This window comes from Undibacterium sp. GW821-FHT11B02, assembly GCF_058808955.1.
Genome location: NZ_JBXASD010000002.1, coordinates 519,044 through 576,714, shown reverse-complemented (window position 1 = coordinate 576,714; position 57,671 = coordinate 519,044). Strand labels below are relative to the sequence as shown.

The following is a 57,671-nucleotide window of genomic DNA, read 5'->3' as shown; positions in this document are numbered from 1 at the left end:
GAATCTTCATCAATTGGTATGACCGCCAATGCCAACATGGAAATCAAGTAATGGATGAACGCAAAAAAAATGCTGTAGCGTATTTTTCCTTTTGCCTTACATTTTTCAAAAAATGAAATTAATTTCAGACTGCTTTGCTCAATTGATTCCATGTTTTTTCGGGACGTTTTTGAAAATACAAAAAAATATTTAGACGCGGTGAACAAAGTTAGTTTTAGATACAACCAACTATATAAAGCCGGTTGTATCCTGATAGCTTACTAAGTTACTTATTAAGTTGGCAAGCTTTCACCGTCTGGCAGTGTATAACCATCTGATCCACCACTGTATGTGCCAACAACTTTATCATAAATAACAACAGCAGCAGTTTCTGCAGCTGTTACTATTCGATCAACAATTTCAACTCTGGTAGACCAAGTGATAAATAGGTCAACGGCCTTGGCTGCACCACCAGCACCCGCAGCCATTGTCATATCAACCATACTAACGTCACCGCCACCGCCACTACCCGTTGGACTCAAGATGTTCTTGCCACCGCCATCAGAACCAAAATCATCAACAGGATCACCATCATCGCCACCAGCTACGCTATTCAACAATGCTTCATTTGTAATTTCGAACATTTTGTGTATCCTTCATATAGTTAAATGGAACCATACCTCATGGCATGGTTTTACTGCTCCGTTCAAGGTCTCGAATACCTTGAACGGTTTTTCCGAGCTGGGTCTGTTGGGTTTTCCCGACAGACTCAGCAACGAATTCTGAAATTCTTTTCTCGTTGCATTCAGGCATGTTGCGTCATTGCCAATACCGGCTCCAACACCCATTCCCAAATCTTTCTACTGTCCTGTAATACATCTGCTTCCAGCGTCATGCCTGGTTTGATGGCTTGCGCTTGCCCGTAAGCATTGATACTTTGTTCATCCAATTTGACCCTGACGCGGTACAGGGCTTCATTGCTGTTAAACCCGTTAATTGCTTGTTGGGCATTACTCAAGATGGTGCTGGCCAGGTTTTGCGGTAACTCTGACGGGGCAAACGGGGTGCGGCTGACATCGGTCACTGTTGCGGTATGCAAGCCAAACTTCTGGTAGGGGAAGGCGGCATAACGAATCAACACTTGCTGCCCCGGCTGGATGAAGCCAGCAGTGCGGCTGGGTACATACAGATGGACTTCTAACAGACCAGCGGTTTGGTCAGCTTTTGATTTATCCACTCCCTCTTTGGTATCAGACGGTATCAAGCTCGCCAATACCTGGCCCGCATTGATGGCTTGTCCATTTTGATTGGTCAGCGCCGTGACCGTGCCTGCCTGCGGTGCAGTAATCTGGCTGGACTGGCGGTTGGCGTTTTCTGCCACTTCCTGCTTCAGGCTGGCTTTGGCCCTGTCGATTTGGGTCAGGTCGGTGGCCAGCGTGTTTGCCAGGGTATTAAGTTCGTCTTGCAGGGCGATTTTATTGGCTTGCAACTGGGTCTTGTTACGCTGCAGAGTGCTTAAACGGGTGCTGATGTCGATCAGGTCTTCCTGTTTTTGCTGGGTCTGGGCGGCGGAGACATAGCCATTGCCTTGCAGGGTTTCAAACTTGGCGACACTTTGTTGTGCCAGTTGCTGACGACGTAATGACAAGGCCAGTTCTTGTTCAATCTGGCTGTATTCTTGCTCCAGGTTTGCCAGCCTTTGGCTTAGTGCCAGTTTCTTTTCTTGATACTGGGTTTGGCGCAAGCGTTGTTCTGCTGCCAGGCTATCGGCACGGGTAGCCAATTGCTGGGCCACCAGGGCAGTGATTTCACCCTGGCTGTTTTGTCTTTCTGTACTGATGGTGAACAAGACTTGTCCAGCCTTGACCAGCTCGCCTTCTTTGACGTGGGTGTTCAGCAAGATACCTGCATTAGGCGTAGCGACGCTCAACTGACCACCAACGGGGACAGTAATGCCAGTGACACGGGCTTTTTTGGTAATGCTGCCAAAAGTGATATAGGCAATCAATGCGGCGGCAATCAACATTGCCACGATAGCAATCAGACTTGCCGAGGCAGGTTGGGCCAGGCGGATGGAACCCATCCATTGACTACTTAATGCCGCTGTAACTTCCGGGCGGAACAAAGGGCCGGAATTACTCATTCGAGCCCTTATTTACGGTTATTTGCTTATTTCTGTATGGCATCTTCGTTTATTTACGGCAATATTCATTGTTAGCGCAATCTCGCACCGTTTGATAAAGAATAAACCGAAATTGCAAACTTTTGTCAAAAGTTTGCAAATAAATATTTTTTATGTGGTACGAACATTAATCAAATTCTTTTTGATAAAATCGCGCGCCGCACGCATGCGATGATGCACTTATCTGTATCAAATATTATTTGATTCTCATGTTTTTAAAATTTAATCTGCCTGTAAATGCCTGAGCAAGGACGCCTGTAACTGCTCTCTGTCTGCGGTACTAAAACCAATCAAGGTGCGTTCCGCATACTGTACTTCCGGCCCATTGCGGGCCACCCTGTCATTCAAGCCAAACTGATGCACCCGCGCAATGCGCGCCACACGCCCAAAGAACCCGACAGCAATTTCATTACCATCCGCTTTCACTTTCAGATTGGTGTTTGTCCGCAGCTTGGCGAACATCGCAGCCTTCTGTTTTTTGATTCTTTCCTTCTTATTGCGCAAATCCTTACGCGGTTTCCTGGGTGTGTATTGAATGCCTTCCGGTGTCGTCTGCGCCCTGATGCGCTGCTGTTGTGATCGTCGTAAATCCTGGGCAACTCGCAAGCTAACTTTGCGCCGGTTGGCCGGGTCCAGTTGGGCAAGCAGGACACCTGCCCATTGCTCCAGGGCTTTGAGGTCGTCACTCATTGGTCTGTATCGGTTTTCAGTACCTGCCATTCAGCAAGCAAGTTGTCACCGTTGTAGAGTTGCCAGAATGGTGCAGAATAATCAGGTGTAGCAGCTATCTCACCCGCATGGGCGATATCCAACTTATTACCTGTCTGCTTGACGATGACACGCTCAGTGATGTCCAGTTCAAGGCTGATATCAACGGAGCTATGATTATTGAAGTCAACAATAAAGCGTATGCCTTTGCCCTTGTCATCATTGCCCAGCAAGTCTGCCTGGTGCACGTTCACCCAATCCAGCAATGGCACCATCAGCGCATCTTCCTCCCCGCCGTAGTCGGTGACGATGACATTCAAGACATACGCATATTCAAACGACCGTGACGCCGTGCGCGTGGTGCGCAAGCTGCCTTTGTCAGCAAACACCAGCAGCTTGTCCGGGTTGCGCTTCAGATCCGGCAAAGCGGCTGTCAGATGTTCGCGCAGGCTATTTGGTTTGTACATTGGTCACCGCCCTGACGGCCTGGTAAGAATCGATACAGGCATTCAATTGCCTGATGGCGTCGTCACCGTCTGCGGCGATGGCTGCAAGAGCTGTTCCAGCCTCTGGCGTAAGTTCGGCTCGCGCTTCTGCGCTATTGCCGGGTCCAGCGGTGGTATTTGTGCCGGTACTGGCGCGGCAAGCTTTGACGGGGATTGACAGGCGCACAGTGCCAGCGCGCACATCATGAATAAACTTGTCTTGCTTGGCATGTTCATCTTGCATTTCCTTTTGGTGGTTGGTGGCGATGGTGGCCAGGCTTTTGCTCATGAGTCTTTCATTCTCGCGTGCGGTGGCGCTGGCTTCTGCTTTGTCCTTTTCTATCTGGGCGGTGAGCTGGTCTACCTGGTGGATGGCATCTTTGTATTTGACGACACAGAATAAAACCAGACCGGCCACGACCAGGGCTATCCATGGGCGTGGGTCTAGCAGTTTGATGAAGTCGGGCATGGTGCTTCCTTTCGCCTAGTTGGATTTCAAGCAGAGTTCACGTTCTGCAGCACGGCGTTTGACCAGGCCGGGCAAAGTCTGGCCGCCCGCCGTTGCCCACAGTGGCAATTGATTGCATGCCCCGGTATAGTCGCGGGCGTTGAGCTTGCTCACCATGGATGACGGCCTGCCAGACTTGAGCGTGCAAAACCCATCTTTAACCCCTTGTTTGCCGGGGCCAACGTTAAACACAAAGCTGGTGAAGGCGGCGCGCTGGTTGTCGTTCAATGGCACGGTGACACAGCTTTCCATAGACGCTTTGGCTTTGAGCAAGTCTTGTACTGTCATGTCATCACACTGGTCTATGGTGGCTGTCTGGCCCACCTTGACGCCACCAGTGTGGCCCCGGCAAATGGTGGGGATGCTGACCGGATCAAGATAGGCGGTTTGGCGTGTGCCTTCAAAATACACAATCAGGGGCAAGGCAGCGGTGATGCCAGCGGCTGCTAGCCTTTGCTTAATGCTGGTATTCATTGGTGGGATTTTCCTTTTAGTTCGTTGGCGCGCCGGTGCAACCAGGGTTTTACAATCTTGTCGCGCACAAAGAAGGTGATTTGCAGGACGGTGTAAATAATGGTAAGGATGAATACCCATTCATTCAGGGGTACACCCAGCACGGTGATGGCGCTGATGGCGACGGGTGGCAGTGCCTTAACTGGTTCCATGTGGTCATCGTTCATAGTTAGTCCCACAAATTAATCATTTGCAGCACGGGTGCTGCCGGTGCGCGGTCGGGCAAATTGACTTGTCTGTCCATAGGCAGAAACGCGCCCAGGCTGCAAATGCCGGGATTCAGGGCCAGCACCTGGGCAATGCCAGCCGTGCTGCCCAGATGCCGCCAGACCAGCAAGTCCAGGGTGTCGTTTTGTTGGGCGCGTACTATCATGGTGGTGGCGTGGTTGTGGTCGTGTTGGCTTCAGATCAGTTCTATGGTGACCTGATGGCGGCCCATCAAATTAGAGATGGCCCATTGCGCGTTACGGCGTTCTTCATCCGGGCCATTTGCCAGAAAGCCCACCAGCTTTTTATCGTCCAGTGAGGTGGCGGTGGTGTCATAGTCTTTGTAACGCTCAATCAGATCCGCTTTTGCTGTGCAGTAGACGGCACGCAGGTAATGGGCAATTAAGACGCTTTGCCGGTTGACCTGATCAGCGGGAATGTCTGCCAGGCTGGTATGGCCTGCGCTTAGCGCAGAAACTTTCAATTCCTTGACCTGATCATTGACAAAGATGATGGCGGCTACTGTTGCCGCAATCAGGCGGGTATCGGTGACGGTGCCATCCAGGCGGATGGCGTCACGCATGGCAGCAAGATCAATGTCAGGAAAGAACCCATCATTGTTAATAGTGTCGTTTGGCTGCGCCTGGCTTGCAGTCTGGCCGCCTGGTGGATTGGCAATAAATGGCATGGTCGATTAATGGTTTGATACAAACAAGTAAACAAAAGCGGGCAAGGGGGCGGTGGGTGGGCTTCACAAAGTAAATGGCTAAAAAAACTTTGATCAGCCCACGCCGCCCAGCGCCGGAGGGTGCTCGGTTCAGGCTGGGGTGTCTGCCGTTTTTTTCAAACGGCGTTCCAGCCTTTCTATGTCTTTTTTGACGCCTATGCCTTCAAACAGGTCCAGCGCTTTACGCAGGTTGTCGATGGCGCGGCTGGCGTCGGCTTCTGCCAGTTGGTCAAATTCAATATCACTGTTACCGACCTTGCCTATCTGCGCATAGCCCAGCGCCTTGTACAGCTTGGCGCTGGCCTGGTCGGGGACATCTGCGTTGACTGTGAGCAGTTGTACGGCCTTGAGGATTTCCAGCGCTGCAGCCGGACTTTCAAAACGGCCCGCCAGATAAGCACCGGGAATTTCATCCAGCAACATGGTGGGTACATCACGGTTGTACTGATCTGGCAGGCGCAGACTGTGGAACAGGCAATACTGTGCAATTTCAAGGGCGCGGGCATACTCGCCCGTATCGATGTGCCAGACCAATACTGTGGTCAACACCACGTCTTGCGCGCCGTTACCGAATTCCAGCGCGCCATCTATCCATTCTTTATAGTCGGGCAAGATTTCACGTTTGAGTTCGATTTTGCGTTGTATGGACTGGATGGCTTTCAGTCTTTGCTTGTCGGTGATGAGTTTGGCCAGCATCAAGTCATAGGCACTGCCCTGGATGGGTTGGCCGTGTTTGGATGCGGCTGCTGCTTTGGTCGCTGTGATGCGGGCGACGTGGCGTTGTGCTGGGCTGGTGTGGTGTGTCATGGGTTTATTCCAGTTCAATGTTTTCTACCAGGGCGGCCATGCCATATTCTTCAACCACGTAGGCATCATTCGATGATTCATAGTTTTCTATGCGGTCACGCTTGGCGTTATCGACGATTTGGCGACGGCGGGCGCTGTCCTGGTAGTAGATGGACAGATTATCGAAGCGGGTGATCAGGAAAGACTTTGCCGGGAAGTAAGGCACGCTGACTGCCTGCAGGCCGCCAAGACGTTTTTGGCTGATGATGATGTCAGCGGCCAGGGTTTCGGTCGGAGCCTGTTTGGTGTTGACCAGCGGGAAGTATTTATCGTGCAAGAGTTCACGACCAACGATGCAGACCAGCCCAGCATCTTCGCGGAACCATGGGTCTATCAGGTTGATGGCATCAAATACGGCAGCATCAAGGTTTTCATAATCGCCGGTGGCACCGATTTTGACTTTGCCTGTTGTGCTGCCATGACTCATGACACGCTCTGGTGCTTCTTCGCGCATGTGTTGCAGCCAGCCGATATTCACATCCTGCAGCATGGGGTGGGCGGTAACGTCGGTATTGCTAGCGATGCTGATGCCGTGGAAGCCCATGACGATACGGTCCAGTGCCTGGCGTTTGACGATGACATCCCGGATGCGGGTTTGGAAGTCGGCGAATTTGGCCCAGACATCCAGTTTCGCATACGGGATGTGGGAGTCATAGTTGGTCTTACTGCATTTGTAGCGGTTATTGTCCAGCCCGGTGAGGTCGCGTGTCTGACGGTCGTTTTGGGTGGTGTCGGTACGGCTGGCGACGGGGCCGGAAATGCCCAGGTGAAGTTTTTCACCTTCCATTTCGGTGACGCCGATGATGTTAATCTTGCTTAGGAATTCACTGGATTCCTGGATCTTGGTTTCCAGCTTTTGCTGGACGCTGGGGGTGACGGTGAATTTTTCTGTGGCGTTCGACACATTGTTGAGTTCGCCCAGGCGTTTGGTCAGGGTATTAAAGGCAATGCGGGTATTGTTGTTCATGCGTGATGCTCCGGTATTTGGGTGGCTGTTTGTATGGGTGTGGTTCAGCAATCTGTCTGCTGCTGTGTACCATCGCCACCAGTGGCCGTGGGGCGTGTGGTCTGGTTGCCGGGTTCTTTGTCCAGTTGCTGTTTCAGGCTGTTAAAGTTGGTGGTGACGGTGTTGAGTTTGGTTTCCAGCTCTTGCATGCGTTTATCGGCATCGCTGAAGCGGGTTTCTTGGGTGGCGGCATGTTCCAGCACGGTTTCAAAGGCTTTACTGACATCAGCAAAGCGGGCATCGTCACCGGTCTTTTTGCTGCTGAAACCTTTAATCAGATCCATGACCTTGCTGCTCAGGCTGGTGGTTTCGGTGTTGATTTCTTCAAATTCAAGATTTACTTCGACAGCGGCAGAGAACAGGTGTGCAGGGTTGGTTTTGCGACCTGTAAAGGGGTTGGCGTTGGGGTTGCTGGCGGCAAAGCTCAATACTTCGGTGCCCAGGCTGGCGGGGCTGTCGGTAATGCCCAGGCCAACGAGATAGGCTTCGCCGGTGTCGGCGAATTTGTCGTTAATCTCTACGCTGGTGTAAATCTTTTGTTTAATCTTCGACAGCGCCACCAGATCAGGGGTAGGTTCAATTTGGGCATACAGGGCCAGTTTTTTACTACCGTCTATCGTGACTTCTTCGGCCTTGACGGCTGTTACATCACCATAAGCTTTGAAGGGACTGTCTGGCACGGTGCCACGTATATGCTCTAACCAGATGCGTGCGCCATAGGTTTTAGGGTCAAAGTTCTTGGCCATTTGTTGGATCCAGCTACGATCAATTTTGCGGCCATCGGTGGTGGCACCTTCGACGGCGACCCGGAAAAATTTAGAGGTGAATTTTTTTGACATGATGGAATGAGGTAAGGTTTTATCGGTTTTTGGCGGTGAGGTTTCCATAGTCTGCTTTGCTGGATTTCGCTTCAATCTGCAGTGAGTTGATAAGGTCCATATCAACTTGCTGAAAGTGCCTACGCGCCCGCGTAGCCCTTACGCTGTTGGCATGATTGATCTTGCCGATGACAACCTGTCTGAAACCCTTCCCGATAACGACTTAGATGCACCTGCAGAAGGTGCAACAGTTGCGCCGGTCGCACCTACTTACGATCTGAAGAAACACGCGCAGGCTTTGTATTGGCAAGGCTGGCGGGTGTCTTCTATTGCGCGGCATCTGGATATCAAGCGCAGCACCGTGCAGAGTTGGTGTGACCGTGAGAAATGGGATGACACGCCATTCATAGAAAAGATAGAAGCCAGTCTTGAAACCCGCCTGGTTCAACTGATTGCCAAGGACGTTAAGACCGGTGGTGATTTCAAGGAAATAGATTTGCTGATGCGCCAGGCGGTGCAAACAGCGCGAGTACGCCGCTATGAGGCACCGGGCGGTAATGAAGTGGATCTCAATCCCAAGCTGGCAAATCGCAATGCCGGGCCGAAGAAGAAGCCGGCGCGCAATGATTTTAGTGATGAGCAGCGCGACCAATTGTTAGAGGCGTTTCGGGATTCTCTGTTTGATTATCAAAAGGTGTGGTTGCGTAACGGACATGAGCGCACGCGGGTAATACTCAAATCTCGCCAGATTGGGGCTACCTGGTACTTTGCGCGGGAAGCCTTGGCTGATGCCATGGAAACCGGGCGTAATCAGATATTTTTGTCTGCGTCTAAAGCACAGGCGCATGTGTTCAAGCAATACATCATCCAGTTTGCCAAGGAAGCGGCGGGCATTGAATTAGCGGGTGACCCGATTGTATTACCGAATGGGGCGCATCTTTACTTCCTGGGTACCAATGCGCGTACTGCGCAGGGCTATCACGGGAATTTCTATTTTGATGAATTCTTTTGGACGCACAAGTTTCAGGAATTGAACAAGGTAGCGTCAGGCATGGCGCTGCATAAGCAGTGGCGCAAGACTTACTTTTCTACTCCGTCGAGTATCACGCATGAGGCATACCCATTCTGGACGGGGGAGCTGTTTAATAAGCGGCGACCTAAAAAAGACCAGGTGAATATCGATATCAGCCATAAGCGGCTGGCCAGCGGTTTTACGGGTGAAGACAAGATGTGGCGGCAGATTGTCACCATCATGGATGCTCAGGCTGGTGGCTGTAATTTGTTTGATATTGACGAATTACGCACTTACGAGTACAGCCCGGACCAGTTTGAGAATTTGCTGATGTGTCAGTTTATTGATGACACGGCATCAGTCTTCCCTTTACAAGAGCTGCAAAAGTGCATGGTGGATGCCTGGGTAGACTGGACAGACTTTAAACCATTTACCACGCGGCCTTATGGGGATAACCCGGTCTGGATAGGTTACGACCCGGCTTTTACGGGCGATAGTGCCGGGCTGGTGATTCTTGCACCACCGCGCACGCCGGGCGGCAAGTTCCGGGTGCTGGAACGCATGCAGTTCAGGGGCATGGACTTTGCGGCCCAGGCTGAACAGATACGGCAATCCACCATTCGCTATCACGTTGCCTTTATCGGCATTGATGCCACGGGCATGGGTGAGGGTGTGCACCAGTTGGTTAAAAATTTCTATCCCAATGTCACCAAGATCAATTACGACCCGGCAGTAAAAAGCCGCATGGTCATCAAGGCCCGCGATGTGATCAGCAAGGGCCGTCTGGAATTTGATGCCGGGGCCACGGATCTGGCACAGGCATTCATGACCATCAAAAAAACACTGACGGCCAGCGGCCAGCATGTGACCTATGTGGCAGACCGTAGCGAAGAAACCGGCCACGCGGATCTTGCCTGGGCGTGTATGCATGCCTTGGACCATGAACCCCTGGACGGTGGTATCAGCAGTAATCAATCATTTATGGAGGTGTATGCATGAGCAAGAGAAAGAGGCGCGGCCAGTTTAGTGGCGCGCCAACCAATCAGGAACCCAGCGCGCCGGTGCTGGCACCAACGCCGGGGATGGAGGCGTTTACCTTTGGTGACCCGACAGCCGTATTAGACCGGTCTGAAATTCTGGACTATATCGAGTGCTGGACCAATGGACGCTATTACGAGCCGCCTATCAGTTGGGACGGCCTGGCTAAATCATTCCGGGCCAGTGTGCACCACAGCACAGCAATCTATGTGAAGCGCAATTTGCTGGCGGCAACCTTCATTCCGCATAAATTGCTGTCACGCGAGGCGTTTAGTCGCTTTGTGCTGGATTTCCTGGTCTTTGGTAATGCCTATCTGGAAAATCGTAAGAGTCGCACTGGCAAGCCTTTGCAGCTGGAACCGGCGCTGGCCAAGTACATGCGCCGGTGCAGCGATGACTTGAGTCAATACGCCTTTGTGCGTGGCTGGCATGAAGATCATGTGTTTGAGTCTGGAAGCATTTTTCATTTGATGGAACCGGATATTAATCAGGAGGTATACGGCTTGCCTGAGTATTTGAGTGCTTTGCATTCTGCCTGGTTGAATGAGGCGGCTACGCTGTTCAGGCGCAAGTATTACAAGAACGGTTCTCATGCCGGTTTCATTTTGTACATGACAGACCCCGCGCAAAACCAAAACGATGTGGATGCGATGCGCCAGGCGCTGCGGGACAGCAAGGGGCCGGGCAATTTCCGCAATGTATTCATGTATGCGCCAAACGGTAAGAAAGACGGCATCCAGATCCTGCCGGTGTCTGAGGTGGCGGCCAAGGATGAATTCTTCAGCATCAAGAATGTGACCCGCGATGACATGCTGGCCGCACACCGGGTACCGCCGCAACTGCTGGGGCTGGTGCCAAACAATACAGGCGGTTTCGGGGACGTAGAGAAAGCAGCCAAGGTGTTTTCCATGCATGAGCTGGAACCGCTGCAGGCGCGGTTTAAAGAATGTAACGAATGGCTTGGTGAAGAGGTGATCCGCTTCACGCCTTATTCATTGGTTGATGCAGGAGGGGTTGCGAAATGAGTGATGTTGCGGATAAATCAGACCAATTGATAGAGACGCTGACCAACAAGGCAATCTCATTTGCAAGGCGTGACCACTATGTCCAAAGCAATGGGCATTGCCTTTTCTGTGACGAGGCTATCAGCCATGCAGAATTATTTTGCAATACAGATTGCCGGGATGACTATGACAAGGAACAGGCCGCACTTAGACGTAACGGCAGGCGCATTTTATAGCTGACGGTTGCCAGATACCCACGTTGTTGCTTCGCCCCCCAGAAGCCCGATAGAGCCGCCCTGTGCGGCTTTTTTGTTGCCCGTGACCATGTGAATGGGCGTTGCCATGCCCGCCCCACGCTGCCCCTTTTAATTTTATTGCTATTTTGCAATATTTACCCCATTTCAGCCCCCGGCGCGCAGACATCCCCCCACCACGCCTGCCCGCTAAATGGGGTGCTTTTGACTCAAATATGCGTCACCTGTTAGGACCAAGCCCGGCTTACGTTTGCGGCCACCCTGATGGCCCCAAAAGATGACGCAATTTGACGCAAATTTCATGCGATAACGCAGCCGTCAGCATGATGGTGATAACTGGATGCGGCTATACAGAGGGAGGTGCTTTGCTTTTCTGAGATTTGGGGAGACCTCGGGAAAAAGGTAACTAAGGTAAGTGCGTCTATAAATCATTGCTAAGTGATTGATTTATATAGGGATAGTTGGTTACTTTATTTGGTAACTTTAGGTAACTCAAAAGGTAATTATTTTTTAAGTCGTTGATCTATAAGGATATTTATAAATGAAGAAAATACTTTTATAAAGGTAACTAGAATACCTTTACATTACCTTATTATTACCTTTTTCTAATCGCTGGAAAGCCTTACGTATCAAGGGTTTCCGCTGTTTTGTAGATTTCGATTACCTAAGTTACCTTTTTCCCGAGGGGTACTTTATTTTAGAATCGCCGTTCTTTTATGCTGCAAAATCCCCAGCCGCGTGATATTCTCGCGCCCTTGGTTTTTGTGCTTGGGGGATGTTGCCCGCTATAGGGGGCTAGATATACAGATGGGGTACTGAATTGCGGTCGATGATCATGATTTGCAGTTTTGAATGTCCTACGCATGCCCCCGCAACCAAGTATTCAAGCCTTTGATCAGCAATGATCAAAGGCTTTTTGCTTTGCTAGCGGCGCTGATAAAAAGGCGCCGATGCAATCTGGTCTTTATGATACGCGCTCTTGCGTTGCGTCATTCAGAGTAAAACCGGCAACTATTGATAAGACGAAAGTAGTTGCCGTTGTAGTCAGTGCGACTTAACTCTTCAATTATCGGTTTGTCACACTAATTAATTGAATAGGGCAACCGGTGAAAGTGGTTGAATAGCTGACTGCAATTGCCATGCGTGCGAATATGCAGGGTAATTCGCGCCTACGCTGGCACGGCACTACTTTTTCTCTTGGCTGCCTTTGCGATAATAGATGACGCCAAGAACAAAAAGAATAATTGGCATACCAATAGCGACAAAACCCTGCTCGCTAAAATGCTGAACATTTAGCAGGAATAAGATTGTGCCTACTATCATGCCAATCAAGCCAGAGGTTTTTTTGCTCCACATATTTCTGTTTCCTTTTTTGATTACTGCTAATGATTGAACTTGTAAAATTTCGAGAGCAGGTTCTAAGTGCAACAACCTGGCTTCTGTCAGGCAGTTGGCGGAATTGCTGGGCGTGTCCTGGTCGCCAATCGCCTTGGAGCTGTTTTCCCCTGTATTTGTCAGTGATGGACTGCCCCTGGATTTTGTGGATGTTGAAGAAAACTTCCCGGCTATCATTTTTGTTTTCGCGTTAGTCAGCAGCGTGTTGTTAAAATACTGGGGCGCATACAGGCAGCCGGTATAGCATACCGAAGTTCAGTCCGTGGGCCTATGGGTGGGAAAATCAATGCGGAATATGGTGGAAGTATGATTTACTGGAACGAGCCTGACGGGCATCAGTGGGAAATGCTGACAGTCAGTTATGCGCGGGAGCCAGGATGAGGCTGGCATGACCGGTGCCGCAACAATGAATATTGAAATAAAGATAATTTTTGAGGCTGGCGCGATAGATAGTGAAGTAAGTATCCAAATCCTGTCGTGCAAATTTTCCCAATGCGTGTTAATCTCGCGCCTCACGTTTTGGCGTGGGGTTGCAAGAGGGCTTGTGGTTGGCTCTTTGGTGGTGGTGAGTGTTCGGGTAGGCTGGTATGCGGTTTTATCGCAGATGCCAGAAACAGGTAATTTACCGCTGCTGATCTGGAATTCAATTAAAAAGCCACGTCATAAAGTGGCTTTTTTAATATTTAATGACGATATTTTTGATTGTCTGTGAATTTCTGGACTACAATCCAGTGTCTACTAATTTTAGGGATTGCGCGCCATTTGATTCTGTGCGTGACCGATCAGTTCCTAGCCGCCCGCATGAAGGGCGTTGCTGCCAGGTTGGTGGCAGCATAATTTATTTAATACAAAACTGGTGTGGGTCGAAGCAGCTGTATTTTTTCAGTTGCTTTGCTGCATAACATCAACTAAACCCGTGTAATTAAGATTTGCATGAATACTGCTGAGGCAAAGCGAGTCCTCGAAACAGCCTTGTTATGCGCGCCTGAGCCGCTAACGGTCAATACCATGAAGAAGCTGTTCCAGGATGCGGACGATCAAGGTGATGTGGTCGGCGCAGATACCATCAAACTGATGCTGGAAGGTTTGCGTAATGACTGGTCGGACAAAGGCATAGAACTGGTGGCACTGTCTACCGGCTGGCGCTTTCAAAGCAAGCCGGAAATGCGTGCCTATATCGACCGGCTGAACCCGGAAAAGCCACCCAAGTATTCAAGAGCGACGCTGGAAACTCTGGCCATTATTGCTTATAGGCAGCCAGTGACGCGTGGTGATATTGAAGAAATTCGTGGCGTGACCGTGGCTTCGCAAATGATCAAGACGCTGGAAGACCGTGGCTGGATAGAAACCATAGGTCATCGTGATGTGCCGGGGCGTCCATCCCTGTTTGCCACGACCAAGCAGTTTTTGGATGATCTGGGTTTATCCTCACTGGATCAGTTGCCGCCTTTGCAGCAAGTGACCAAAGATGCGGGGGAAGATGTAGCACCTGAATTGACTGCATTGGATGAGGGTATGTTTGCTGCAGTGACTGAGACAGGTGCAGAAGTCATTATCGACGGCGCAGAAGCGCTAGCTTCGGAGGCTGCTGCTACCGAAATGGTGGTGACCGATGAGGCGGCATTATCTGAAGCTGCATTAAATGAAGTGGTAGCCGACCAGTCTGAGACTGAAGCGGTTTCTGTTCATGATGCTGATATTGCACAAAGCCAGCACGCAGATATCGTGCAAGATGAACCTGAAGTCGTGACGACAGATGTAGTAGATGTGATGGCAGGGGTATTGCCAGGGCCGACAGCAGAATCGGTTCAAAGTATAGAAGAAGCAGTAGAACAAGCTGTCACCACACAAGAGGTGGCGGAAGTAGTGGCTGAGGCATCCATCGCGGAGCCCGGCGAAGAATTGAGTGATGTTGGGGGTGAAGCTCAAAACGTCACAGAATTGCGTGATCAGGTGGCTGATATAGCAGCGCCAGATAGTTTATCAGGCGCGGCAGACAGCCAGTTGCCTCCATTAGAACTAAAGAATGAATCCAATGAATCCTGAAGATGTGAATGCTGACCAAGCAGATAGTGGTGCGGGCGCGAATGATCATGGCCCGGCTGGTGCTGATGAAGCAAAGCCTGCCAAGCGTGGCGTGCGTGGTCCGCGCAATATGCGCCGATCCCGGCCGAAGGCTGATAATACAGAGGTCGCAGCTGATGCTGCCGGTGATGTAGTAGCAGTGGCGGTAGAAGCTGCTGCGGATGATGCGCCGGTAAAGAAAGCCCGTGCCCCTCGTGCACCAAGAGCGCCACGCGCTCCACGTGCAGTCAGTGTGGAAGCAGGAGAAGATAAGCCGGTGGCCGAGCCTCAAGTGGTGGTTGAAGCTGCTCAGCAGGTAGAGCGTGGCGAACGTGCAGAACGTACTGAGCGTCCGCCGCGTGCTGATCGTGCGGAGCGCGGTGACCGGCCTGAGCGTGGCCCGCGCCAAAATGCGGCACATGCCGCTGGTGGTGCTGGTGGTAAATCCAAACGCCCGCAACAACAGGCGCGCGGCGGCCGCCCTGCAGGTAACAGTGCGGATGACGTTTTTTCTTTTGTGACTTCCGAAGCGTTTGATGTCTCATCCCTGGATGATGCCAAGGGTAAAGGTCGTGCCAAGCCAGTACGCCGTGACCTGACTGCAGACGATGATGCACCTAAATTGCATAAAGTATTGGCTGAAGCCGGACTGGGCTCGCGCCGCGACATGGAAGAATTGATCGTCGCCGGTCGCGTATCCGTGAATGGTGAGCCAGCCCATATTGGACAAAGAATTCTGCCGACTGACCAGGTGCGTATCAATGGCAAGCCCATCATGCGCAAAGTCAGTAAAAAACCGCCACGCGTGCTGATTTATCACAAACCGGCTGGTGAAATTGTCAGTAACAGCGACCCCGAAGGCCGTGCCTCAGTATTCGAGAGCCTGCCGACTATGAAGGTCGGCAAGTGGCTGGCAGTCGGGCGTCTGGATTACAACACCGAAGGTTTGTTGTTGTTCACCACATCTGGTGATCTGGCTAACCGTCTGATGCACCCGCGTTATGGTATTGAGCGTGAATACGCTGTACGCACCCTGGGTGAATTGGAAGAGGGTATGCGTCAGCGTCTGCTGGCTGGTGTTGAGCTGGAAGATGGTTTGGCGCAATTCTCCAAAATTACTGATGGTGGTGGTGAAGGTGTCAATAAATGGTATCGCGTCATCATTGGTGAAGGTCGTAACCGCGAAGTGCGTCGCATGTTTGAAGCTGTTGGTCTGACAGTTTCACGCCTGATACGCACTCGCTACGGTGCAATGACCTTGCCGGCGAATCTGAAGCGAGGTCGCTGGGAAGAGTTGGAAGAAGATGCTGTACGCAGCCTGCTGAAGCTCAGCGGATTGGAAAAAGCAGGCGGCGACAAGCCAGCGCCAAAAACCGGTAAGCCATACGGTAATAAGGCACCTGGTTTTGGTTCTGGCCCATTTACCCAAAAACAAGTCGGCTTTCCCATGACCAGTGGGCGCGGTGAAGGTGGTCGTGGCGAGTACGGCGCCGGGCGCGGCGGTAGTGGCGCCAATGGCAACAAGGCAGGCGGCAACGGAGGTAGTGGTGGTAATGGTGCTAACGCCGGTAACAATGCCAACGGCAAAAAACGCAGTCGCCAACCTGATCCTTTGCAGACTGCACTGGGCTTCCCTGATGCCGGGCAGCAACGTCGTGGCCCTACCTCACGCGGAAGTGGCCAGGCCATAGGGCAGGGGATTGCAGCGCGCAGACGTTCTCGCGGCGCTTAAGCATCTGCTTTTGCTTTGTTTTATGGCAGGGGTACGTGTTGAAATTACCTCGTTTTCCATTGCGATGAGGTAATTTATCGTTTATAATCTTGTAGTTAGCAAAATTTGCCTTTATTGATTTCAAATCTTGGCGCTACAAAAAAGATGGGCAGTAGCCCATTTTTTTTTGGTTTTCCCGATTATCGGCTTGATGTGGCAGTTGCGGAGCGACGCCCATTGCGTGAATTTTGCCGTTTTTTTTGGATGACTTTTGATGGCGCATATTGGCCTGATTTGTGAAATGTGAAGCAGTGTTTTTCGGAGAATAAGTTTGGCTTTGTTGGATTTGATAGAAAAAACCGTCAATGGTACCGGATATGATCTGGTGGACTTTGAGCAGGCCGAGCGCGGTCTGTTCAGGGTTTATATTGATTTTTTACCCGAAGACCTTGAGCGCGGCAATATCACGGTGGAGGACTGCGAAAAAGTCAGTCACCAGTTGTCGCATGTGCTGACGGTTGAAAATGTCAATTACAGCCGCTTGGAGACTTCTTCTCCTGGTCTCGACAGACCACTCAAAAAAGTCGCTGACTATGTGCGCTTTGCCGGTGAGAAAGCCAATGTGAAATTGCGTATGCCCATGCCGGGCACGCCAAATCGCAAAACTTTCGAAGGCGTCCTGCACGAGCCAGAAGGTGAGAATCTGAAGCTCGAATTTGAAGTAAAAGATGGGTCGGCCATGCTGGAGTTTACGCTCGCCGATGTGGATAAGGCACGCCTCGTGCCGCAAGTGGATTTTAGGAGTCGCAAAGCATGAGTCGTGATTTGTTGTTATTGGTGGATGTGCTGGCGCGTGAAAAGAACGTCGATGAAGAGGTTGTTTTCGGATCGCTGGAGCATGCTTTGGCGCAAGCGACAAAAAAACGTTTTCCCGGTGAAGTTGATATTCGTGTAGAAATCGACCGTGATACTGGTGAATTCCGCTCTTTCCGTCGCTGGCATGTCGTGCCTGACGAAGCAGGCCTGCAATTGCCAGATCAGGAAATTCTGCATTTTGAAGCAGTCGAAGATGATCCTGAAATCCAGGTCGATGACTACATCGAAGAAGAAATTGAATCGGTAGACTTTGGTCGCCGTTTTGCTCAGGATACCAAACAGGTCGTCTTGCAGCGTATCCGCGATGCGGAACGTGAACAGATCCTGGCCGATTTCCTGGAGCGTGGCGATTCACTGGTAACCGGTACCATCAAGCGCATGGAACGTGGCGAAGCCGTGGTTGAATCCGGCAAGATCGAAGCCCGTCTGCCACGTGACCAGATGATCCCTAAAGAAAATCTGCGTGTTGGTGACCGTGTCCGTGCCTACATCCTGCGTATAGACCGCAATGCACGTGGCCCGCAAGTTATCTTGTCCCGTACTGCGCCAGAATTCATCATGAAACTGTTCGAGCTGGAAGTGCCAGAAATCGAACAAGGTTCTTTGGTCATCAAGTCTGCTGCGCGTGACCCTGGCGTGCGTGCAAAAATCGCTGTGTACACAGCAGACAAACGTATTGATCCTATCGGCACTTGCGTCGGCATGCGTGGTTCACGCGTACAGGCTGTAACGGGCGAGCTGGGTGGCGAACGTGTTGATATCGTCCTGTGGTCTGAAGACCCGGCGCAATTCGTCATCGGCGCACTGGCTCCGGCAAATGTTTCGTCCATCATGGTGGATGAAGAAAAACACGGCATGGACGTGGTTGTTGATGAAGAAAACCTGGCAATTGCGATTGGCCGCAGCGGACAAAATGTACGCCTGGCTGCTGAATTGACTGGCTGGCAAATCAACATCATGACTGCGGAAGAGTCCGCCAATAAAGCAGAACAGGAAACTGCAGGTATCCGCAGCCTGTTCATGGAAAAACTCGACGTTGATCAGGAAGTTGCCGACATCCTGGTAGATGAAGGTTTCTCCAGTCTGGAAGAAATTGCTTACGTACCGATCAGCGAAATGCTGGAAATCGAAGCCTTTGACGAAGATACCGTCAATGAGTTGCGTAATCGTGCCCGCGATGCCCTGCTGACAGAAGCGATTGCTTCCGAAGAAGGTCTGGAAGGTATGGATGATGAACTGGTCAACCTCGATGGCATGACACGTGTCACCGCTGGTAAGTTGGGTCTGGTTGGTATCAAGACACTGGCAGCTTTTGCCGGTTTGGCATATGACGAATTTGGCGCGATCCTGGCATTGTCAGCCGACCGTGCCCGTCAATTGATTAAAGAAGCATTTGAAGATGTGACTGATGATGAGATGAAACTCATCGACGCTAAATATGATGATCAGGCCAAGGCGTTGTTAGCCAAAGCCTGGAAACTCGTAGAAGCTAAGTAATTCACGGGTTTGAATCTCATAACGCGCACATAGAAAAAGAGGACTGAATGGCGAGTAACAATGTAGCCCAATTTGCCACCGAGCTGAAGATGTCAGCAGATTTGCTGCTCACGCAATTGCGTGCGGCGGGCGTCAGTAAGAGCTCGACCTCAGATTCGCTGACAAAGGAAGACAAAGACAGGCTCCTGGAGCATCTGCGTCGTTCCCACGGCGTATCTGCGGACACAGAAAAAAAGAAAATCACCTTGACTCGTAAGGAAACGACCGAGATCAAGCAGGCGGATGCTACTGGGAAATCTCGTACCATTCAGGTTGAAGTTCGTAAAAAACGTACTTTTGTCAAACGTGATGATGCTCCTGCTGATGAAGCACAGGGCGCAGCACCAGTTGATGCCGCTGAGCAGGCGCGTCACGAAGAAGAAGCGCGCCACGAAGCTGAGCTGATCGCCCGTCAGGAAGCCGAATTGCTTGAGAAACAAGAGCGTTTGGCCAAACTGGAAGCTGAAAAAGAAGCCCAGGCCCAGGCCATGCGTGAAGCTGAATTGGCCGAAGCTGCCAAGGCAGAAGCTGAAAGAGTCAAGGCTGAACAGGCTGCAGCAGCAGCCAAGGCTGCCACCGTTAAATCGCCAGATGCCAAATCCGCAGATGTAAAACCTGCGCAAGTTGCTGTAGCTGTGGACGAAGATAAAAAACGGGTGGATGCAGAAGACGCCAAGAAAAAAGCGGTGACCGACGCCAAAGAAGCGGTCGAGCGCGCTGCTGCAACTGAAAAAGCCAGAAAAGCTGTGGCTGACGAAGTTGCGCAAATTAAAGAAATGATGAACGCAGCACGTCGCCCGGCAGCCAAGGCGGCGGAGCCAGCTCCCGCAGCAGCGCCGAAGGTGGCTGAAGGTACTTTGCACAAGCCGACTGACAAAAAAGTCGCAGAGAAAAAGCCTGGTGCACCTGCAGAGAAAAAAGACGAAAAGAAACCAGCTGTTGCTGACAAGAAGGCGATCAAATCCGCCAATGTGTCTTCGACCTGGCAGGATGATGCAGCGAAAAAACGCGGCGGTGGTCTGAAAACTCGCGGTGATACTTCCGGTGGGCGTGATGGCTGGAAAGGTGGTCCTAAAGGCCGTCGCAACAATCACCATGATGACCGTGAATCCAACTTCCAGGTGCCGGTAGAAGCCATCGTCAAAGATGTGTTCGTACCTGAAACCCTGACAGTGGCTGAACTGGCACACAAAATGGCGGTCAAGGCATCCGAAGTCATCAAGCATTTGATGAAACTGGGCCAGATGTGCACGATCAACCAGGTGCTTGATCAGGAAACAGCAATGATCCTGGTGGAAGAGATGGGCCACAAAGCCTTTGCTGCCAAACTGGATGATCCTGAAGCCATGCTCACGGATGCTACAGAGCACGGTGAATATGAATCCTTCCCACGTGCACCGGTAGTGACAGTCATGGGTCACGTTGATCATGGTAAAACTTCCTTGCTGGATTACATCCGTCGCGCCAAAGTTGCGTCTGGTGAAGCCGGTGGCATTACCCAGCACATCGGTGCTTACCACGTTGAAACACCGCGTGGCATGATCACCTTCCTTGATACACCAGGCCATGAAGCGTTTACTGCGATGCGTGCCCGTGGTGCCAAGGCGACCGATATTGTTATTCTGGTGGTGGCTGCAGATGACGGTGTCATGCCGCAGACCAAAGAAGCGATTGCCCATGCGAAAGCAGCTGGCGTGCCTCTGGTTGTTGCCATCAACAAAATTGACAAACCTGGTGCCAATGCAGATCGCGTGACACAAGAATTGATCGCTGAAAGCGTTGTGCCTGAAGAATACGGTGGTGATTCACCATTCGTGCAAGTATCGGCAAAAACTGGTCTGGGTATTGATTCCCTGCTGGAAAATGTCTTGCTGCAAGCTGAAGTGCTGGAATTGAAAGCACCGAAAGATGCACCTGCCAAGGGTCTGGTCGTGGAAGCACGTCTGGATAAAGGTCGCGGTACTGTTGCCACTATCCTGGTGCAGTCCGGTACCCTGAAGCGTGGTGACGTGGTATTGGCCGGTTCTTCTTATGGTCGTGTCCGTGCGATGCTGGATGAAAATGGTGCAAATATTGCCGAGGCAGGTCCATCCATCCCGGTAGAGATTCAAGGTCTGACAGAAGTGCCGTCCGCTGGTGAAGAAGTCATGGTCATGGCTGATGAACGTAAAGCACGTGAAATCGCCCTGTTCCGCCAAGGTAAGTTCCGTGACGTCAAATTGGCGAAACAGCAGGCAGCCAAGCTCGAAAACATGTTTGAAAACATGGGCGAAGGCGAAGTCAAGAACCTGCCTATTATCGTCAAGACCGACGTGCAAGGGTCACAAGAAGCACTGGTGCAGTCACTGGTCAAATTGTCGACCAGCGAAGTGCGTGTGCAGGTTGTGCATGCGGCAGTTGGTGGGATTTCCGAATCCGACGTCAATCTGGCAGTTGCTTCCAAAGCGGTCATCATTGGCTTTAACACCCGTGCTGATGCATCTGCCCGTAAATTGGCAGAGTCGAATGGCGTTGACATCCGCTACTACAACATCATTTACGATGCTGTAGATGAAGTCAAAGCAGCCCTGTCCGGCATGCTGGCACCAGAAAAGCGCGAACAGATCATTGGTATGGTCGAGATTCGTCAGGTTTTCGTGGTCAGCAAAGTGGGCGCGATTGCCGGCTGTCTGGTTATCGACGGTATGGTCAAACGTACATCTTCTGTCCGTTTGTTGCGCAACAACGTGGTTACCTGGACAGGCGAGCTGGATTCGCTCAAGCGTTACAAAGACGATGCCAAAGAAGTCAAAGCCGGTCTGGAATGCGGTCTTTCACTGAAAGGCTACAACGAGATTCAGGTTGGTGATCAGCTTGAAATATTTGAAGTACAAGAGATAGCACGTACGCTCTAAAAACTTCAACCCCGGACTTGTCCGGGGTTGTTGTTTGGTGCGTAGAAAATAATTTATGGCAAAACATAGTAAAAATATCCCCGGTCGTGGCCTGCGTGTAGCAGACCAGATACAACGTGACCTGGCAGAAATCATCTGGTCTGAATTGAAAGATCCGCGTGTAGGCATGATCACGCTGACGGAAGTGCAACTGACTCCCGATTACGCGCATGCAAAAGTGTATTTCACCACGCTGGTGGATGATCCTGTCGCAATCAAGAACACAATTGAAGCCCTGGTCAAGGCAGCCGGTTTCCTGCGCAATCAACTGGGTTTGCGTTTGCATATCCATACCTTGCCGCAACTGCATTTTGTACATGACACATCCACCATTCGTGGCATGGCCATGTCAAAATTGATAGATGAAGCCAACGCCACTCGCGCCAAAGACGACGGCGAAGACTAATCGAAGTCAGACCGAAGATTGGTCAAAGACTTGAAATACGCACGTGGCCCGGCGACGGGCTGCTGACAACATGACGACTCCGCAGATTAAAAGAAAGCGCGTGCCTGTGCACGGCGTATTGCTATTGGATAAACCTGTCGGTTTTTCCAGCAATGATGCCCTGATCAAAGCCAAACGCTTTTTGAATGCCGCCAAAGCCGGGCATACCGGTACGCTGGACCCATTTGCCACTGGCTTGCTGCCTTTGTGCTTTGGTGAGGCCACCAAATTTTCCCAGGACTTGCTGGAAGCTGACAAAACCTACACTACCGTCGTACACCTTGGCGTCACCACGACGACAGGGGATACCGAAGGTGAAGTGCTGGAAGAAAAAACGGTAGAAGTCAGCCTGGAAAAAATTCAGCAAGTATTGCAACAATTTACCGGCCCTATACAGCAAGTGCCACCCATGTATTCGGCGCTCAAACGCGATGGCAAGCCTTTGTATGAGTATGCGCGTGCCGGCATCACCCTTGAACGTGAAGCGCGTAGCGTCGTTATTCATGAACTTGAATTCTTGGCCTATGAAGCACCTTTCCTGAGCCTGAAGGTCAAATGCAGCAAAGGTACCTATATACGCGTGCTGGGTGAAGACATTGGTGCAGCGCTGGGTTGTGGCGCCCACCTGAAAGAGTTGCGACGCGTGGGGGTGGGCCATCTTGTTTTGGAGAAATCCATTACCCTGGAACATCTTGAGAGTTTGCCCGAAGCAGAGCGTCTGGCATTGCTGGACCCGGTCGATGCCTTATTGTCCAGTTTTTCCCCTGTCTACCTGAACGATGAACTGTCGCGCCGGTTTTTGCATGGTCAACGCCTGGCATTAAACAAAGAAGAAGTCACTTTACCCATTGAAACTGGCCGCGTTCGCGTCTATCGTGAAACGGACGGGCAATTGCTGGGTTCGGCCCAGTTGCAGGAATACGGCATCCTCGCGCCAGAGCGCCTGATTGTCACTGGTGATTGAATTTGTCATCGCGCGGTAGCAACTCCTTGAAATAATAGGAGTTTTTCTGCTTTTGCGATGCAACATGTTATAATCGCAGGTTATCCGATTTACCTCATAGATTTACCCAATAAGAACGCTATCATGTCTACTACAAAACGCGCTATTCGTAACATCGCCATTATCGCCCACGTCGATCACGGCAAAACCACTCTGGTTGACCAGTTATTGCGTCAGTCCGGTACATTCCGCGACAACCAGCAGGTTGATGCCCGTGTGATGGATTCGAATGATATCGAAAAAGAGCGCGGTATCACCATTTTGTCCAAGAACTGTGCTGTTGAATACAAGGGCACACATATCAACATCGTCGATACTCCGGGCCATGCTGACTTTGGTGGTGAAGTAGAACGTGTTTTGTCCATGGTAGACAGCGTTTTGTTGCTGGTCGATGCACAAGAAGGCCCAATGCCACAAACGCGTTTTGTGACACGTAAAGCGCTGGCACTGGGTTTGAAACCTATCGTTGTCGTCAACAAGGTTGATCGCGAAAATGCCGATCCACAAAAAGCCGTGAACGCGACTTTTGAACTGTTCGACAAACTCGGTGCAACTGATGAACAACTCGATTTCCCTATCGTGTATGCATCCGGTTTCAAAGGCTATGCAGGTCTGGAAGACACCGTGCGCGAAGGTAACATGGAGCCTTTGTTCGACGCTATCCTGAAACACGTTCCTGCGCGTGAAGATGATCCGAATGGCCCGCTGCAATTGCAGATCACGTCCCTGGAATATTCTTCCTACGTCGGTAAAATCGGCGTTGGCCGTATCCTGCGTGGCCGCGTCAAGGCATTGCAAGACGTAGTCTGGATGAACGGTCCTGACGACAAGCCAACCAAGGCACGTATCAATCAGGTATTGACTTTCCAGGGCCTGGATCGTGTACTGGTTGACGAAGCACTGGCTGGTGACATCGTGCTGATCAACGGTATTGAAGAAATCGGTATTGGCTCCACCATCTGCGCACCGGACACGCCTGAAGGCTTGCCGATGTTGAAGATTGATGAACCTACACTGACCATGAACTTCATGGTTAACAGCTCGCCATTAGCTGGCCGTGAAGGTAAATTCGTGACTACACGTCAGATCCGTGACCGTCTGGAACGTGAATTGAAATCCAACATGGCGCTGCGCGTCGTGCAGGCTGAAGGCGATGATTCCACTTACGAAGTTTCTGGCCGTGGTGAATTGCATCTGACTATCCTGATCGAAAACATGCGCCGTGAAGGTTTCGAGCTGGCCGTATCCCGTCCACGCGTGGTGTTCAAAATGGTCGATGGCGAACGTCACGAACCATATGAAAACCTGACCGTTGACGTGGAAGAAGTCAACCAGGGTGGCGTCATGGAAGAATTGGGTCGTCGTCGTGGTGACCTGCAAAACATGGAACCGGACGGCAAAGGCCGTGTGCGTCTGGAATACCGTATTCCGGCACGTGGCCTGATCGGCTTCCAGGGCGAATTCATGACATTGACACGCGGTACAGGCTTGATGAGCCATGTGTTTGATGAATACGCAGCCGTCGACAATTCCAAAGGTGAACTCGGTGGCCGTCGCAATGGCGTGCTGATCTCGCAAGATGATGGCGCAGCAGTTGCCTACGCCATCTGGAAATTGCAAGATCGCGGTCGTATGTTCGTCAGCCACAATGACCCAGTGTATGAGGGAATGATCATCGGTATCCATTCCCGTGACAATGACCTGGTGGTGAATCCGATCAAAGGCAAGCAATTGACCAACGTTCGTTCTTCCGGTACAGATGAAGCGGTGCGCCTGGTTCCACCTATCCAGATGAATCTGGAATACGCGGTTGAATTTATTGACGATGATGAATTGGTTGAAGTCACACCTAAGAGCATTCGTCTGCGCAAGCGCTTCTTGAAAGAGCACGAACGTAAAAAGGCATCACGCGAGGTAGCATAATCTCTGCGCATTGACGCTTATTGACGCGGTCACGCCGCGTTAATATCAACCCGTTTTGCTCTAGCCTTCACGGCCAGAGTCAAACGGGTTTTTTATTTGGATCAACATGCAAAATAAAATGACTCACCGCAAAGCGGTGATACTGATGATCTGCGCTGCAACTTTGTGGAGTATTGCCGGTGTATTTACCCGTCACCTGGAAGTAGCGCGTGGTTTTGAAGTGACTTTCTGGCGCAGTTTTTTTGCTGCCATATTCATTGCTGGCGTCATGCTCAGACAATACAAGTGGGCCTTTATCCCACGCCTGCGTCTGCTGGGCAAGTTGGGCATCTTGTCAGGTTTTATGTGGGCCATCATGTATAGCTGCTTCATGATTGCGCTGACCATGACTACCGTCGCCAATACCTCCGTCATGGAAAGCCTGTCGCCATTATTCACGGCCTTGCTGGCCTGGCTGATATTGCGTCAAAAAATTCCTGCGCGGACCTGGTGGGCGATTGCCGCTGCCTGCGCCGGTATGGGCTGGATGTTTGTCGGCAGTATTTCAGAAGTTGACAGCCGTGGCTTGCTGGGCATGCTGATTGCCTTTGGCATACCGCTTGCAGCGTCCGCCAATGTCATCATACTTAAAAAAGGTGGGCATGCAGTTGATCTGGTGCCAGCTGTATTCATGGGCGGCACGATTTCTGCACTGCTGATGCTGCCATTTGCCTGGCCGTTTCATGCTTCGTTGCATGACATCATCATTCTGGCAATCCTCGGTTTTTTTCAGCTTGGCTTTCCCTGTATGTTGATGGTCAAAGCGTCCGGCAGCCTGACTGCACCAGAGATTGCCTTGCTATCTTTACTGGAAGTCTTGCTGGCACCTATCTGGGCCTGGCTGGGGGCTGGTGAAGTACCTGCTGCTGCCAGCATTTATGGCGGTGCTGTGGTGTTGATTGCTCTGGTTTTCAATGAACTGACGGCCATGCGCGGGGATTGATCTGCATCAAATATTGGAAGGGTAAATTTTGCAGGGGCAGGGGACGGTTATACAATCGCGAACATTTTTCTTTTCGGATCATCCCACCATGTTAAAAGCACCAGAACTTCTCTTGCCTGCCGGTTCGCTGGAAAAAATGCATGCCGCCTTCGACTTTGGCGCTGATGCAGTTTATGCAGGGCAGCCGCGGTATAGTTTGCGTGCACGCAATAACGAATTTTCTACCCTTGATGTATTGCAGCAAGGCATAGATGGTGCCCATGCACGCGGCAAGCTGTTTTTTGTGGCCAGCAATATCTTCCCGCACAATAGCAAACTGAAAACCTATCTGCGCGACATGGAACCCGTCATTAATATGAAGCCGGATGCCCTCATCATGGCAGACCCTGGTCTGATCATGATGGTGCGCGAAAAATGGCCAGAAGTGCCGGTACATCTGTCAGTGCAGGCTAATGCTGTCAACTGGGCCGATGTCAAATTCTGGAAGAAAATGGGCCTGACCCGCGTTATCCTCTCGCGTGAATTATCGCTCGATGAAATAGAAGAAATCCGTCAGCAATGCCCGGATATGGAACTGGAAGTGTTCGTCCACGGTGCCTTGTGCATTGCCTATTCTGGCCGCTGTTTGTTATCTGGTTACTTCAATCATCGCGACCCCAATCAGGGTACCTGCACCAATTCCTGCCGCTGGGATTACAAGATTGAAAATGCAACTGAAAATGAAACCGGTGACCTGGCGCGCATCCCTGTTGAAAGCATTAAATTCAATTACCAGCAAGCGTTGGAAGAAGCCAATCAATCCTTCTCTGCTATGGGCGACATGCCGCGCCATCCCCTGGCTGATCGCCCTTACCTGATAGAAGAAGGCGGCAAGCCTGGTCAGTTCATGCCCATACTCGAAGACGAGCATGGCACCTACATCATGAATTCCAAAGACTTGCGCGCCGTTGAACATGTGGAGCGCCTGGCTAAAATCGGCATTGATTCACTGAAGGTCGAAGGCCGCACCAAGTCTTTGTATTATGTCGCCCGCACGGCCCAAACCTATCGCCGCGCAATTGATGATGCGGTTGCCGGTCGCCCATTTAACCCAGACTTATTGGGCCAGTTGAATGGTCTCGCCAATCGCGGTTATACCGATGGTTTTTATCAGCGCCACCATACACAAGAACATCAAAACTATATGGAAGGTGTGTCGCAGGCACACCGCAGCCAGTATGTAGGGCAGGTCTTGAACGTGGTGGATGGTTGGGCAGAAGTCGAAGTCAAAAACCGTTTTGCCGTTGGTGACGAGATAGAAATCATTTCGCCAAATGGCAATGAAATAATCAAGCTGGCAGAAATGCGCAATAGTGACAATCAATCCCTGAACATCATAGGTGGAGCAGGGTATAAGGTACGCATTCCGCTGGATGCCAAATATGAAAAGGCGCTGCTGGCCAGAATGTTGTGATGCCTGTTATGTTTGGCATGCAATAATCTACAGTTTCCATGTTGCGCCATGACCTGGCGCATTGCTGCTTACGTCTGTGCTGATGTCTGCGCCTATGTCTATTGATAATGCCTGCTGTTGATTCCCGTTTCCTGTTGCCCGGCCTGCTGCTCATGGCGTATGCCATCATGAGCCTGGTCACCCTATGTCTATACGCCATCGACAAATCTGCTGCCGGCAAGCGTGGCCCCAGAATTTCTGAACGCACATTGCTGCTATGTGGGCTGGCAGGCGGCTGGCCCGGTGCCATCCTTGCCCAAAGCGTTTTCCGCCATAAAACACAGAAGACCTCTTTCAGGCGCACTTTTTTTGTTACTGTCATCCTTAATTTGGCATTACTCATTGCTATTGTTAGCATGTCATAAATAGCTTTTGTATTATTGATATAATTGCATCTCAATAATGTTCGTCAAGGCAAGCAATGGTGAGGGTGGAATGACAGATCTGGTATGGGTAAACGGGCAAGAAAAAGTGGACTGGCAGGCACTGTCAGACTTATACAAAATCGCCCCCTTGGGTAACAAGCCGGCAAGAAACCTGGAAATCGTATTTTCCAATAGCATGTACAAATGCTTTGTCTATGTCGGTGAGCAACTGGTCGGCGCTGGCCGTGCATTAGCCGATGGTGTTGATTGTTCATATATTTGCGATGTTGCCGTTCACCCGGATTTTCAGGGAGTCAAACTGGGCAAGGCTATCGTCAATCACCTGGTAGAGCAATCAAAGGGCCACAAGAAAATCATCCTGTATGCCAACCCGGGCAAGGAAGGCTTTTATCAAAAACTGGGGTTTCATCCCATGAAAACAGCCATGGCTATTTTTGCCGATCATCAGCAGGCCGTTGCTGCGGGCATTATTGCTGAATGACATGCTTAAGCATGTGAGCGTTCAGGAGAGCATGCATAAGGCAGGTTTGTTGGGCGGAAAAATGCAAAAAAGCCCGGTTTTTATACCAGGCTTTTTAAGCTAAGCAATTGATTTGATTAGCAAATTCTTGGGGTGATCGATGGGGTTCGAACCCACGACAACAGGAATCACAATCCTGGACTCTACCAACTGAGCTACGACCACCACTGTGTTACGCCCTTGCATTTGTAACGCAAGAGAGCTGTGCATTATACGAGGAAACGGGCATTCTGGCAATACTTTCTTTATAGGCAGCTTACCTGAAGCATGTTTTAGCCACCACCGCCCATACTGCCGCCCATGCCACCACCGCCCATTCCCCCACCCATTCCACCGCCACGCTGGCGTCCCATGCCACCTTTTTGCTTGCCACCTTCGCCTGATTCTGGGCGTTTCATTTTGTCTTGATCCTGTGTCGCCCTCAATGACGATAACATGAACATTTGCAGCATTTGTCGCTGTTTGTCGTCCAGTGCGTCATTGATGGTCAGTACCAGCTCGCGCATTTGTTTATTTTCTTGTGCGGTGGTTTGTTCTTCTTGCTCGATTTGCGGTGTCAGGTCACGCAATTCAATACTGTTTTGTTCCAGACGCTGTTCCAGCTCTACCTGCATGCGTTCGCGGCGTATGTCACGCTGGCGGCGCATGGCTTGCAGTTTATTTTCTGTCTGTTGCCATAGCACTTGCTGATTGGCGTTCAGGTTCAACTCTTTCTTCAATTCATTTGCTTTCGCCAGCAGGCCATCAAAGCGCAAGTCCATGATGGGGGTGGCCTGTGCCTGTTGAGCGAGTAAAGCTGAAAAAACCATACTCAATGCAAAAACGAAATTCATGGAAGTTTTGTTCAACATATCTGGATTCCTGTATATCGACATGGTGTGTTGAAATAAAAAAGCCTACGCAAATGAATGCGTAGGCAACCTCACTGTCGTAGTGAGTTGAAGGATCGTGCAAGAAAACAGGGTCAATATATTCCTGCGTTTGCCCGTGCTGACAAGCTATTACAAATTCTTACGTATGTACTGATAAGGACATAAAACAGATGTTCAACGTTACATGAATCTTTACAATTCATACGTTTCTCTACAGTTTGATACAGACAAAACGAGTATCGTTCCTGAATTTTTTGGATCAGGGATCAGGAGTGACGATGGATGGTGAAGAATGTTATTCGGAAAACTGCTCTTCGCGATTTTTTTCCTGCAAGGCAACTTGCTGCATGCGTTCAACGGCTTCCAGCAATAATTCTGGCTTACCCAGCGACAGTTTCTTGCTGTCAGACAAAACTTGCCTGAAGCTGCGTGCACCGGTCAGACCTGTCATCAGACCCAGCATGTGGCGCACGATGGTGTTCAGGCGCAGGCCTTTGCCGTCGTTGCCATACAATTCAAGTTGACGATGTATGTAAGGCACCATGCAGGCGAGGACTTCTTCGCGTGTTTTGACCGGGCTGTCATCACCATAAAAGTGAGCGTCAAAACCAGCCATGAAATAGGGGTTGTGATAAGCCTCGCGCCCTATCATGACGCCATCCACATGTTGCAGATGCAGGTCCATTTCTTGAATCGTTTTGATGCCGCCGTTAAGGATGATTTCGAGGTGTGGAAATTCCTGCTTCAGGCGGTAGGCATAATCGTATTTCAGCGGCGGAATTTCGCGATTTTCTTTTGGGGTCAGCCCCTTGAGAATCGCATTTCTGGCGTGCACGACAAAAGTCTTGCAGCCGGCTTCTGCTACTGTGCCAACGAAGTCGCGCATGAATTCATAGGAATCGACATCATTGACACCTATCCTGTGCTTCACCGTCACATCAATGGATACTGCATCTTTCATGGCCTTGACGCAATCTGCCACCAGTTGCGGTTCAGACATCAGGCAGGCACCAAATGCGCCTTTTTGCACGCGTTCAGAAGGGCAGCCGCAGTTCAGATTGATTTCGTCGTAACCCCATTCCCCGGCCATTTTTGCGCATTCTGCCAGGTCGGCAGTTTCGCTGCCACCCAGTTGCAGGGCTACCGGGTGCTCATCCGGATTAAATTCCAGATGACGTTGCACATCACCGCGCAGCAGGGCTCCGGTGGTGACCATCTCGGTGTAGAGCCAGGTATGGCGGGTGATATGGCGATAGAATTGGCGGCAATGTCTGTCAGTCCAGTCCAGCATGGGGGCAACAGAGACGCGGCGCGAGGGCGTTACAAGTTTATTCACGATAAAACGAAACAGCGATTTACAATCCGCTATTGTAACCTGCATGGCGATTTTTACCTTTCAGTCCGGCTTGCCCGGATACATCAGGATGCATTGATCATTTTGCTATCTTGCAAAAATGCTGATTTGTGTTGCCAGGATTTATTTCAATAAAATTACGTAAGTGAAGGGACTTGTGTGCGCGAGCGCGCATAGAAAATTTACCTGACGTGATAGCCTGTGCTCAGAATTCTGCCTGTACCAATGCAATGCAGAAATGTTACTGGAACCTGGGCTTAAAAACGCGAATGCTTCAAACTCATAGCCCTTTGCAAAATCATTTGCTTGCTGCGTTGCCCTCTGCGGAGTTTGGTGCTTTGGCGGCAGGACTGGAATTGGTCCTGATGGTCGCCGGCGATGTGTTGTATGAGTCTGGGGTGAGGCAACAATTCGTTTATTTCCCAACTACAGCCATCGTTTCTTTGCTCTATGTTCTGGAAGACGGGATGTCAGCTGACATTGCCGCCGTCGGTAACGAAGGCGTGGTGGGAATTTCATTGTTTATGGGCGGTGATACCACACCCAATCGCGCAGTTGTTCAAAGTGAGGGCTATGCTTACCGCTTGCGTGGCCAGATTCTAAAAATTGAATTTGACCGTGCAGGCCCGCTCTTGCGGGTGTTACTGCGTTATACCCAGGCGCTGATTACGCAAATGACGCAGACAGCCATTTGCAACTTGCATCATACGGTTGAGCAACAATTGTGTCGCTGGCTGTTGTTAAGCCTGGACCATCTGTCCTCTGATACTGTTCATATCACTCAGCAACGCATTGCCAATGCGCTGGGGGTGAGGCGCGAAAGGGTGGCGGAAGCTGCCGGGCGCTTGCAGCGTGCAGGGTTGATTCGTTACAGTCGTGGTGCCATCTCGGTACTGAACCGGCCTGGCCTGGAAAAAATCGCCTGTGAATGTTATGTCGTGATCAGGAAAGAATTTGATCGCCTGCTTTCTGATATTCCGTTTCAGTAGTCTCCTTCCAGCAATATTCGGTTCGATTATGCAGGCTCAACTCGACTTGTGAGTGATGGCGCACATACAGCATGGCTAATCCTGCTACTCTGTAGGTAGATAATCCAGTCTAACCAATCCATGTCGTTCCGTACCGGGATGGCAGCAAAAAGCCAACGCCATGACCGACTCGCATAACCCTTTGCAAAATCATTTGCTTGCAGCATTGCCGCGCGCAGAATTTGAACGTATTGCCATCCATCTTGAATTGGTGGTTATGCCGTTGGGCCAGGCCCTGTATGAGGCTGGTGCAACACTGAGTTATGTTTATTTTCCGACGACTTCCATCGTTTCGTTACTCTATGTGCTTGAAAACGGAGCATCCGCCGAAATTGCCATTGTTGGCAATGAGGGGATACTTGGTATTTCACTTTTTATGGGCGGGGAGACCACACCCAGCCGTGCTGTTGTTCAGTGTGCGGGTTATGGCTATCGCCTGCAAGCACAATTCCTGAAAGATGAATTTAATCGCGCTGGCCCCTTTCTTCGTTTGCTGTTGCGCTATACCCAGGCTTTGATTGCCCAAATGACACAGACTGCCGTCTGTAATCGCCATCATTCAATAGAGCAACAGCTTTGCCGCTGGTTATTGTTGAGTCTGGACCGTTTGCCTTCAGATTCGGTTTCCATGACGCAGGAATTGATCGCCAATATGCTGGGGGTGCGGCGAGAAGGCGTGACTGGTGCGGCTGGCAATATACAAAGATTGGGATTGATTAACTACAGTCGCGGCAAGATCGATGTAATAGATCGCCCTGGTCTGGAGAAAGTAGTTTGTGAATGTTATGCCGTCGTCAGACGTGAGTTTGATCGTTTGCTGACCGATATTGCGCCTGGCGACCCTTTGCATATATTGGGCCCATCTGATCCACGCACCTTAGTCCATTCCCGTGCCAATGGTAATTCAGATGAAAGTCACATAGTTAGTTAAATCGGATAGACGTTATGTTGAGTTTTTTTTGTTAAATCACTTTGGTCTGTGCGCTGGCACACAAAGGATTTATATCCAAAGGTGCGATAGTTTGCCCAAGTGCGGATAATTACGCCAATTTGATGATGTGCTCGGTTCTTTTCTGAATTTGCCGGTATGGGTGGCATCTTGTGGAGTCTTGTTTATTTTTCTATATGTGTGATATCGAACAGACGCGGAAAACATAAGTGTTCTACAGTTCATCAAGCGGAATATTGTGCGCAGGGTGAAGGCGTGCGTGTTCCTCCTCTTATTCTTCATGAAAAGCAGGAGCTTGATATGCCTATGACCAATGATCCAAACCAAAATTACCTGCTGGCAGCATTACTGGATGCCGAGTTTAATCGCCTGTCACCGCATCTTGAACTGGTGTCCATGCCCCTTGGGGATGTTTTATACGAGTCTGGTGGCAAGTTGCAGTACGTGTATTTTCCGACTACCTCTATTGTTTCTTTGCATTACTTGCTTGAAAACGGTGGATCTTCTGAAATTGCCGGGGTTGGAAATGAAGGGGTGGTGGGTATTTCTCTTTTCATGGGCGGGGACAGTACACCAAGTCGTGCAATTGTGCAGACAGGTGGATATGGCTATCGCCTGAAGTCGCAGATATTGATGGAGGAATTTAATCGGGCGGGGCCAGTGTTGCGTTTGTTGCTTCGCTATACCCAGGCGCTGATTACCCAGATGTCGCAGACAGCAGTATGCAATCGACATCATTCGGTTGAGCAACAATTGTGTCGCTGGTTATTGCTGACTCTGGATCGTATGCCCACCAATGAGCTGACGATTACCCAGGAATTGATTGCCAATATGCTGGGTGTGCGGCGCGAGGGGGTGACAGAAGCTGCCGGTAAGCTGCAAAGCTACGGCTATATTCGTTATCGTCGCGGTCACATAACGGTGACGGATCGTGGTGGCCTGGAAGAAAATGTTTGTGAGTGCTATGAAGTAGTAAAGAAGGAATTTGCGCGTCTTTTATGCGATGTCAGGCAACGTCAGGGTGATCAGTCTGCGTCTGTCACAACTTTGCCGCAGGTACGCAAGCTGGGAGTGTTGGTCAACAGGATCAGTTTGTGAGATAAGGCATTAATTTTTTGTCGGATTCAAAATAGCAACATTGCTTTTTTCTTTCAGGAAGAATCATGGAATGTATCTCACCGCTATAGGTCAACACGCCCTGATTTTAGATGATAACTTTTTGAAAGAATGTATGCTGGAAGTCGCTGAAATATTGAGTGCGAAGATTTTGATCGTGGATGATCAGAAAGCCAATGTGGTGTTGTTGGAGCAGATGCTGCTCAATGCCGGGTATACCGCTGTCAGCTCGACCCTGGATCCACAAGCCGTAGGTGTTTTACATGCGGCGAATCGGTATGATTTGATTTTGCTGAATCTGCAAATGCCATCCATGGATGGATTTGAAGTCATCGATTTGTTAAGAGAACTGGAACAGGAACCTTACTTGCCAGTTCTGGTTGTGACTGCCGAGCCCAGCCAGCAAATGCGGGCATTGCTTGCCGGTGTCAGGGATTTCGTCAGTGTGCCTTTTGACTTGATTGTGGTGCAGACGCGCATACGCAATATGCTCGAAGTCAGGCTGCTATATCAAAAGCTGGAAGCCAATAATCAGCGCCTGGAAGAACTGGTCCTGGAGCGCACGGCAGAATTGCGTGCAAGCGAAGCCCGGTTCAAAAGTTTTACCCAATTATCTACCGATTGTTATTGGGAACAAGACCAGCAGGGCAATTTCACCAGCGTATCCGGCCCTGTCTTTGAAATGCTGGGCATTGTAGATGACCAGACGCAGGGCATTTCACCTGCAGGCTTACCAGGCTGGAATGTTGAAGAACATGCGCAGCTGGATGCCAACATCAAAAACCGCCGCCCTTTTCTGGATTTCATTTACAGTCGCAAAAGGGAAGATGGCAGCATGCAATATCTGCAGGTCAGCGGTGAACCCATATTTGACTCAGCCAGCCGTTTTACCGGCTATCGCGGAATCGGCGTTGATGTTACCCTGAAAGCGCGTTAAGCACGCGCTACTGTATTGTCAGAACTCATCTCTGATGAATGAGTTCTGATATGCTCAGGCTACCATTTGCTGCTGCAATTTTTATTTTACTCATGACTGTTTCAAATACTATCGAAGAAACCCAGACGGCTGAACCAGAATCATCCTGGTTAAAGAAACTGGGGCCGGGTTTGATTACCGGTGCGGCAGACGATGACCCCAGCGGTATCGCCACCTATTCCCAGGCCGGTGCACAGTTTGGCTTCAATATGCTGTGGACAGTTCTGTTCACCTATCCATTGATGGTGGGCATACAAGTCGTCAGCGCCCGTATAGGGCGGGTCAGCGGCCATGGCCTGGCGACTAATATCCGCCGTCATTATCCGGCCTGGTTGTTATATACCATCGTTAGCCTGCTGCTGGTTGCCAATACTATCAATATTGCTGCTGACGTTTCTGCCATGGGTGAAGCATTGAAACTGTTGATCGGTGGTAAGGCACACTGGTATGCGGTTGGGTTTGGCATCATCTCTTTGCTGCTGCAGGTTTTTGTGCCTTACCGGCGCTATGTTCGCCTGCTGAAATGGTTGACCCTGGCTTTGCTTGCTTATGTGGCTACGGTTTTTGTGGTGCATATTCCCTGGGCCGAGGTTGTGCGGAAAGCACTGATGCCGCAGTTATCCTGGAAGCCGGAATATATAACCACCGTGGTGGCCGTATTTGGTACTACCATCAGCCCCTATCTTTTTTTCTGGCAAGCCTCGCAAGAGGTGGAAGAAATGGATGCTGATCCCGCTGCACGACCCTTATTGAAGGCACCGGAGCAGGCGGCTGCCAATCTGAAGCGCATCAAAATCGATACCTATATCGGCATGGCATTTTCCAATCTGGTGGCGTTCTTTATTATTTTGACGACAGCAGTGACACTGAATTTGCATGGCATCAGCGACATACAGACTTCTGCCCAGGCAGCATTGGCACTGCGCCCGATTGCCGGTGAATTTGCATTCATGCTGTTTAGTGCAGGTATCATAGGCACCGGTTTACTGGCCATACCTGTGCTGGCTGGATCATCTGCGTATGCCATGGCGGGCGCATTCAAATGGAAAAATAGCCTGGAACGTTCGCCCATGAATGCAAAGCAGTTTTACGCGATTATTGCGTTGTCGACTGTGATTGGCATTGCGCTGGGTTTTACTTCCATAGACCCCATCAAGGCGCTGTATTGGAGCGCCGTCATTAATGGTGTTATTTCTGTTCCCATCATGGCGGTGATGATGTTGATGGCAGCAAGATCCGACATCATGGGGCGGTTTGTGATTACCAGCAGGTTAAAAATATTGGGCTGGCTGGCCACAGTGATGATGGCTGTTGCAGTCGTCGCCATGTTCGCAACTCTTTAGGTCCATTGTGGCAGCGGGCAGGGGTGTTACTGATACTTATTCCAACGCATCAGGCGTTCATCGGATGCTTCCTTGATCAGATGTCTGGCCTTCAGGCTATCTTTTTCTACCTGCTGGCTGCCGGTTTCCAGTTCCATGGCTAAGGCCTGGATGGCGACCGGATAGTCAAGTTCGGCGGATTCTTCCAGCCATTTTCTGGCCTGTTGCGTATCCTGTTCTACACCTTCACCTGCCGCATAGGCATTCGACAGCAAAAACATGGCCTGGGCATTGCCTTGCTGGCTGGCGATTTTTAGCCACTGGACTGAGCTTGCCACATCTTGCGTCACGCCTTGCCCATATTTTGCCATGCGTGCCAGCATGAAGCTGGCTTTGCCATTCTTGTTTTTGGCCGCTGCTTCATACCATTTCCATGCTTGCGCATAATTTTGTTTCAATCCCAGGCGTTCTTTGTAGTGTGCTTCTGCCAGTTGGAACTGGGCTTGATCGTCACCACCATGCGCCGCTTTTTCCAGCCACAGCAGGGCGTCGGCATAATGTGCCGGTACGATGGAAAAAGCTAGCCCCAGTTCACGCTGGGCGACCGGGCTGCCTGCTTGCGCCCATTTATTCAGCGCTTCCAGTGCCGAGGGCGATTGTGCATGAAGGGCCTTCATGCCGGCAGATTCAATTTCTGCTGTACCTGGTATGGTAGCTGCCGGGGTACAGGCATTCAAAAGAATCAGGGCAGCGACCGTCAGTGCATATTCTACATATCCGGTTTTACTCAGCTTGTGCATGGTAGATTGCAAAAAGGAATGGATCATCATAAAAACAGTACCCCCCATGAGGGAGGTACTTGGAACTAAGCAAAATAAATAAAATAAACGATATATTTTATTTGCTCAAATCTATCGTGTATTTAGAAAAACCGCTGGCATCCAAACTGCCTTCTGCCTTGACGCGGCTTAATCCCAGATTTTGTGCAACTGCCAGTTTACCCGGGGCAGAACGCAAGATTACAGGGCCTTTGGTATCGACTTTGACAAAGCTCCAGCTTTGGCCCAGACCATTGCCAGTGCTGGTGACTTTGCCTTGCTTTTTCAGGAAATTGCTAACGACAGCCTGATTGGCATCGGGAGACTTGATGATAGTTTTGCTGCCATCAATACCAGGGAAGTTGCCACCACCACCAGCACGATAATCATTGGTCGCCACGATAAAATCATCAGTATCTGCAATTGCCTTGTCTGCATAGGTCAGGTTGACGATGCGTTTGCCGCCTGGCTGGGTGACATCGATCTGGTACTTCAGTGCATTGTTGTCTGCATAGAAGACATCGTAGTTGAAGATGGTCGAATACGATGGCACCAGGTCTTGCTCGGCTGTCATTGTCGGGTCGATCTGGGCAAATTGCTTGGCAGCTGTTTCCAGCCAGTTTTTCAGATCCAGACCCTTGATTTTGACTGCCTGCAAGTTGTTGTTACCGTACAAGTAAAGGTCGCCCGGATTACGCACCTGCAGGCCAAATGGTGCCGCCGGTGTGGCATTGGGGGCGACATCCGTAAAGTCGGTAGGGCCATTGCGGCCAGCCTTGAATGGCGCACTGCATGAGATGACCGGGATGGACTTGTAGCTGGCTATCGTGGCATCGGTCGAATTGGCAATGAAGTTTTTTACATAATCGATTTGTGCCTGATTGACGATCTGGATGGCGGTTACATCGCCGACCAGCGAGAAGTAGGCAGACATTTCGAAATCGGTAGTCGTGCCCAGCGGCTGGGTGGCATAGTTGATGGTGGCTTTGTGTTCGGTATCCACCAGTGGCGCGATTGAGGCATCAGCGTCGATGTTGGTTGTGCCATCTTTGTATTTGAAGCCGCGTGCTTCTACATTGGTCTGGTCTTTTTGCACTACCCATTTGCCACTTTGGTATTTCAGTACCATTTGTATGATACCCAGACGACGGCCCCAGCTTTGTGCCATGACGGCTGGTACGCCGTTGACCAGGCCCTTGACGGTATCCACCTGTGCAGTTGGCAATGCAGCGAGCGAAGCATCAACGGCTGGCGCGCCGACTTCTTTTCCTTTGGGGAAAATTAAATGTGAGTGGCCCAGCATCAGTGCATCGATACCGGTGGATGCCAGATACAGACTGCCGTTTTCCATTTTTGGGCTGTATGGTGATGCATCCAGTCCGCCATGCGAAAGGGCGACGACCAGATCAGCGCCTTTGCTGCGCATTTCGGGTACGTATTTATTAGCAGACTCTTGCAAGCCATTGACCATGACCTTGCCTGCCAGGTATTTCTGGTCCCAATCCATGATTTGTGGCGGCACGAAACCAATGATGCCGACATTGAGTTTGACGCTCACGCTGCTGCCATCTGGTTTGGTGGCAGTGAATTGCTTGCCGACGATAGAGTAGGGATTGAAGATAGGCTTTTGATTGATAGCGCCGACCACGTTAGACAGCACCAGCGGGAAGCTGGGTGAACCGCAATTGCCAGTTTTGCTGACATCAGGCAGACCAAAATCAGTATTGGTAATTTGGCTGAGGAAATTCAAGCCATAATTGAATTCATGATTACCCATGCCGGCACCATCGTATTTCAACGCATTCATGACCTTATATACTGCCATGGTGCCGCTACAGGTTACCGGTGCGGCCAATGCCTGGTAGTCACCAAGCAAGGTACCCTGGATAACATCGCCATCGTCCAGCAGCACGTTATTGGGGTTTTCGGCGCGCGCACCATTAATCAGTGTGGCAGTTCTTTCCAGACCCAGGCTGGTATCCGCCTTCAGACCATAATAGTCGTAGCTGAGTACGTTCTGGTGTATATCGGTAGTTTCCAGCAAGGCGACCTTGAGTATGGTTCCTTCAGGTATTGCATTGGGGTCAGCGACAGGATTACTGCTGCTGCAACCGGCCAGCGCAATTGCTGCAACTGGCGGCAACCAGGAAAATTTTTTCATACATTCTTTCTGAATAAACATCACATTAAGCATCACATTGAATAGCAAGTAAGGGAGTCGTTGAAACTGACGGTTTTATTTGGACCGTTGAGACAGATAATCCATGCACGACAAGTGCGCGATTATCATGACAAATTATGTCCATAGCATGACATACTATTAACATAATACTGGGTATCACGAACTGGTGATGTTGATTGAAGATTAATGAATTAATTCCTTACCAAATTGTCGTCGAACTTGCATGTGACTATCAGCCTTTTGCAAATATAATCTCGCACCTGTTATGCATTTTTAATTCCGTGTTTTCGGAATTTCATTCACTAAGCAAATACTCATGTCGCTTTCATTTCTTTCTTTGCCTGGCTCTCTTATTTCTGCCACCAAGTCTTCAAAATCTGCGGATAGGCCAGTTTGGCGGCAACTGCTTTTGTCTGCCTTGCTTCTGGCAGGTATCAGTGCCTGTAGCACGGCTCCACAACAGCCGAATCCTGTGGTAGTACCGGCTATACCTGTTGCCAGGACACTCAAGCCTATACGTATCGGTCTTGCGCTGGGTGGTGGTGCCGCACGTGGTTTTGCGCATATTGGCGTAATCAAGGCGCTTGAATCGCAAGGTATCTTTGCTGACGTGATCGTCGGTACCAGTGCTGGTAGTGTGGTTGGTGCCATGTATGCTGCTGGTAACAATGGCTTTGCCCTGCAAAAAATGGCGCTGGATATGGATGAAGCAACGATTTCTGATTGGTCATTGCCGCTGTTTTCCAAATCCAGTGGCGTTTTGAAGGGTGATGCCTTGCAGACCTATGTCAATCGCCTGGTGGCACAGGCACCGATAGAAAAGTTGCGGAAACCTTTTGGTGCCGTGGCCACTGATCTGGCGACCGGACATGCCGTGCTTTTCCAGCGCGGTAACACGGGTGCTGCCGTGCGTGCGTCGTCGGCTGTGCCTGGCGTCTTTCAGCCAGTGAGAATCAATGATCGCCTGTATGTGGATGGCGGTCTGGTATCACCGGTGCCAGTGCGCTTTGCTCGTGAAATGGGGGCTGATATCGTGATTGCTGTCAATATTTCTGCGCAGCCTGAAACGCTGGTTTCAAATAATACGCTGGACGTGTTATTGCAAACCGTAGCTATCATGGGGCAAAGCATTAATCAGTTTGAGTTGAAGCAGGCAGAAATCGTCATCCGGCCAGAATTGCCTGGCATGAAGGGAAATGATTTTGCCGGTAGAAACCTGGCGATCCTGGCGGGCGAGAAAGCTGCCATGGCGATGATGCCAGAGATTAAGCAGAAAATTAAGGCGATGCAGGAACGTTGATTACTGACGAAATCTTGCGATTTCAACGATGGGGCGGAGCAATTGCTCTGCCCTTATTATTTTGCTGCTGATCTGTCGCTGCCGTTTGCACGCTTGATATTGCGTGGCAGCTGTTGTTCAGAATTGCGGGGGGATTATTTGATTTCGTTTTCGTTGATGCGACGTGCACCGCTGAAACGTTTTTTCCAGTAAGCGATGTCCATACTCTCTACGCGAACCTGGCCACCAGCTGAAGGGGAGTGGATGAACTTATTGTCGCCCAAGTAAATGCCAACGTGTGAAAAGCCGCGCTTGAGTGTGTTATAAAAAACCAGATCGCCCGGCTGTAAATCTTTTTGTTCTATCTGTTCACCTACACGGCTTATTTCTGCCGAGGTGCGGGGCAGATTGGCACCCAGTACATCCTTGAATACATAGCGTACAAAGCCACTGCAATCCAGGCCATTTTCTGGTGTATTACCACCGCGTTTATAACGTATGCCCATCAAGTCCATCGCTTTAACAGTCAGGTCAGAAGCACGTTGTTTGATTTCTTGCAGTTTTAAATAGGCGGTAGAGGATTCGGGGAAGGGATTGTCGGCGCTCCAGGCAGGGGTGACTGCTGCTGTGAGCAGCAATGTCGAAATAAGCACTAATTTGGCTTTCCTTGCTTTTCTGGAAACGTTTATTAGCATCTTTGCACCCGGTTGGAAAAACCGTTCAACTTTAAGCGAACTCTTAAAAAATGTAAACCATTCGCGAAAATTTCTGACTTGCAATTATTACCAAATGTAATTACTGCTGATTTGTTTGTTGATTTGTTATCTGGAAAAAGGTTAAAACTGTTTGTATACCTAAGCGCAATTGCTTGGCGTACAATCCGCTGACTTTAATTGAGAGGTAATTATGCAAACTAAACCTATGTTGACACTGGATGATGTTAAAAAAATCGCGGCAGCAGCAGAAGCGGAAGCCAAAGCAAATAACTGGGCAGTGGTCATTGCGATTGTGGATGATGGCGGCCATCTGATGTGGTTGCAGCGTCTGGATGGTGTCGCACCTATTTCTTCACACATTGCACCTGCCAAGGCGACAACAGCAGCCCTGGGCAAGCGTGAATCAAAAATCTATGAAGATATTATCAATAACGGACGTTTTTCTTTCATGCGTGCACCGAATCTGGATGGCATGCTAGAAGGTGGCGTCCCTATTTTTGCTGACGGACATTGCATTGGTGCAGTCGGTGTTTCTGGTGTGAAATCGGCAGAAGATGCACAAATTGCCAAGGCGGGTATCGCTGCGCTGGGTCTGTAAAAAATTACTTATATTCCGTTTTATACAGTTTTTTTGCTGTGTTCAGACGGTAGTGAAGTAAATCAGACCAGTCTTTGGCTTATCTGTGGCAGACAATTAGCGGCGCATCAGGCATTCCCATTTGCCTGATGCGCCGTTTCGCGCTATAATTCGAGGGTTTAACTAATCCGAAATCTCGCCGTAGCGCCTACCCAAATTTACATCGCTCCATCATCTTTCCAGGCTGCGCGGCAATTCTTGCTCGGCCAGGGAAACGACAGCTTGGTGCGTCGCAGCGGCGGTAACAATACAGGAGTTGCCCTTGCTGCCCATTCCGCAGTCCCTTCTTCGTTCCGGCCAGGACACCGCTATACTTGCTCTTGCCGATGGAAGCATTTTCACTGGATATTCGATTGGCGCTGCCGGTCAGACCATAGGTGAAGTTGTCTTCAATACTTCAATGACAGGCTATCAGGAAATTTTGACTGATCCCAGTTATAGTTCCCAAATCGTTACCCTGACGTATCCGCATATTGGTAACACCGGTGTCAATGCCGAAGACGTAGAGTCCGATAAAATCCATGCAGCGGGTTTGATCATTAGAGATCTGCCTTTGCTGGTATCGAATTTCCGTTCTGAACAATCACTCTCTGATTATCTCAAATCACAAAATATCGTTGCTATTGCTGGTATTGATACCCGTAAGCTGACACGTATTTTGCGTGAAAAAGGCGCGCAGGGCGGTGCTATTCTGGTGGGTGCTGATGCTGAAAAAGCCATCGCACTGGCCAAGTCTTTCCCTGGTCTGTCTGGCATGGATCTGGCCAAGGTCGTGTCTGTGAAACAGGCTTACGACTGGACGGAAGCTGAATGGGTGCTGGGCCAGGGTTATGGTCAATTGCAAAATCCAAAATTCCACGTTGTCGCTTTTGATTTTGGTGTCAAACGCAATATTCTGCGCATGCTGGCAGAACGTGGCTGCAAGGTCACGGTATTGCCTGCGCAATCCACAGCCGCTGATGTGCTGGCGCTGAATCCTGATGGCGTGTTTTTGTCGAATGGCCCTGGTGACCCTGAGCCTTGCGATTACGCGATTGCCGCTAGCAAGGAATTGATAGAAAAAGGTATTCCTACCTTTGGTATCTGCCTTGGCCATCAAATCATGGCGCTGGCATCCGGTGCCAAAACCCTGAAGATGAAATTTGGACACCACGGTGCCAATCACCCGGTGCAAGATCTGGATACCAAGCAGGTATTGATTACATCCCAAAATCACGGTTTCGCAGTTGATGCTGCAACTTTGCCAGCCAACTGCCGTGTCACCCATGTGTCTTTGTTTGATGGCTCGCTGCAAGGCTTTGCGCGTACTGATAAACCAGCTTTCTGCTTCCAGGGTCACCCTGAAGCCTCACCAGGTCCGCATGATATTGCCTACCTGTTTGATCGCTTCACCGCGATGATGGCCAAGGCAAAGACAGGAGAATAATAGAATGCCAAAACGTAACGACATAAAAAGTATTTTGATTATCGGCGCTGGCCCCATCATCATTGGTCAGGCCTGCGAATTCGATTATTCTGGTGCACAGGCCTGCAAGGCTTTGCGTGAAGAAGGATATCGCGTGATTCTGGTCAACAGCAATCCTGCGACCATCATGACGGACCCGGAAATGGCTGATGTGACATACATCGAACCTATTACCTGGCAAGTCGTCGAGCGCATCATCGACAAAGAAAAGCCGGACGCCATTTTGCCGACCATGGGTGGGCAAACTGCGTTGAACTGTGCACTTGATCTGCATCGCCATGGTGTGTTGACCAAATACAATTGCGAATTGATTGGCGCATCACCAGAAGCCATCGACAAAGCTGAAGACCGTTTGAAATTCAAGAACGCCATGACCAAGATTGGTCTGGGTTCCGCACGTTCCGGCGTTGCGCATTCCATGGATGAAGCCTGGGTTGTGCAAAAGGATGTCGGCTTCCCCGTCATCATCCGCCCATCGTTCACTATGGGCGGTACGGGCGGCGGCATTGCCTATAACCCGGAAGAGTTCGAGACGATTTGCAAACGCGGTCTGGAAGCATCACCAACCAATGAATTGCTGATAGAAGAATCGCTGATAGGCTGGAAAGAATATGAGATGGAAGTCGTACGCGACAAGGCCGACAACTGCATCATCGTCTGCTCCATCGAAAATCTGGATCCTATGGGTGTGCATACCGGTGACTCCATCACCGTGGCACCAGCACAGACCTTGACCGATAAAGAATACCAGATCATGCGTAATGCCTCGCTGGCAGTGCTGCGTGAAATTGGTGTGGATACCGGTGGTTCGAATGTACAGTTTTCCATCAATCCTGCTGATGGCCGCATGATCGTCATTGAGATGAATCCGCGTGTATCGCGTTCATCTGCTTTGGCATCGAAAGCGACTGGTTTCCCTATCGCCAAGATCGCTGCCAAGCTGGCAGTTGGTTTCACGCTGGATGAATTGCGTAATGAAATTACTGGCGGTGCTACGCCAGCTTCTTTCGAACCTTCCATCGATTACGTTGTTACCAAGATCCCGCGTTTCGCATTCGAAAAATTCCCGCAGGCAGATAACCGCCTGACGACGCAGATGAAATCTGTTGGTGAAGTGATGGCGATTGGCCGTACCTTCCAGGAATCTTTCCAGAAAGCCTTGCGTGGTTTGGAAGTTGGCGTTGACGGCATGAATGAAAAAACGCAGGACCGTGAGACTCTGGAAAAAGAACTCGGTGAGCCTGGTCCTGACCGTATCTGGTATGTCGGTGATGCTTTTGCTCAAGGCTTTACGCTGGAAGAAGTGCATCAGCTGACGCATATCGATCCATGGTTCCTGGTGCAGATCAAGGACATCGTGGATATCGAATTGTGGCTGGATGAACAGTCACTCGACAGCGTCGATAAAGCATTGATGCTGCAATTGAAGCAAAAAGGTTTCTCTGATCGTCGTCTGGCAAAACTGTTGAAAACGACTGACACGGCAATTCGTGAAAAGCGTAAGGCTTTGAACGTGCGCCCTGTGTATAAGCGCGTTGATACCTGCGCCGGTGAGTTCGCCACGAATACTGCTTACATGTATTCGACCTATGAAGAAGAGTGCGAATCGAACCCGACTGACAAGAAAAAAATCATGGTATTGGGCGGTGGCCCTAACCGTATCGGCCAGGGTATTGAATTTGATTATTGCTGTGTACATGCGGCATTTGCGATGCGCGAAGATGGTTATGAAACCATCATGGTCAACTGTAATCCTGAAACCGTTTCTACCGACTACGACACATCCGACCGTCTGTATTTTGAACCGCTGACGCTGGAAGATGTGCTTGAAATCGTTGATAAAGAAAAACCGGTCGGCGTGATTGTGCAATATGGTGGTCAGACACCTTTGAAGCTGGCTCTCGATCTGGAAGCGAATGGTGTACCTATCGTTGGTACCTCGCCGGACATGATTGATGCTGCAGAAGACCGTGAACGCTTCCAGAAAATGCTGCAAGAGCTGGGTTTGCGTCAGCCGCCTAACCGCACTGCGCGTACTGAAACCGATGCCCTGGCGTTGGCGCAGGAAATCGGTTATCCGCTGGTGGTGCGTCCATCTTATGTTTTGGGTGGTCGTGCGATGGAAATCGTGCATGAGCAGCGTGATCTGGAGCGTTATATGCGTGAAGCCGTCAAGGTCTCGCATGATTCACCAGTTTTGCTGGATCGCTTCCTGAATGATGCGATTGAAGTCGATGTGGATTGCCTGTCTGATGGCAAGCGCACCTTTATCGGTGGCGTTATGGAGCATATCGAACAGGCTGGCGTGCACTCTGGTGATTCCGCATGTTCCTTGCCCCCATATTCCCTGTCGCAAGAAACCATTGCTGAACTCAAGCGCCAGACTGCCTTGATGGCAAAGGGCTTGAATGTCGTCGGCCTGATGAATGTGCAGTTTGCGATTCAACAGCAAGATGGCAAGGATGTCGTGTTTGTGCTGGAAGTGAATCCACGTGCATCGCGTACCGTGCCGTATGTATCCAAGGCGACGGGTTTGCAACTGGCAAAAATTGCTGCCCGTTGCATGGTTGGTCAATCGCTTGATTCACAAGGTATAGGTGCCGAAGTCGTGCCACCTTACTTCAGTGTGAAGGAAGCAGTATTCCCGTTCGTGAAGTTCCCAGGCGTTGATACCATCCTTGGCCCTGAAATGAAATCGACTGGCGAAGTCATGGGAGTGGGCAAGACCTTTGGCGAAGCTTTTGTGAAATCACAAATGGGTGCGGGTGTGAAATTGCCAACTTCTGGCAAGGTATTCCTGAGCATCAAGAACAGCGATAAACCACGTGGCGTGAAAGTTGCCAGGGATCTGGTGGAAATGGGCTTTTCCATCGTTGCTACGCGAGGTACGGCAACGGCGATTGCAGCAGAGGGTATTCCGGTATCGATCGTGAACAAGGTTGTTGAAGGTCGCCCACATGTAGTGGATATGATCAAAAACAATGAAATTGCCCTGGTGATCAATACGGTGGAAGAAAAGCGCAATGCCATTACGGATTCGCGCGCCATTCGTACCTCTGCATTGATTGCCCGTGCAACAACGTTTACCACTATTGCCGGTGCTGAAGCAGCGGTTGAGGGCATGCGCCACCTCAATGAATTGCATGTTTATGATTTACAAGGCCTGCATAAAACCTTAAACTGATAGAAATAACAGTGTTTTGGGAGCAGTCTCAGAACACTTGAACTTCGATACAGAGGTCACAAATGGCATCGGCAATGCTGGTGTCGGATGTGGCCTCTGTATTTTACTTTTATGAGTGTGAATGCCATGAGTACAGTACCTATCACCAAGTTCGGCGCAGAATTGCTGAAGAAAGAATTGCATAATCTGAAAACCAAAGAACGTCCGGAAGTGATCAATGCGATTGCCGAAGCACGTGCCCAGGGCGATTTGTCTGAAAATGCTGAATACGACGCTGCCAAAGAACGTCAGGCTTTTATTGAAGGCCGTATTGCTGAACTCGAAGGAAAACTGGGTTCTGCGCAGGTTATTGATCCAAGCACTTTGGATGCAGAGGGTCGTGTTGTGTTTGGCTCTACCGTGCACCTGGAAGACCTGGAAACCTCACAAAAGGTGAGTTACCAGATCGTTGGTGAAGATGAAGCCGATCTGAAATTGAGCAAAGTATCCATCACATCACCGATAGCGCGCGCGCTGATCGGCAAATATGCTGGTGACGTCGTTGGCGTGCAAGCACCCGCTGGTGTACGTGAATATGAAGTACTGGATGTAATGTACGTATAATGCAGTACAAGGTGGTCGTGCTGGAAAGTCTGGCACGGCTGTTTTAATATGGTTTTTGACGTTGTTTTTGATGCAGGCTACTGATGGCGTTGTGCACATCACCCGGCCTGACGAAGACAGGGCCGGGTTGAAAACCTCTACATGGCTGTGATGTGTATGACAGCCAGCGGAAATTTAGCTGTTTCCAAGAGATGCTTTTTTTGCACTGGATTGACGTGGTTTGGCACGTTTGACATTGCCGCCCTGGGTGACGCGTTCGTTACCCTTGACCATGACTTTTGATACGGTAGGTTTTTTCGTGCCGCTGGGGCTAGGTTTGACGATAGTGACTTCGCGCAGACCTCGGCCTTTTTTGACTAATTTGGTTTCTTTAGTACCTTCCAGTTTTGGACGGTAAATCACCAAAAGTTTTCCGATATGCTGTACTGGAGCAGCTTTCAGCTCGGTGCAGATGGTATCGTACATACCAATGCGTGCTTCACGATCATCGCCAAACACGCGTACCTTGATCAAGCCATGAGAATTCAGGCCAGAATCGATTTCTTTGATGACGGCAGGGGTCAATCCAGCTTCACCTACGATAACGATAGGTTTCAGTGCGTGTGCTTCAGACCGGAGTTCGCTTCTTTCGGCGGGCGTAAGTTTTAACATAGTAATTCCTTTAAAAGCAGTATTTTACGCGAATGGCAAAGAATAAATTCAATCAAAATTGGGTTCACGACCATATTAACGATCCTTATGTGAAGCTTGCACAGAAGGAGGGCTACCGTGCGCGCGCAGTTTATAAGCTAAAAGAAATAGATGAATCAGAAAAATTGATACGCCCAGGCCAGATTATCGTCGATCTGGGCGCGACGCCAGGCAGCTGGTCACAGTATGCACGCAACAAACTGGCTGGCAAAGAGGGGGGCGGCATCGTTGGTGAAATTTTTGCCCTGGATCTGCTTCCCATGGAACCTATCGCTGATGTGCAATTCATGCAAGGCGATTTTCGTGAAGACGAAGTGTTAAATTTGCTGGAATCGAAGCTGATCGGGCGTAAAGTGGACTTGGTATTGTCAGACATGGCCCCAAATCTGTCTGGTAACTCGACTGTAGATGCAGCGCGTGTCGAATATATTATCGAATTGGCAGTCACTTTTGCCAAGGCTCACCTGAAGCCGGGTGGGGCTTTGCTGGTGAAATGCTTCCATGGGCCCAGCTATAACAACATCGTCACCTTGTTTAAAGATGAGTTTAAAACGGTTGTTAACAAGAAACCAAAAGCCAGTAAAGACAAGTCTTCCGAGATATTTTTGCTCGGAAGGGGCCTGAAGAACCTGGATTAATGAATTTACCTCTTGATAATCCTCAATACCGCCAACATATGTTGGCTAGCAAGCTCTATCCATTGCGGGTAGAATGACTGTTTACAGTGTCAAATGGCGCACCCTGCGTTCAAGGAGTTCTCGTGAATAATATGTTTTCAAAAGCTGCTATATGGGTTGTAGTTGCCCTGGTGCTTTTCACGCTTTTCAAGCAGTTTGATGGAAAAAGTATCGGTGCCGGTGTGACCTTGATACCGTATTCTGAGTTCTTGGACGAAGTTAAATCCAAGCACATTAAAGAAGCGACGATTGATGATGCCAACCGTACCGTGGTGGCAACCACCAATGACGGTAAAAAAATCAAGTCACAACTGACCATTTTTGATCGTGGTCTGGTGGGTGATCTGGTTAATAATGGTATTAAATTTGATAATAAACCGCCGGAAGAGCAATCCTTCCTGCAACAGATTTTCATTTCTTGGTTCCCGATGCTGTTGTTGATCGGTATCTGGATTTTCTTCATGCGCCAGATGCAGGGCGGCGGTAAAGGTGGCGCTTTTTCCTTTGGCAAGTCCAAGGCAAGAATGCTGGACGATACCAACAATAATGTCACTTTCGGTGATGTTGCCGGTTGCGATGAAGCCAAAGAAGAAGTGTCCGAAATCGTTGATTTCCTGCGTGATCCGACCAAGTTCCAGAAACTGGGTGGCCGTATCCCGCGTGGTGTATTGATGGTTGGTCCTCCAGGTACCGGTAAAACCTTGCTGGCCCGTGCGATTGCCGGTGAAGCCAAAGTGCCGTTTTTCACTATCTCGGGTTCGGATTTCGTTGAAATGTTTGTCGGCGTGGGTGCTTCCCGTGTTCGCGACATGTTTGAAAACGCCAAAAAACACGCACCTTGCATTATCTTTATCGACGAGATTGATGCAGTTGGTCGTCATCGCGGTGCCGGTATGGGCGGTGGTAATGATGAACGTGAACAGACACTGAACCAGATGCTGGTTGAGATGGATGGTTTTGAAGCCAATTCCGGCGTTATCGTCATCGCCGCAACCAACCGTGCTGATGTGCTGGATAAAGCGCTGTTGCGCCCAGGTCGTTTTGACCGTCAGGTCTCTGTTGGCTTGCCGGATATCCGTGGCCGTGAACAGATTCTGAACGTGCACATGCGCAAAGTGCCTATTTCTGCTGACGTCAAGGCAGATATTCTGGCACGTGGTACGCCTGGTTTCTCTGGTGCTGATCTGGCCAATCTGGTCAATGAATCGGCTTTGTTCGCCGCGAGACGTAATAAGCGTCTGGTCGAAATGATCGATTTTGAAGATGCCAAAGACAAAATCTTCATGGGTCCGGAACGCAAATCAATGGTCATGCGTGAAGATGAACGCAGGAACACCGCGTATCACGAATCCGGTCATGCAGTGGTAGCCAAGTTGTTGCCCAAGGCTGACCCTGTACATAAAGTCACCATCATGCCACGCGGGTTTGCTCTGGGTTTGACCTGGCAGTTGCCGGAACATGATCAGATCAGTGGTTACAAAGACAAGATGCTGGAAGAAATTTCTATTCTGTTCGGTGGCCGTATTGCGGAAGAAATCTTTGTTGGTCAAATGTCTACTGGCGCATCGAATGACTTTTCCCGTGCTACCAAGCTGGCGCGTTCTATGGTGACACGCTTCGGTATGTCTGACAGCATGGGTGTCATGGTGTATGAAGATAGTCAGAGCGAAGGTTATTTTGGCGGTCCATCCAAAACGATTTCCGAAGTGACACAGCAAAAAGTGGATGCTGAAATCCGTAATATCCTGGATACGCAATATGCACTTGCACGCAAGATGCTGGAAGAAAACCGCGACAAGGTCGAAGCCATGACCAAGGCCTTGCTGGAATGGGAAACCATCGACGCAGACCAGGTTAATGACATCATGAACGGTGTTGATCCACGCCCTCCGAAACAGGGGCAGACGAATGTTCGTTCATCGTCCGATAACTCGTCTGGTGGCATTTCACCAAATGCAGCGGCACCAGCCTGATGGTGTTCGGCTGGCTTAAGTCGGCCGATGTTGTCGCAAGGTGTCATGCAAGGTTCTAAATTAATCGATTGATCAATTGATTACATAAGGGTGGGGTAAATCCTCACCCTTAGTTTTTTTAAAAAATGAAATATTTCCAATGCGGGCGTTATCGCTTCCCCTTAGCGGGTGCGCAATCCAGAACTCTGGTGATGGGCATTCTCAATATCACGCCAGATTCATTTTCTGACGGTGGTAAATACATGAATCTGGAAAGCGCGATCATTCGTGCCGAACAGATGATAGAAGACGGTGTTGATATCCTTGATATCGGTGGAGAATCCAGCCGCCCCGGTTCTGTACCGCTGTCACTGGACGAAGAACTGAGCCGTGTCATGCCCGTCATCTATGCATTGCGTGATTGTGGCAAGCCCTTGTCTATCGACACCTATAAACCGGAAGTCATGCGCGAAGCCTTGCTGGCGGGTGCCGACATGATCAACGATATACAAGGATTTCGTAGTGCAGAGGCAGTAGCAGCCGTGGCTGAAAGTGATGCTGGATTATGCGTCATGCATATGCAGAATCAACCGACCGACATGCAATTGAGACCTGAATATGAGGACGTCAACCAGGAGGTCTTGCAGTTTCTGAAAGCCAGGGTGGAAGCGTTGGAACAGGCGCAAGTTGAGCGAGAACGTATCTGTCTTGATCCCGGTTTTGGTTTTGGTAAAACTTTGGACCATAATGTATCCATGTTCAGGCATATTCAGGCTTTGCAGACAGCCATGAATCTGCCTTTGCTGGTCGGTGTGTCACGCAAATCGATGCTTGGTACCTTGACCGGGCGCGAAGCACCCAACAGGCTGGCTGGTAGTCTGGCCGCAGCCCTGGCAGCAAAGCAGCGTGGTGCCTGCATAGTGCGCGTGCACGACGTGGCAGAAACCGTAGATGCGTTCAAGGTCTGGGACGCTTTGTCCAATTAAAAAAGAAAAAATACAATGAGCAGAAAATATTTTGGTACAGATGGCATACGCGGCAAAGTAGGGCAGGCACCGATTACGCCAGACTTCGTCATGCGCCTCGGTTTTGCTGCCGGCAAGGTGCTGGCACAGGCCGACGCCAGCGGTGATACCCGTCCCACCGTGCTGATAGGTAAAGACACACGCATTTCCGGCTATTTGCTGGAAGCGTCATTGGAGGCGGGCTTTGCCGCCGCCGGGGTGGATGTCATGTTGTCTGGTCCGGCACCGACACCGGCTGTGGCTTACCTGACGCGTGCCTTGCGTTTGTCTGCTGGCGTAGTCATTTCCGCCTCGCACAATCCGTATGACGACAACGGCATCAAGTTTTTTTCCGCTACAGGCAACAAACTTCCAGATGAAGTGGAACTGGCAATAGAACAAGAGCTGGAACGCCCCATGCAATGCGTCAGTTCAGACCGCCTGGGCAAGGCACGTCGCCTGAATGATGCGAATGGCCGGTATATCGAATTTTGCAAGAGTACCTTTCCGAATGAACTGGATTTGCGTGGCCTGAAAATCGTCGTCGATTGCGCCCATGGTGCCGCTTATGACATCGCCCCGCATGTGTTTCATGAACTAGGTGCTGAAGTGATTGCCATCGGCAATCAACCTAATGGTTTGAATATCAATGATGGTGTTGGTGCCACGGCACCAGATGCGCTGGCGCTGGCCGTGCGCGCCAACCATGCAGACCTGGGTATTGCACTGGATGGTGATGCTGATCGCCTGTTGATGGTGGACCGCCATGGCAAGATCTACAATGGCGATCAATTGCTCTACCTCATGGTACTGGACCGCATGGCGATAGGCAACGTGCAAGGTGTGGTAGGAACATTGATGACCAATATGGCGGTCGAAGTCGCTTTCCAGAAAATGGGAGTCGGATTTGTACGTGCCAAAGTCGGTGACCGTTACGTGCTGGAACAAATGCAGGAACGTGGCTGGCTGCTGGGTGGCGAAGGTTCTGGTCATCTCTTGTGTCTGGACAAGCATACGACCGGTGACGGTATTGTTTCGGCATTGCAAGTGCTGTCTGCTCTGCGACGCAATGGTCAAAGCCTGGACCAATGCTTTGATCAGTTGACCCTGTTCCCGCAGACATTGCTGAACATTAAGGTGCCTGCCGGTTTTGATTGGCAAAAAAATGACAGACTGGTAGCTGAAAAACAGAAAGTGGAAGCTGAATTGGGCAATACGGGCCGTGTGCTGATACGTGCATCTGGTACTGAACCTCTGGTGCGTGTCATGGTGGAGGCAGCCGACGGTGATGTGGCAGCAAGCACCGCCCGTCGCCTGGCCGATTGCATTTCGGCAGCGATCTGAGGAATTCAGTACAAAATCAGTAAAAAATTCGGACCATGGAAGGTATTCATTCTTGAATCTGGCAGCGATACCATGTACTATTCAGCCTTCAGTTTTTGACCATCTGGCGTTAGCTGCAGTCTGATGTAAAATCAGTATCAACGGCTGGTAATAATGCATGCCAGTTGATATGCAGTATCAAGCACTGGTCAATTCACAGACTGTCCATAGCTCAGTTGGATAGAGCACGAGCCTTCTAAGCTCGGGGTCGCAGGTTCGATTCCTGCTGGGCAGGCCAAGCAATTCTAAAAAACCGGATTTGATGATCCGGTTTTTTTGTTTCTGAAATATCATCCAGATACTATGTAATTGCATAAATGCGTTGCTCACTTTTTAGTGAGGGAGGTGCCAACTGTGGCAGCAAAGGTGGCCGTGGCGGGGCTGCTGTCATTTGACTCATCCTGAAGATATCTATTTTGTTTTATGCCGCACGTATCAGCACAAGCTTGCTACTGACGAGATTACGCCCGTTCTTTTTGGCCGTATACAATGCTTTGTCTGCAGCCTCTATCAGATCCACAGGTTCATTCAATTCCCGGACGGGAATAATGGCTTCAACACCTGCGCTGACAGTGACAACTTCAGCCTCATTACCTTCGTGCACAATACCCAAATTGTGGATTGCCAGGCGAATTTTTTCAGCGATTGCTACTGCTCCCTCCAGTTCGGTACCGGGAAGAATCACTGCAATTTCTTCCCCACCATAGCGTGCAGCCAGGTCCCCGGCACGGTGGTGGCACGATTTAACTGTCTGGCTGATTTTTCTCAGACATTCGTCCCCAGCTGTGTGCCCGTAAAGATCGTTATATTGTTTAAAGTGATCAACATCTATCATGATGAGCGCTAGTGAGCTCGCGTTCCGGACAGCGCGACTAAATTCTTCCTCCAGGGTGATGTCGAAATTGCGCCGGTTAGCAAGTTCGGTCAATGCATCTTGTAGTGACAGGCGTTCAAGCGCTTTATTCAGTACGACCATGGCATCTCTTGCCTGAATGATTTCAGCTTCCCCTTTGAGGCGTAATTTCATCTGAGCAATGAGATAAAATCCAACCGAACAGAGTATGAGTACGAGTAATCCGACACCAGCAGAGTGCCAATAGGTGTCTGTCAGCCAATCTGAAAGAATTTCGTCTTCGGATACAGCAGTAGAAACGAACAAAGGATATTTATCCAGGCGTCGAAAACTGTTAAGCCGTTTTACACCATCTTGTGCTGATTTAACCGTGAATATGCCTGAAGCTTTGGACATACCTGCTTTAAAAACAGTTGTGGTCAGCATGCTTTTGCCTATGGAATCAGGTAAAAGTGGCCGACGAGTCATCATAATGCCTCCATTCGAGACAAGGACAATTGCCCCAGCTTTGCCGATATCGAAGCTATCGTAAAATTTATTGAAATAATCGATATCTATCGTTGCCAGTACAACTCCGGCAAAGCTTCCGTCAGCATGATTGATTCTGCGCGACACGGTCATCACCCAGGTATTGCTTGAACGGCTTAGTATAGGTAAGCCTATGTAAGGTTTTTTGTCGTTGTGAGTGCGGTGATAGATAAAATAGTCGCGATCTGCATTATTGATGTTTGCAGGTGTGGAAGGGAGGGAATTGACAAGCCACCGTCCATTTTCGTCAAAGGCAAATAATCCTTTGAGTTGGGGCAGTTCCACCGTCTTACGCATCAACAGTTTGTGCAGCCGTTTCAAAGCATCAGCATTGGTGCTGTCAATCAGGATTCGTTCGTCAATCCCAAGTAAGGCAGTGTCTGCTGCTTTGATTGTGTCGTCAGCATGCTGTGCAATTGCGCGTGCCATGTTGGATGTGGAAACTTCCATTTCATGCAATTGATTTTTTCTGGCGGTCCAACTGCGCCAGCCATCCATGTAGATAAGCGACAGGCAAACAAAAACCAGAAACCCCATCGCCAACCATGTGAGCGATATCTTTTTGCTTGTTGCTCCTTCTGCTGGATTAGTCAATGTGGTTTGTTTGTTCATTCATGGATCATCAAAAAATGCTTTAAATTGAAGCAGAAATAGTCATCAGTCATTGCATAGCCCTGACGAAAAAAGACATTGATAAATCTCAAGGATATATCGTCACAATTGATACGTTATGCAATTCATTGCATGTAAGTTGGGCCTTTTGGTCTTTAGTCTCGATTTATTAGGACTCGTCTCACCCCTATTTATGAAATGAGTTCTAGCAAAGCGTCGCTGAAATAACTGTTCATCTGCGAGGATGCATCAATATTTAATGTTACACCCCACATAGCCATTAAATTATTGCTTATTCAATATTTTTTAAAATAAATAGCATGTATTTTTACTAATTATGATTGCCAATTGATTTTGCTTTGTAGAAACAAGATTGATTCCTTAAAGAAATAGTTTGTGAATTGAAATTTATCGCGTATGAGAAATGTTCGTAGTTCTTAAGGCACATTTGTTATGGGCAGGCGATCACATACAAAAATAATGTATTGCGGCGTGGCAAATCATAAGCCTTGTGCGGAACCGCACCGTCTACTGTAATTTCTGACCTTATTATTCGTTCTATCTTCGCCGCAGTGGTGTGGTTGGAGTTGGAGACAATATATAGTCGGCCTGTGTAATGCCCGTCCAGCAAGCGGGGGGGCTTGGTAATGGCCTTGTTGGGACAATTTTGCTTAAGTCTTAAATATGTCACGTAAGGCTGAAGAAATCTGCAAAATTTTGTTACTAGTGTAATATGAAATATGCAAGGATGCGCAGAAATACTGGCTTCATTTTGGATGGCAAACTCATGCTAATCATATTGATGTTTTACACATGCAATCGGGAGCAATCTGATGCTATGAGACTATGAGATATGGCTGAATTTTTCAGTATTAAAAATGAATAACGATACTACTTCGTTCATCCAATTGTTTGAGGCTCACCCGATTCCGATGTGGGTGTATGACTTGCAGACACTCAATTTCCTGGCGGTTAATGCTGCTGCGATTTTGCATTACGGCTATACAAAAACTGAATTTCTGGGGCTGACTATAGAGGGAATCCGGCCAACTACGGAAGTCGAACGCCTGCATGAAAATTTACAGCAAGCACCTGCGACAGGCATAGAGAAATCAGGAATTTGGCAACATCAAAAAAAAGACGGCACGGTGATGGATGTTGAGATCACTTCGCACCCTTTGCTCTTTAATGACCGCCCATGCAAATTTGTATTGGCTCACGATGTTACTGAGCGTTTGCAGGCACAAAACAAGATAAGGCGACTAAGCCGTTTATATGCAGTCCTGAGTCGTATCAATTTTCTTATTGTGCGTACGCGTGATCGTGCAACACTTTTTCAAGATACCTGTGACATTGCAACCGTTGAGGGCGAGTTTCTTGCAGCCTATATTGTTCTGGTTAATCCTGACACGCTGGAAGGCAAGGTTGTTGGCCGTGCGGGATCAGTATCCTCTGTGATCGATAAATTACAATTGTGTTTTGTTGATGGGACAGTGGAGAGTCATTCACTTGCATCCCGCGTACTACAAAGTGGGTTACCCCTAATATGTAATGATGTACGAGAAGATCCGGATGTGCTCGCGTTTGATGTCAGGTTTGTCGAAGGGAGTATAGGCTCCATTGCAGCTTTTCCTTTGATCGTTGATAAGCGCACGGTGGGCGTACTCGTTTTGATTGCAGACATGTCTGCCTATTTTGATGAAGCAGAACAAAAATTATTGAGTGAACTTGCGACGGATGTTTCTTTTTCGTTCCAATATTTAGGGCGGGAAGAATTACGCAAACATGCTACTGACAGATTGCAGGAAAGTGAAGCGGGTTTGCGCCGGGCTCAATTGATGAACAAGACAGCGCATGTCATTACTGGCCCGGAAGGCGCATTCGAGAGTTGGTCAGACACGTTACCCATATTAATTGGCGTGGAAAATGCTGACATGCCAGCCACTACGCGAATATGGCTTGACATAGTGCATCCAGACGACAGAGCCAGGTTTCGTGATACCTGCATTGAGGCGGGCAGGTGCGGAATTCGTATGGAAGTCGAATACAGACTGAAACGCCCGGATTCAAGTCTGGTGCAGTTACGACAGGTATTGGAGCCGTTGACGCAAGGTGAAATAGCACCCGGCAGCAAGTCCCGCTGGTTTAATACGATTCAAGACGTCACAGAACAAAAAGAGCAACAAGAAAAAATCACGCGATTAAGCCGGATTTATGCCGTGTTGTCAGGTATAAATTCTGCCATCGTACGTATCCATAACCGTACAGAATTATGTCAGGAAGCTTGTCGCGTGGCGGTGCATGAAGGTGCATTCGGTATGGCCTGGGTTGCGACTGTCAACACGAAAGAACAGCATAATGAAGTGATTGCATCGTTTGGAGGCGACATTGGCTCTGTGGAACAAGCGCTACTGGCAGGAAGTTCCGTTTCACCTTTCAGTGCTGCTGTCCACGAAACCCATGTGGTTATTTGCAATAGCATTGAAGATGAACCCGCAATGGCTTCTTTGAAAGCCGAATTACTGGCACGCGGCCATAGATCGGTTGCCTTTTTACCTCTGTTGCTAAACAGCCGGGCCGTTGCTGTGTTAACTTTATATGCCAATACGAAAGATTTTTTCGATGAAGAAGAGATTCGTCTGCTTAAGGAACTCGCAGGCGATCTTTCATTCGCGCTACAGTTCATGGATAAGGAAGAGCAGCTCAGTTATCTGGCCTTCTATGACAAATTAACAGGTTTGCCAAACAATCGATTATTCCATGACAGAGTGAGCCAAATCCTGCATTCAGTTGCACAAGATCAAAGAATGGCTGCGGTCATTCTGCTGAATCTGGATCGTTTTTCCTTAAGTAATGAGGCGTTCGGCCATCATGCTGGCGACACACTGCTGATACAGATATCCAGGCGACTGGAAACT

Annotated in this window: 52 protein-coding genes and 2 tRNA genes (2 of these 54 running past the window's edge); 32 read left to right on the top strand and 22 right to left on the bottom strand. The window is 49.8% G+C overall.

Annotated features, from left to right (window positions below; translation table 11 throughout):
• The 13 genes from AC1RVX_RS05775 to AC1RVX_RS05715 all read right to left on the bottom strand — a co-directional run.
• Nucleotides 1–152 carry the 5' end (the start) of a CPBP family intramembrane glutamic endopeptidase gene (locus AC1RVX_RS05775; RefSeq protein ID WP_493215612.1) on the bottom strand. The gene continues 346 nt to the left of window position 1, outside the view, so the window shows 152 of its 498 coding nt (coding positions 1–152); its start codon is at nt 150–152; its stop codon lies off the left edge, out of view.
• 120 nt (nt 153–272) lie between these two features.
• Nucleotides 273–623, bottom strand: a complete 351-nt coding sequence (locus AC1RVX_RS05770; RefSeq protein WP_493215611.1) for a hypothetical protein — start codon at nt 621–623, stop codon at nt 273–275.
• Nucleotides 624–784: 161 nt separating this feature from the next.
• Nucleotides 785–2,122: an HlyD family secretion protein gene (locus tag AC1RVX_RS05765; RefSeq protein WP_493215610.1), complete on the bottom strand. Its 1,338-nt coding sequence runs from the start codon at nt 2,120–2,122 to the stop codon at nt 785–787.
• A gap of 261 nt (nt 2,123–2,383) precedes the next feature.
• Entirely contained in the window at nt 2,384–2,851 is a 468-nt protein-coding gene (locus AC1RVX_RS05760; RefSeq protein WP_493215609.1) for a phage virion morphogenesis protein, read from the bottom strand.
• The gene (locus AC1RVX_RS05755; protein WP_493215608.1) at nt 2,848–3,336 is read right to left on the bottom strand and encodes a phage tail protein; all 489 of its coding nucleotides are present in this window, start codon (nt 3,334–3,336) and stop codon (nt 2,848–2,850) included. The genes AC1RVX_RS05760 and AC1RVX_RS05755 overlap by 4 nt, the downstream gene beginning before the upstream one ends.
• Entirely contained in the window at nt 3,320–3,823 is a 504-nt protein-coding gene (locus AC1RVX_RS05750) for a lysis system i-spanin subunit Rz (protein ID WP_493215607.1), read from the bottom strand. The genes AC1RVX_RS05755 and AC1RVX_RS05750 overlap by 17 nt, the downstream gene beginning before the upstream one ends.
• A 15-nt stretch (nt 3,824–3,838) precedes the next feature.
• A complete protein-coding gene (locus tag AC1RVX_RS05745) occupies nt 3,839–4,336 on the bottom strand; it encodes a lysozyme (protein ID WP_493215606.1) in 498 nt (165 codons plus the stop codon).
• Nucleotides 4,333–4,542, bottom strand: coding sequence for a phage holin family protein (locus AC1RVX_RS05740; RefSeq protein WP_493215605.1), 210 nt, complete (start codon nt 4,540–4,542; stop codon nt 4,333–4,335). Before AC1RVX_RS05740 ends, AC1RVX_RS05745 begins: the two co-directional genes overlap by 4 nt.
• Before the next feature lie 2 nt (nt 4,543–4,544).
• Nucleotides 4,545–4,748, bottom strand: a complete 204-nt coding sequence (locus AC1RVX_RS05735; RefSeq protein WP_493215604.1) for a tail protein X — start codon at nt 4,746–4,748, stop codon at nt 4,545–4,547.
• A gap of 30 nt (nt 4,749–4,778) precedes the next feature.
• Nucleotides 4,779–5,270 carry a head completion/stabilization protein gene (locus AC1RVX_RS05730; protein WP_493215603.1) on the bottom strand — a complete coding sequence of 164 codons (492 nt, stop codon included), beginning with the start codon at nt 5,268–5,270 and terminating at the stop codon, nt 4,779–4,781.
• Between the two features lie 129 nt (nt 5,271–5,399).
• The gene (gpM, locus tag AC1RVX_RS05725; RefSeq protein WP_493215602.1) at nt 5,400–6,116 is read right to left on the bottom strand and encodes a phage terminase small subunit; all 717 of its coding nucleotides are present in this window, start codon (nt 6,114–6,116) and stop codon (nt 5,400–5,402) included.
• A 4-nt stretch (nt 6,117–6,120) separates the two neighbouring features.
• The gene (locus AC1RVX_RS05720; protein ID WP_493215601.1) at nt 6,121–7,122 is read right to left on the bottom strand and encodes a phage major capsid protein, P2 family; all 1,002 of its coding nucleotides are present in this window, start codon (nt 7,120–7,122) and stop codon (nt 6,121–6,123) included.
• A gap of 44 nt (nt 7,123–7,166) precedes the next feature.
• On the bottom strand, nt 7,167–8,000 hold the full coding sequence (locus tag AC1RVX_RS05715; protein ID WP_493215705.1) for a GPO family capsid scaffolding protein: 834 nt from the start codon (nt 7,998–8,000) through the stop codon (nt 7,167–7,169).
• 151 nt (nt 8,001–8,151) lie between these two features.
• Here AC1RVX_RS05715 and AC1RVX_RS05710 point away from each other — a divergent pair, with 151 nt between their 5' ends.
• From AC1RVX_RS05710 to AC1RVX_RS05700, 3 genes are read left to right on the top strand one after another with little or no spacing between them, the layout of a single operon-like run.
• A complete protein-coding gene (locus AC1RVX_RS05710) occupies nt 8,152–9,990 on the top strand; it encodes a terminase ATPase subunit family protein (RefSeq protein ID WP_493215600.1) in 1,839 nt (612 codons plus the stop codon).
• On the top strand, nt 9,987–11,054 hold the full coding sequence (locus tag AC1RVX_RS05705) for a phage portal protein (RefSeq protein WP_493215599.1): 1,068 nt from the start codon (nt 9,987–9,989) through the stop codon (nt 11,052–11,054). Before AC1RVX_RS05710 ends, AC1RVX_RS05705 begins: the two co-directional genes overlap by 4 nt.
• Nucleotides 11,051–11,269 carry a DUF2116 family Zn-ribbon domain-containing protein gene (locus AC1RVX_RS05700; RefSeq protein WP_493215598.1) on the top strand — a complete coding sequence of 73 codons (219 nt, stop codon included), beginning with the start codon at nt 11,051–11,053 and terminating at the stop codon, nt 11,267–11,269. Before AC1RVX_RS05705 ends, AC1RVX_RS05700 begins: the two co-directional genes overlap by 4 nt.
• Nucleotides 11,270–12,472: 1,203 nt before the next feature.
• Here the strand turns inward: AC1RVX_RS05700 and AC1RVX_RS05695 are convergent.
• A complete protein-coding gene (locus AC1RVX_RS05695; protein WP_493215597.1) occupies nt 12,473–12,859 on the bottom strand; it encodes a hypothetical protein in 387 nt (128 codons plus the stop codon).
• A gap of 211 nt (nt 12,860–13,070) precedes the next feature.
• On the opposite strand from AC1RVX_RS05695, the gene AC1RVX_RS05690 reads away from it, so the two are divergent.
• The 13 genes from AC1RVX_RS05690 (at nt 13,071) to AC1RVX_RS05630 (ending at nt 28,514) form a co-directional block, all read left to right on the top strand.
• Nucleotides 13,071–13,394, top strand: a complete 324-nt coding sequence (locus AC1RVX_RS05690) for a hypothetical protein (RefSeq protein WP_493215596.1) — start codon at nt 13,071–13,073, stop codon at nt 13,392–13,394.
• Between the two features lie 221 nt (nt 13,395–13,615).
• Nucleotides 13,616–14,728: an SMC-Scp complex subunit ScpB gene (scpB, locus tag AC1RVX_RS05685; RefSeq protein WP_493215595.1), complete on the top strand. Its 1,113-nt coding sequence runs from the start codon at nt 13,616–13,618 to the stop codon at nt 14,726–14,728.
• A complete protein-coding gene (locus tag AC1RVX_RS05680) occupies nt 14,709–16,478 on the top strand; it encodes a pseudouridine synthase (protein WP_493215594.1) in 1,770 nt (589 codons plus the stop codon). The genes scpB and AC1RVX_RS05680 overlap by 20 nt, the downstream gene beginning before the upstream one ends.
• A 310-nt stretch (nt 16,479–16,788) precedes the next feature.
• Entirely contained in the window at nt 16,789–17,274 is a 486-nt protein-coding gene (rimP, locus tag AC1RVX_RS05675) for a ribosome maturation factor RimP (protein WP_186949349.1), read from the top strand.
• A complete protein-coding gene (gene nusA, locus AC1RVX_RS05670) occupies nt 17,271–18,830 on the top strand; it encodes a transcription termination factor NusA (RefSeq protein ID WP_493215593.1) in 1,560 nt (519 codons plus the stop codon). Before rimP ends, nusA begins: the two co-directional genes overlap by 4 nt.
• A 47-nt stretch (nt 18,831–18,877) precedes the next feature.
• Nucleotides 18,878–21,763: a translation initiation factor IF-2 gene (infB, locus tag AC1RVX_RS05665; RefSeq protein ID WP_493215592.1), complete on the top strand. Its 2,886-nt coding sequence runs from the start codon at nt 18,878–18,880 to the stop codon at nt 21,761–21,763.
• A gap of 55 nt (nt 21,764–21,818) precedes the next feature.
• Nucleotides 21,819–22,208: a 30S ribosome-binding factor RbfA gene (gene rbfA / locus AC1RVX_RS05660; RefSeq protein WP_493215591.1), complete on the top strand. Its 390-nt coding sequence runs from the start codon at nt 21,819–21,821 to the stop codon at nt 22,206–22,208.
• 70 nt (nt 22,209–22,278) lie between these two features.
• A complete protein-coding gene (gene truB / locus AC1RVX_RS05655) occupies nt 22,279–23,211 on the top strand; it encodes a tRNA pseudouridine(55) synthase TruB (protein ID WP_493215590.1) in 933 nt (310 codons plus the stop codon).
• 123 nt (nt 23,212–23,334) lie between these two features.
• Nucleotides 23,335–25,173, top strand: a complete 1,839-nt coding sequence (gene typA / locus AC1RVX_RS05650) for a translational GTPase TypA (protein ID WP_493215589.1) — start codon at nt 23,335–23,337, stop codon at nt 25,171–25,173.
• A gap of 118 nt (nt 25,174–25,291) precedes the next feature.
• On the top strand, nt 25,292–26,155 hold the full coding sequence (locus AC1RVX_RS05645; protein WP_493215588.1) for a DMT family transporter: 864 nt from the start codon (nt 25,292–25,294) through the stop codon (nt 26,153–26,155).
• Between the two features lie 88 nt (nt 26,156–26,243).
• The gene (gene trhP, locus AC1RVX_RS05640; protein WP_493215587.1) at nt 26,244–27,608 is read left to right on the top strand and encodes a prephenate-dependent tRNA uridine(34) hydroxylase TrhP; all 1,365 of its coding nucleotides are present in this window, start codon (nt 26,244–26,246) and stop codon (nt 27,606–27,608) included.
• A gap of 107 nt (nt 27,609–27,715) precedes the next feature.
• Complete coding sequence (locus tag AC1RVX_RS05635) at nt 27,716–28,012, top strand: DUF1294 domain-containing protein (protein WP_493215586.1); 297 nt, start codon at nt 27,716–27,718, stop codon at nt 28,010–28,012.
• A gap of 70 nt (nt 28,013–28,082) precedes the next feature.
• Entirely contained in the window at nt 28,083–28,514 is a 432-nt protein-coding gene (locus tag AC1RVX_RS05630; RefSeq protein WP_493215585.1) for a GNAT family N-acetyltransferase, read from the top strand.
• A 128-nt stretch (nt 28,515–28,642) separates the two neighbouring features.
• Here AC1RVX_RS05630 and AC1RVX_RS05625 read toward each other — a convergent pair.
• The 3 genes from AC1RVX_RS05625 to dusA form a co-directional block, all read right to left on the bottom strand.
• A tRNA-His gene (locus AC1RVX_RS05625) sits at nt 28,643–28,718 on the bottom strand.
• A 107-nt stretch (nt 28,719–28,825) separates the two neighbouring features.
• Nucleotides 28,826–29,404 carry a hypothetical protein gene (locus AC1RVX_RS05620; RefSeq protein ID WP_493215584.1) on the bottom strand — a complete coding sequence of 193 codons (579 nt, stop codon included), beginning with the start codon at nt 29,402–29,404 and terminating at the stop codon, nt 28,826–28,828.
• Nucleotides 29,405–29,720: 316 nt separating this feature from the next.
• Nucleotides 29,721–30,806, bottom strand: a complete 1,086-nt coding sequence (gene dusA, locus AC1RVX_RS05615) for a tRNA dihydrouridine(20/20a) synthase DusA (RefSeq protein ID WP_493215583.1) — start codon at nt 30,804–30,806, stop codon at nt 29,721–29,723.
• 242 nt (nt 30,807–31,048) lie between these two features.
• Between dusA and AC1RVX_RS05610 the strand changes: the two genes are divergently transcribed.
• The 5 genes from AC1RVX_RS05610 to AC1RVX_RS05590 all read left to right on the top strand — a co-directional run bounded on the left by AC1RVX_RS05610 (nt 31,049) and on the right by AC1RVX_RS05590 (nt 36,191).
• On the top strand, nt 31,049–31,768 hold the full coding sequence (locus tag AC1RVX_RS05610) for a Crp/Fnr family transcriptional regulator (RefSeq protein ID WP_493215582.1): 720 nt from the start codon (nt 31,049–31,051) through the stop codon (nt 31,766–31,768).
• Nucleotides 31,769–31,928: 160 nt separating this feature from the next.
• On the top strand, nt 31,929–32,738 hold the full coding sequence (locus tag AC1RVX_RS05605; RefSeq protein ID WP_493215581.1) for a Crp/Fnr family transcriptional regulator: 810 nt from the start codon (nt 31,929–31,931) through the stop codon (nt 32,736–32,738).
• Nucleotides 32,739–33,056: 318 nt separating this feature from the next.
• Nucleotides 33,057–33,854, top strand: coding sequence for a Crp/Fnr family transcriptional regulator (locus tag AC1RVX_RS05600; protein ID WP_493215580.1), 798 nt, complete (start codon nt 33,057–33,059; stop codon nt 33,852–33,854).
• A 133-nt stretch (nt 33,855–33,987) separates the two neighbouring features.
• Nucleotides 33,988–34,809, top strand: coding sequence for a response regulator (locus AC1RVX_RS05595; protein WP_493215579.1), 822 nt, complete (start codon nt 33,988–33,990; stop codon nt 34,807–34,809).
• Between the two features lie 92 nt (nt 34,810–34,901).
• Entirely contained in the window at nt 34,902–36,191 is a 1,290-nt protein-coding gene (locus AC1RVX_RS05590; RefSeq protein WP_493215578.1) for an NRAMP family divalent metal transporter, read from the top strand.
• A gap of 26 nt (nt 36,192–36,217) precedes the next feature.
• Here AC1RVX_RS05590 and AC1RVX_RS05585 read toward each other — a convergent pair whose 3' ends face one another.
• Complete coding sequence (locus tag AC1RVX_RS05585) at nt 36,218–36,970, bottom strand: tetratricopeptide repeat protein (protein WP_493215577.1); 753 nt, start codon at nt 36,968–36,970, stop codon at nt 36,218–36,220.
• Between the two features lie 97 nt (nt 36,971–37,067).
• Complete coding sequence (locus AC1RVX_RS05580; RefSeq protein ID WP_493215576.1) at nt 37,068–39,149, bottom strand: bifunctional 2',3'-cyclic-nucleotide 2'-phosphodiesterase/3'-nucleotidase; 2,082 nt, start codon at nt 39,147–39,149, stop codon at nt 37,068–37,070.
• 337 nt (nt 39,150–39,486) lie between these two features.
• Between AC1RVX_RS05580 and AC1RVX_RS05575 the strand changes: the two genes are divergently transcribed.
• Nucleotides 39,487–40,470 (top strand): patatin-like phospholipase family protein, encoded by a 984-nt coding sequence (locus AC1RVX_RS05575; protein ID WP_493215575.1) that lies wholly within the window; start codon nt 39,487–39,489, stop codon nt 40,468–40,470.
• A 134-nt stretch (nt 40,471–40,604) separates the two neighbouring features.
• Here AC1RVX_RS05575 and AC1RVX_RS05570 read toward each other — a convergent pair whose 3' ends face one another.
• Entirely contained in the window at nt 40,605–41,102 is a 498-nt protein-coding gene (locus tag AC1RVX_RS05570; RefSeq protein ID WP_493215574.1) for a C40 family peptidase, read from the bottom strand.
• Between the two features lie 253 nt (nt 41,103–41,355).
• Between AC1RVX_RS05570 and AC1RVX_RS05565 the strand changes: the two genes are divergently transcribed.
• From AC1RVX_RS05565 to greA, 4 genes are all read left to right on the top strand, one after another.
• A complete protein-coding gene (locus tag AC1RVX_RS05565; protein WP_493215573.1) occupies nt 41,356–41,763 on the top strand; it encodes a GlcG/HbpS family heme-binding protein in 408 nt (135 codons plus the stop codon).
• A gap of 310 nt (nt 41,764–42,073) precedes the next feature.
• Nucleotides 42,074–43,228 (top strand): glutamine-hydrolyzing carbamoyl-phosphate synthase small subunit, encoded by a 1,155-nt coding sequence (carA, locus tag AC1RVX_RS05560; RefSeq protein WP_493215704.1) that lies wholly within the window; start codon nt 42,074–42,076, stop codon nt 43,226–43,228.
• A 4-nt stretch (nt 43,229–43,232) separates the two neighbouring features.
• Nucleotides 43,233–46,451, top strand: coding sequence for a carbamoyl-phosphate synthase large subunit (gene carB / locus AC1RVX_RS05555; RefSeq protein ID WP_493215572.1), 3,219 nt, complete (start codon nt 43,233–43,235; stop codon nt 46,449–46,451).
• A gap of 126 nt (nt 46,452–46,577) precedes the next feature.
• Complete coding sequence (gene greA, locus AC1RVX_RS05550; protein ID WP_186949377.1) at nt 46,578–47,054, top strand: transcription elongation factor GreA; 477 nt, start codon at nt 46,578–46,580, stop codon at nt 47,052–47,054.
• A gap of 174 nt (nt 47,055–47,228) precedes the next feature.
• Here the strand turns inward: greA and AC1RVX_RS05545 are convergent, their stop codons facing one another.
• On the bottom strand, nt 47,229–47,705 hold the full coding sequence (locus AC1RVX_RS05545; protein ID WP_493215571.1) for a YhbY family RNA-binding protein: 477 nt from the start codon (nt 47,703–47,705) through the stop codon (nt 47,229–47,231).
• Nucleotides 47,706–47,737: 32 nt separating this feature from the next.
• On the opposite strand from AC1RVX_RS05545, the gene AC1RVX_RS05540 reads away from it, so the two are divergent.
• From AC1RVX_RS05540 to AC1RVX_RS05520, 5 genes are all read left to right on the top strand, one after another.
• Nucleotides 47,738–48,382, top strand: a complete 645-nt coding sequence (locus tag AC1RVX_RS05540) for an RlmE family RNA methyltransferase (RefSeq protein WP_493215570.1) — start codon at nt 47,738–47,740, stop codon at nt 48,380–48,382.
• A gap of 122 nt (nt 48,383–48,504) precedes the next feature.
• Nucleotides 48,505–50,394, top strand: a complete 1,890-nt coding sequence (gene ftsH / locus AC1RVX_RS05535) for an ATP-dependent zinc metalloprotease FtsH (RefSeq protein WP_493215569.1) — start codon at nt 48,505–48,507, stop codon at nt 50,392–50,394.
• A gap of 191 nt (nt 50,395–50,585) precedes the next feature.
• Nucleotides 50,586–51,359, top strand: coding sequence for a dihydropteroate synthase (folP, locus tag AC1RVX_RS05530; RefSeq protein WP_493215568.1), 774 nt, complete (start codon nt 50,586–50,588; stop codon nt 51,357–51,359).
• Nucleotides 51,360–51,374: 15 nt separating this feature from the next.
• Nucleotides 51,375–52,721, top strand: a complete 1,347-nt coding sequence (gene glmM, locus AC1RVX_RS05525; protein ID WP_493215567.1) for a phosphoglucosamine mutase — start codon at nt 51,375–51,377, stop codon at nt 52,719–52,721.
• A gap of 200 nt (nt 52,722–52,921) precedes the next feature.
• Nucleotides 52,922–52,998 (top strand) — tRNA-Arg (locus tag AC1RVX_RS05520).
• A 183-nt stretch (nt 52,999–53,181) separates the two neighbouring features.
• Here AC1RVX_RS05520 and AC1RVX_RS05515 read toward each other — a convergent pair.
• The gene (locus AC1RVX_RS05515; protein ID WP_493215566.1) at nt 53,182–54,753 is read right to left on the bottom strand and encodes a sensor domain-containing diguanylate cyclase; all 1,572 of its coding nucleotides are present in this window, start codon (nt 54,751–54,753) and stop codon (nt 53,182–53,184) included.
• Nucleotides 54,754–55,631: 878 nt separating this feature from the next.
• Here AC1RVX_RS05515 and AC1RVX_RS05510 point away from each other — a divergent pair.
• A protein-coding gene (locus AC1RVX_RS05510) for an EAL domain-containing protein (protein WP_493215565.1) crosses the window boundary here: on the top strand, nt 55,632–57,671 show its 5' portion. 1,488 nt of this gene lie beyond the right edge of the window; only the first 2,040 of its 3,528 coding nucleotides appear in the window; its start codon is at nt 55,632–55,634; its stop codon lies beyond the right edge, outside the window.

Excerpts from the sequence above, each read along its gene's own strand:
- AC1RVX_RS05770 (WP_493215611.1), bottom strand. The coding sequence starts at position 623 with ATGTTCGAAATTACAAATGAAGCATTGTTGAATAGCGTAGCTGGTGGC.
- AC1RVX_RS05765 (WP_493215610.1), bottom strand. The coding sequence starts at position 2,122 with ATGAGTAATTCCGGCCCTTTGTTCCGCCCGGAAGTTACAGCGGCATTA.
- AC1RVX_RS05760 (WP_493215609.1), bottom strand. The coding sequence starts at position 2,851 with ATGAGTGACGACCTCAAAGCCCTGGAGCAATGGGCAGGTGTCCTGCTT.
- AC1RVX_RS05755 (WP_493215608.1), bottom strand. The coding sequence starts at position 3,336 with ATGTACAAACCAAATAGCCTGCGCGAACATCTGACAGCCGCTTTGCCG.
- AC1RVX_RS05750 (WP_493215607.1), bottom strand. The coding sequence starts at position 3,823 with ATGCCCGACTTCATCAAACTGCTAGACCCACGCCCATGGATAGCCCTG.
- AC1RVX_RS05745 (WP_493215606.1), bottom strand. The coding sequence starts at position 4,336 with ATGAATACCAGCATTAAGCAAAGGCTAGCAGCCGCTGGCATCACCGCT.
- AC1RVX_RS05740 (WP_493215605.1), bottom strand. The coding sequence starts at position 4,542 with ATGAACGATGACCACATGGAACCAGTTAAGGCACTGCCACCCGTCGCC.
- AC1RVX_RS05735 (WP_493215604.1), bottom strand. The coding sequence starts at position 4,748 with ATGATAGTACGCGCCCAACAAAACGACACCCTGGACTTGCTGGTCTGG.
- AC1RVX_RS05730 (WP_493215603.1), bottom strand. The coding sequence starts at position 5,270 with ATGCCATTTATTGCCAATCCACCAGGCGGCCAGACTGCAAGCCAGGCG.
- gpM (WP_493215602.1), bottom strand. The coding sequence starts at position 6,116 with ATGACACACCACACCAGCCCAGCACAACGCCACGTCGCCCGCATCACA.
- AC1RVX_RS05720 (WP_493215601.1), bottom strand. The coding sequence starts at position 7,122 with ATGAACAACAATACCCGCATTGCCTTTAATACCCTGACCAAACGCCTG.
- AC1RVX_RS05715 (WP_493215705.1), bottom strand. The coding sequence starts at position 8,000 with ATGTCAAAAAAATTCACCTCTAAATTTTTCCGGGTCGCCGTCGAAGGT.
- AC1RVX_RS05710 (WP_493215600.1), top strand. The coding sequence starts at position 8,152 with ATGATTGATCTTGCCGATGACAACCTGTCTGAAACCCTTCCCGATAAC.
- AC1RVX_RS05705 (WP_493215599.1), top strand. The coding sequence starts at position 9,987 with ATGAGCAAGAGAAAGAGGCGCGGCCAGTTTAGTGGCGCGCCAACCAAT.
- AC1RVX_RS05700 (WP_493215598.1), top strand. The coding sequence starts at position 11,051 with ATGAGTGATGTTGCGGATAAATCAGACCAATTGATAGAGACGCTGACC.
- AC1RVX_RS05695 (WP_493215597.1), bottom strand. The coding sequence starts at position 12,859 with ATGATAGCCGGGAAGTTTTCTTCAACATCCACAAAATCCAGGGGCAGT.
- AC1RVX_RS05690 (WP_493215596.1), top strand. The coding sequence starts at position 13,071 with ATGACCGGTGCCGCAACAATGAATATTGAAATAAAGATAATTTTTGAG.
- scpB (WP_493215595.1), top strand. The coding sequence starts at position 13,616 with ATGAATACTGCTGAGGCAAAGCGAGTCCTCGAAACAGCCTTGTTATGC.
- AC1RVX_RS05680 (WP_493215594.1), top strand. The coding sequence starts at position 14,709 with ATGAATCCAATGAATCCTGAAGATGTGAATGCTGACCAAGCAGATAGT.
- nusA (WP_493215593.1), top strand. The coding sequence starts at position 17,271 with ATGAGTCGTGATTTGTTGTTATTGGTGGATGTGCTGGCGCGTGAAAAG.
- infB (WP_493215592.1), top strand. The coding sequence starts at position 18,878 with ATGGCGAGTAACAATGTAGCCCAATTTGCCACCGAGCTGAAGATGTCA.
- rbfA (WP_493215591.1), top strand. The coding sequence starts at position 21,819 with ATGGCAAAACATAGTAAAAATATCCCCGGTCGTGGCCTGCGTGTAGCA.
- truB (WP_493215590.1), top strand. The coding sequence starts at position 22,279 with ATGACGACTCCGCAGATTAAAAGAAAGCGCGTGCCTGTGCACGGCGTA.
- typA (WP_493215589.1), top strand. The coding sequence starts at position 23,335 with ATGTCTACTACAAAACGCGCTATTCGTAACATCGCCATTATCGCCCAC.
- AC1RVX_RS05645 (WP_493215588.1), top strand. The coding sequence starts at position 25,292 with ATGACTCACCGCAAAGCGGTGATACTGATGATCTGCGCTGCAACTTTG.
- trhP (WP_493215587.1), top strand. The coding sequence starts at position 26,244 with ATGTTAAAAGCACCAGAACTTCTCTTGCCTGCCGGTTCGCTGGAAAAA.
- AC1RVX_RS05635 (WP_493215586.1), top strand. The coding sequence starts at position 27,716 with ATGCCTGCTGTTGATTCCCGTTTCCTGTTGCCCGGCCTGCTGCTCATG.
- AC1RVX_RS05630 (WP_493215585.1), top strand. The coding sequence starts at position 28,083 with ATGACAGATCTGGTATGGGTAAACGGGCAAGAAAAAGTGGACTGGCAG.
- AC1RVX_RS05620 (WP_493215584.1), bottom strand. The coding sequence starts at position 29,404 with ATGTTGAACAAAACTTCCATGAATTTCGTTTTTGCATTGAGTATGGTT.
- dusA (WP_493215583.1), bottom strand. The coding sequence starts at position 30,806 with ATGCAGGTTACAATAGCGGATTGTAAATCGCTGTTTCGTTTTATCGTG.
- AC1RVX_RS05610 (WP_493215582.1), top strand. The coding sequence starts at position 31,049 with ATGCTTCAAACTCATAGCCCTTTGCAAAATCATTTGCTTGCTGCGTTG.
- AC1RVX_RS05605 (WP_493215581.1), top strand. The coding sequence starts at position 31,929 with ATGACCGACTCGCATAACCCTTTGCAAAATCATTTGCTTGCAGCATTG.
- AC1RVX_RS05600 (WP_493215580.1), top strand. The coding sequence starts at position 33,057 with ATGCCTATGACCAATGATCCAAACCAAAATTACCTGCTGGCAGCATTA.
- AC1RVX_RS05595 (WP_493215579.1), top strand. The coding sequence starts at position 33,988 with ATGCTGGAAGTCGCTGAAATATTGAGTGCGAAGATTTTGATCGTGGAT.
- AC1RVX_RS05590 (WP_493215578.1), top strand. The coding sequence starts at position 34,902 with ATGACTGTTTCAAATACTATCGAAGAAACCCAGACGGCTGAACCAGAA.
- AC1RVX_RS05585 (WP_493215577.1), bottom strand. The coding sequence starts at position 36,970 with ATGCACAAGCTGAGTAAAACCGGATATGTAGAATATGCACTGACGGTC.
- AC1RVX_RS05580 (WP_493215576.1), bottom strand. The coding sequence starts at position 39,149 with ATGAAAAAATTTTCCTGGTTGCCGCCAGTTGCAGCAATTGCGCTGGCC.
- AC1RVX_RS05575 (WP_493215575.1), top strand. The coding sequence starts at position 39,487 with ATGTCGCTTTCATTTCTTTCTTTGCCTGGCTCTCTTATTTCTGCCACC.
- AC1RVX_RS05565 (WP_493215573.1), top strand. The coding sequence starts at position 41,356 with ATGCAAACTAAACCTATGTTGACACTGGATGATGTTAAAAAAATCGCG.
- carB (WP_493215572.1), top strand. The coding sequence starts at position 43,233 with ATGCCAAAACGTAACGACATAAAAAGTATTTTGATTATCGGCGCTGGC.
- greA (WP_186949377.1), top strand. The coding sequence starts at position 46,578 with ATGAGTACAGTACCTATCACCAAGTTCGGCGCAGAATTGCTGAAGAAA.
- AC1RVX_RS05545 (WP_493215571.1), bottom strand. The coding sequence starts at position 47,705 with ATGTTAAAACTTACGCCCGCCGAAAGAAGCGAACTCCGGTCTGAAGCA.
- AC1RVX_RS05540 (WP_493215570.1), top strand. The coding sequence starts at position 47,738 with ATGGCAAAGAATAAATTCAATCAAAATTGGGTTCACGACCATATTAAC.
- folP (WP_493215568.1), top strand. The coding sequence starts at position 50,586 with ATGGGCATTCTCAATATCACGCCAGATTCATTTTCTGACGGTGGTAAA.
- glmM (WP_493215567.1), top strand. The coding sequence starts at position 51,375 with ATGAGCAGAAAATATTTTGGTACAGATGGCATACGCGGCAAAGTAGGG.
- AC1RVX_RS05515 (WP_493215566.1), bottom strand. The coding sequence starts at position 54,753 with ATGAACAAACAAACCACATTGACTAATCCAGCAGAAGGAGCAACAAGC.